Origin of the sequence: Streptomyces cylindrosporus (assembly GCF_022698165.1) — a bacterium.
In the GTDB taxonomy this organism is placed as follows: Bacteria; Actinomycetota; Actinomycetes; order Streptomycetales; family Streptomycetaceae; genus Streptomyces; species Streptomyces cylindrosporus.
In genome coordinates this window covers 343,965-401,262 of sequence record NZ_JALDAY010000001.1, presented here as the reverse complement: position 1 = coordinate 401,262, position 57,298 = coordinate 343,965, and the positions used below count along the sequence as shown (strand labels likewise).

Sequence of the window (57,298 nt, the reverse complement as noted above, 5' to 3'; positions counted from 1 at the left end):
CGCGGCATGTCGAGCGCAACTGGGACCAGCTCGAAACCGCCCTGCACTCCGCCCTGATCCGTGCCCAGGCCCAGGGCGAACTGCCCGCCGACCGCGATCCGCTGACCCTTGCCCGCATGCTGCTGGTGCTGCTGCAGGGCCTGCGGGTGGTCGGCAAGGCGTCGGCGGATCCGACGCGAGTGCGGGACGCGGCGGAGCAGGCGCTGGCGCTGCTTGAGTGAGCCACGCAGCCGGTGGTGCTTTTCATTTGCCGCCATACTGAACCGATCGGTCAAGAACAACAGGGGAGATCATGACGACGACCAGGACGCGCTTCACCGGCAGGACCGCTCTCGTCACCGGCGCGGGTTCGGGGATCGGCCGGGCGATCGCCCTGGCACTGGCGGCGGAGGGCGCCCAGGTCGCCGTCGCCGGGCGGCGCCGGGAACCGCTCGACGAGACCGTCCGCCTGATCGAGGAGCAGGGCGGCAAGGCGCTCGCGGTCACCGCCGACGTCACGGACGCGACGGAGGTGGGCGCCCTCGTCGACGCCGTGGTCGACCGCTTCGGCTCGCTCGACGTCGCCGTCAACAACGCGGGCGTCTTCCGTGGCGGACAGCCCCTGGCCGACCTGCCGGAGGACGACTGGCGGGCCCAGCTCGACACCAACGTCACCGGCGTCTTCCTCGCCCTCAGGGCCCAGATCCGGCGGATGCGGCAGCAGCCGTCCGGCGGCGCGATCGTCAACATCGCCTCGACCTTCGGCGCCCACACCCGCCAGCCGGGCGCCGCGGCCTACTCCGCCACCAAGGCCGCCGTCTCCGTCCTCACCAGGGGCGCCGCCCTCGACCACATCCGCGACGGCGTCCGTATCAACGCGGTCAGCCCCGGCGCCGTCGAGACCCCCATGTCACTGCGCCCCGGCGAGACCGACGCGGACCGGACGGAACGCGCCCGGGCCACACTCCCCCTCGGCCGCGTCTCGACCACCGACGAGATCGCCGCCGCCGTCCTCTACCTCGCCTCGGACGACGCGTCCTCGGTGGTGGGCACCGACCTGGTGGTGGACAGCGGCGCGACCGCCTGAGCCGGACTCACGCCTTCAGAAGGTCGTACGACACCCCGGTCAGCTCCTCGGAGGCGACCCAAAGGCGTTCCCCCGCCGTGTCGTTGAGAGTCCACGGTGCCCGCCAGGACGGTGCCGGGGCGCCGCGCCACATCATGAAGGACGGGCCGGTGAACGAGTCCGGGCGTACGTCGGGGGCCGTCGCGGCGTACAGGGTGGGCAGCGCTCCCGCCTCCGCGGACTGGGCGAAGACGCGGTTGCCGAGCTCCATCACCCACCCGGCCAGCCGGCGCCCCTCCATCCGGGGCGCGGTGCCCTGGAGGTCGGTGGCCGCGTACCCGGGGTGCGCGGCGGCGGCCACCACGTCCGCCCCGTGCGCCGTGAGCCTGCGCGCCAGCTCGTGCGTGAACAGCAGGTTCGCCGTCTTGGAGCGGGCGTACGCGGTCCAACGCCGGTACCGGCGCTCGCTGTTGAGGTCGTCGATGTCGATGTTGGACATCGCGTGCATCTCGCTGGAGACGGTCACGACCCGCGCGCCGGGCGAGGCGAGCAGCAGTGGCATCAGCCGTCCGGTCAGCGCGAAGTGGCCCAGATGGTTGACGCCGAACTGCGTCTCGAACCCGTCCGCGGTGGTCCCGTACGGCAGCGCCATCACCCCGGCGTTGTTGACGAGCAGATCGAGCCGGTCGTACGGGAACCCGTCCGCGAACTCCCGTACGGAGCCGAGATCGCCGAGGTCGAGCCGCGCGAACTCGGCCGACGCGCCCGGCACTTCGCCCGCGACCCGGTCGGCGGCTGCCCTCCCTCGCACCTCGCTCCGGCAGGCGAGCACGACCCGCGCCCCCTTGCGGGCCAGCTCCCGCGCGACGACGTGTCCGAGCCCGCTGTTGGAGCCGGTGACGACGGCGACGCGGCCGTCCTGGTCGGGGATGTCCTTCTCGTTCCAGCCGGGCATGGCGTCTGTCCTTCCATCGTCAGCTGTCGCTCAGCCTAGAAGCGGCCTCGGTACATGGGCCGGGGTGGGCGGCGCCGAGTTCGTGCCGCTACGGCCACCAGCGCGTCACGTCGTCGATGGCGTCGGCCAGGTCCGCCGCGGCGCGTCGGCCGCCGATCCGTACGAGGACCGGGGCGAACGCGGCGAGGTCGGTGAGCAGGGCGGAGCGGGGGAGCGTCGGGGCGCGGGAGAGTACGGTCCGGACTGCGTGGAGCAGGGCCGTCGGCGGCAGGGCGGCGGCCGATTCGGCCACGGCGGCGAGGGCTCCGGACCGCTCTTCGTCCTCGGGGATGGACAACGCGCAGTGCATCCCGGCGTCGAGGGCTCCGGTCTCGACGTAGCGCCGCGCCAGGAGGGTGAGGGCGTCCGCGCGGTGGGGCTCGCCGTGGGGACTGTGCGACGGCAGGTAATCGGTCGCTCTGCGGGCTTCGTCCAGGTACCCGTGGCCGGCCAGCACAGGAACATGCCGGACCAGCACGGCCGTGCGCGGGCTGTCCTCCCACCCGCGATCGACGGGGGTCAGCCGGAGAACCGCGGCCGTTGCCTCCGCGGTCCGGCCAAGTGCGACCAAGCGGGCGGTGAGCGCTGCGACGGCGTTCTCGTGGGCGTACTCGTCGGGGATGTTCTCCGCCAGGTCAAGCGCACTGAGCGCCTGGTCGACGTCCAGCCGCCGGGCGACGGCCGCGATCAGGTCCGCGCGCCGGTGGCCCTGCGCCCGGCGCGCCCTCGCGAGGATGTCCGGCACGTCTCCCGGCGGGTCGTCCGTTTCGTCGTCCGGGTTCCAGGAGTTGTCCTCCTCCAGTGCCGCGAGATCCCGCGGCGTGAGGTCCTCGCCCAGTTCGGACCGCACCAGGGCGAGCACCTCGCGGGTGTCCGGCGCCAGGGACAGGACCGCCCACAGGGCTCGCGACCGTTCGTCCGCACGCGTGATCCGTGCCACGGCTCGCAATGCCGCCGCCGGACGGGCGGGGGCGAGGACACGCGCGACGTCGGTGAGTGTGTCGTGTCGTTGGCTGGGCCAGGTGTTGTCCCGGTGCCAGAGCACGGCGGCCACATCGATCGCCTCGTCCGCATGGCCCTGTTCGGCGAGGGCCCGGGCCAGCCGGGCGAGAATCCGCCCATGGCGGAAGCTGTACTCGCCTTCGTTCTCCGGATCGTCGCGGAACCGCACGGCACGGGCCACGACAGCGGCCCGGCGCTCCGCCGGGAGGTACGGGGCGAGACCGGCCGCGGCCGCCAGCTGCGCGGGAAGGTCTTCGACCCGGCGGGCCGCCTCGATCAGACGGTCCACGGTCTCGGGCGGCAGATGGGGGATGAGCGCACCAACGTGTTCGACGGCGCGCGGCAGATGGTCCGGGGTCCAGTCCGCGGCTCCGGGCAGGGCCGTGGCCACGGCCTGCGGGGCCAGGGACGGGGCCAGATCGTTCAGGATGCGCAGACGGTCCGGGAATTCCCGGTGGCGCAAGGTGTCGATGATGTCGGCGATCACCCGGTCCCGGGCAGGGCCGGTGACGTCGTGGAGGATCTCCAGGAGTCCGTCGCAGCGCTTCTCAGGGTCGTCGATCGCCCTGAAGGCGGTCAGCAGACGGGCGAGAATTCCGTCGAGGTACGCGAGTGGCGCCGCAAGGAACAGGTGGCCGAGGACAGTTGCGCGATCGGACGGTTTCGGGATCCCCTCCGCCTTGGCGAGCACGGACTCCACCAGTTCCCGCCCGTCGGCGTCGGGCAGCCGCCGGAACAGGAGCATGGGCGCCGCGCCCACCCAAGGCCCGTGGCCGGTTGTCCGCTCGCTCGGCCGAGGGCTGAACAGCCTGCTCACATGGGTCCATCCGCCGTGCTCGCACAGCTCCTCCAGTGCGGTGGTGAACGCGACCCGCGCGACCGCCACGGCCTCCGCAAGGACGGCTGCGCGCATATCGCCGACGACGAGCGGAAGCAGTGCGCCGAGAGCGTCGGCCCGCTCGAACAGTCCCAGCTCCGGCCCTTGGATCGTCCTTCCCCAACCGTCGTCCTGCCGTGTGACAGCGACCTCGATCTCTCCGACATGTGCCAGCGCCCGTTCGACGAGACTCCCGCGTTCACCGTCCGGCACCTGCGCCGCGAGTGCGGCCAGCCCGCGTGACCTCGCCCAAGGCCGGTCCCAGCGCTCGATCGTGTCGGTCAGGACGCCGGTCGCCCAGGGGCGGGGCCGCATCGCCGGGAGCGCGGTGATCAGAGTGACGGGGGCCACGCCGTCCACCACGTCGAGCAGCGCCCTCCACGCCTCGGCCGACTGGTCGGCTCCCAAGCGGAGCAGCAACGCGGTCAGGGCACGCACCTTTTCGTCCGGGTCCGCGACCGCGGTGGTCACGTGGAGCGCGGCGTCCAGCCGGTCATCGGGAAGCTCGGAGGCCAGCACGGCGAAAGCACGGGGCTGGGCCTCCGGGCAGGTCGCCATCAGCTGGAAGACCTCCTCCCACCGGCCCAGCCTGCCAAGCCGCGTCGCGAGCCGCACCGTCGCGGCCTGGAGCCGGTACGACTCCGTCCCCTCCAGCGCGTGCACCGCACGGGACAGCAGAATCTCGGGCAGGCTCTCGGCGAGCTCGGCCAGCGCGTCGGCCCGATGCCACTCGTCCAGCGCCTCCACCGCTCCGAGCAGGTCCAGTTGCAGCGAGGCGGGCGTCACCCCCGCCAACCCCGCCAACATCTCGGCGCGCGCCGACGTGTCCAGGGTCTGCCGCGCGTACGCCAGCCCCTTCGCGGGCGACCACACCCCGGCCCGTACCAGTCCCACCAGGAGCGTCGGCGGGACGCTGCCCGCCAGGGCGTTCACCGAAGAGGTGTGCAGCGCCCAGCGTGCCTCCGCCGCGATGTCGACGGTCCCGCCGGAGCCGGGTTCACGCACGCCGCGGTCCTCGGCCAACCGCCACGCCCGGGCCACATCCGCCTGATAGGCCGACAACTCACCGGTCAGATCCTGCGCGGCGAACCACACGTTCCGCCCGTCCGCCTCCAGCCGCAGCAGCCGTTCCAGCTCCCCGTGTCGTCCAGCCCCCGCCAGATGCGCCGTCACATGCCGCAGCCCGTACCCGCCGTCGAGAAGCCCCTCAGACCCGGTGAGCAACCGGTCCAGGCCGCGCTCCAGGCCCCCCCACCGCCGGAGGTAACGGTCGGCGATCCTCCCGTGCGCCACACGCACCGCCTGCTCGAACTCCCGTGCCAGGGCGACGTCCATGGCCCGCCGCCCCGTGCGGTCCAGCCGGCCTTCCAGGAACTCCCGCACGCTCGCGTGGTACGGGCGGTACCGCCGCTCGCCACCCACCTCGTCGACCGCGAGGAAAGGGAGCCAGTCCTCGTCCAGCAGTGCCGTCAGCGCGGGACCGCCGTCCGTCCCGGCAAGCGTCGCGAGCAGATCCGCGGTGACGTCCTCCTGAACCGCCGCGAGGGTCGCCAGCAGCGGCAGAAAGGTCCCGTACCACTCCTCCCGCCGCTCCCCGCGCCACCGCCGCCAGAAGCGGGCGTAGTAGGCCCACAGGCCGTCGGGCAGTACGTCGAGGTCGACGCGCCGTTCCCTGACCACGTCCGCCAGGACGTAGTGCAGGTAGATCCACACGCCGGCGCTGCGGGCCACCAGGGTCTCCACCACCTCGGCCGGGGTGTAGGCGCTGTCGCGCACGACGGCCGCGAGCGGTGGTGAGGCGACCGCCCGTTGCAGGTAACGCCGCATGTCGCCGAGGTTGGGGTCGCCGGCGGCGTCCATCGAGAAGACCCGCAGCGGGCTCTGCGTGTCCAGCGGCACGGGCACCGGCCGCTGGGACACCACAACGTACACGCCGGGCGGCAGCACCTCCGGCAGGCCCAGCACGTTGTGGCCGATGGGTACGCCCGCCTCGTCGAGGCCGTCCACCACGATCACGAGCCTGTCGTGCTCGCCCGCGCGCCGGTCCGAGGCCCGTTTGAGCAGGTGGGCGAAGAAGTCCGGGCGGCTGCCCGCCGTCGAGGGGAGGACCTCGTCCACGCTGAAGGGCAGGAGTTCGGCGGCGCGGATGACCTGCGCGGCCAGGCTTCTGAGGGCCGGTGCCACGCCGTCCGGGCCGCGTGCGGTCTCGGCGAAGTGGTGGACATAGCCGCGCTGTTGGATCAGGTGCGCGAGGAAGGCCGTCTTGCCGAGGCCTGCGGACGCCTCCAGCACGAAATACCCGCGGTCCTCGGTCGCCAGGAAGCGGTCGATCTCGGCGAGCAGCCACTCGCGTCCGACGAAGCCCTCGACGTCGACCCGCTGGAACACCGACCACGGCTCGATGTAGGCGTCGCGGAGCAGCTCGTACTCCCCCACGAACACCCGGTTGTGGTCCCCGGTGATGAGGATGCTCTGGATGGCGTCGCGCCCGACGACGATGCTGCGGTCGCCTGTGGCGTCGCCGGAGACGGTGGTCACCGGCGCCTCCCCCGTCGGCCGGGCAACTCGCGATACGAGCCGGACGACTCACGATACGAGAAGGGCGGCACCCCCCGCACGGGATGCCGCCCTCTCTTTCGCGAACCGGAGCCGCCGCCCATCGGTTGAGGGTCGGGGACGGGTGGCGGCTCCGGGGCCGGGGTGGGTCAGCGGTGGTCGCTGCCCGTCGACTCGGTCGCCGCGCGGCCCGCCTCCAGGCGGGCGACCGGGATGCGGAACGGGGAGCAGGAGACGTAGTCCAGACCCACCTCGTGGAAGAAGTGGACCGACTCCGGGTCGCCGCCGTGCTCGCCGCAGACGCCGAGCTTGAGGTCGGGGCGGGTCTCGCGGCCCGCCTTCGCCGCCGCCTTGACCAGCGAGCCCACGCCGTCCTTGTCGATCGTCTCGAAGGGGGAGACGCCGAAGATGCCCTTCTCCAGGTATGCCGTGAAGAAGCTCGCCTCCACGTCGTCCCGGCTGAAGCCCCACACCGTCTGGGTGAGGTCGTTCGTGCCGAAGGAGAAGAACTCCGCCGCCTCCGCGATCTGCCCGGCCGTGAGGGCGGCCCGCGGCAGCTCGATCATCGTGCCGATCGACAGCTTCAGCTGCGTGCCCGTCGCCGCCTCGACCTCCGCGATGACCGCGTCGGCCTCCTCGCGGACGATCTCCAGCTCCTGGACCGTGCCCACCAGCGGGATCATGATCTCGGCGCGCGGGTCGCCCTTGGCGTTCTTGCGCTCGGCGGCCGCTTCCGCGATCGCGCGGACCTGCATCGTGAACAGGCCGGGGATGACCAGGCCCAGGCGCACACCGCGCAGGCCCAGCATCGGGTTCTGCTCGTGCAGCCGGTGCACGGCCTGGAGCAGGCGCAGCTCGTTCTCGTGCGGGTCCTTGCGGGCCTCGGCGAGGGCGACGCGCACCGACAGCTCGGTGATGTCCGGCAGGAACTCGTGCAGCGGCGGGTCGAGGAGCCGTACCGTCACCGGCAGGCCGTCCATCGCCGAGAACAGCTCGACGAAGTCCTGCTTCTGGAGCGGGAGCAGCTGCTTGAGGGAGTCCTCGCGCTCCTCGTCGGTGTCCGCCAGGATCAGGCGCTCCACCAGTTCGCGCCGGTCGCCGAGGAACATGTGCTCCGTACGGCACAGGCCGATGCCCTGCGCGCCGAACCTCCGCGCGCGCAGCGCGTCCTCGGCGTTGTCCGCGTTGGCCCGCACCCGCAGCCGGCGCTTGCGGTCGGCGAACGCCATGATCCGGTGCACGGCCTCGACCAGTTCGTCGGCGTCCTGGGCACCCGCGTGCATCCGGCCCTCGAAGTACTCGACGACCGGGGAGGGGACCACCGGGACCTCGCCCAGGTAGACCTTGCCGCTGGAGCCGTCGATGGAGATGAGGTCGCCCTCTTCCACCACCTGCCCGCCCGGCACGGTCATCCGGCGCCGCTTGGTGTCGACCTCCAGCTCCTCGGCGCCGCACACACAGGTCTTGCCCATGCCGCGCGCGACGACGGCCGCGTGGGAGGTCTTGCCGCCGCGGGAGGTGAGGATGCCCTCGGCCGCGATCATGCCGTCGAGGTCGTCGGGGTTGGTCTCCCGGCGGACCAGGATGACCTTCTCGCCCGAGCGCGACCACTTCACCGCGGTGTACGAGTCGAAGACCGCCTTGCCGACCGCGGCACCCGGCGAGGCCGCGATGCCCCGGCCGACCTGCTCGGTCTTCGCGTGCTCGTCGAAGCGCGGGAACATCAGCTGGGCGAGCTGGGCGCCGGTGACGCGCTGGAGCGCCTCGGTCTCGTCGATGAGCCCCTGGTCCACGAGCTGGGTGGCGATCCGGAAGGCGGCACCGGCCGTCCGCTTGCCGACGCGGGTCTGCAGCATCCACAGCTGCCCGCGCTCGATGGTGAACTCGATGTCGCAGAGATCCTTGTAGTGGTTCTCCAGGGTCTCCATGATCTGCATCAGCTGGTCGTACGACTTCTTGTCGATCTGCTCCAGCTCCGCGAGCGGCACGGTGTTGCGGATGCCCGCGACGACGTCCTCGCCCTGGGCGTTCTGCAGGTAGTCGCCGTAGACGCCCTGGTGGCCGGAGGCGGGGTCACGGGTGAACGCGACACCGGTGCCCGAGTCCGGGCCGAGGTTGCCGAAGACCATCGAGCAGACGTTGACGGCCGTGCCGAGGTCGCCGGGGATGCGCTCCTGGCGGCGGTAGAGCTTGGCGCGGTCGGTGTTCCAGGAGTCGAAGACCGCGTGGATGGCGAGGTCCATCTGCTCGCGCGGGTCCTGCGGGAAGTCCCGCCCGGCCTCCTTCTTGACGATCTTCTTGAAGGCGGTGACCAGCTTCTTCAGATCCGCGGCCTCCAGGTCGGTGTCGACCGAGACCTTCTTGGCCTCCTTGGCCTTCTCCAGCGCGTCCTCGAAGAGCTCGCCGTCGACGCCGAGGACGGTCTTGCCGAACATCTGGATGAGACGGCGGTACGAGTCCCACGCGAACCGCTCGTCGCCGGCCTGGTCGGCGAGGCCCTTCACGGACTTGTCGGAGAGCCCGATGTTCAGGACGGTGTCCATCATGCCGGGCATCGAGAACTTGGCGCCCGAACGGACGGAGACCAGCAGGGGGTTGTCGGCCTGGCCGAGCTTCTTGCCCATCCGCGACTCGAGGGCGTCGAGGTGCGCACTCACCTCGTCACGCAGTGCCGGGGGCTCCTCGCCGCTGTCGAGGTAGACCTTGCAGGCTTCGGTCGTGATGGTGAAGCCAGGGGGAACGGGAAGCCCCAGGTTGGTCATCTCGGCGAGGTTCGCGCCCTTGCCGCCCAGGAGGTCCTTGAGGTCCTTGTTTCCCTCGGTGAAGTCGTAAACGAACTTCGCTACGTGGGGTTCTTTGTTTTCCGACACGGGTCTCGACTCCCTCGGGACGCGGTGGCTGCCCTGACGGCGAGGAACATACCCAGATCAAAGGCGTCTGGGTACGTCTACTCACGCGTCATGCGCCTGTAACCACTCGTCCGCCAGCGGATCGAAAGTCAAAGCTCGGCAAGCAACCAACCGCTTATGTTTTCACTTCTTGAACGCATCACTGCCCACAGGTGCACTTTTACGCTCAGATGAGCGGGAGTCGAGCGCATCTGATTTCGATCGATGAACGATCAAGGGGTGGCACCGAGTGCCACCCCTTGGAGAAGTGCAGCCGCTCAAGATCCGCTCATCTGAGCGCAACCCTTATCAAGGGTGGCGAGAATCACGCTGCCACAGCGGGCCGGATTTCACCATGCGGACGTGGATCCGGAACGGAAACGCGGGCGTCACACACCCATCGCCAGCAGCCGTTCCTCCGCCCGCTCGGGCGCGTAGAGGTGCTCCACGACCAGCGCACCGGCCCCCACCAGCCCGGCCCGCTCCCCGAGCCGCGAGGTGACCACGTCCAGATGGGCCGTGGAGCGCGGCAGCGCCCGCTGGTAGAGCAGCTCGCGTACACCGGTGAGGAAGGGAGTTCCGGCCAGATCTCCGGCGATCATCAGCACCCCGGGGTTGAGCAGTGTGACGACGGTGGCCAGTACGTCCCCGACCTGCCGTCCCGCCTCCCGGGCGAACCCGACGGCCTCCGGATGCCCGGCCGCCAGCAGCTCCCGCACATCCGAGCCGGACGCGGCCGGGACCCCGGCCTCCGCCAGCCGCCGCGCCACGGCTCCACCGCTCGCGACGGCGGCCAGACACCCGTACGACCCACACCGGCAGAGCGCGTCGGCCCCCACCCGGATGTGCCCGATGTCCCCCGCGCCCCCGTCGATGCCCCGGTAGATCGACCCGTCGACCACGACCCCGGCGCCGATACCGGTCGACACCTTGACCAGGACGAACGCCGAGCAGTCGGGGTAGGCGGCGCGCTGTTCGCCGTACGCCATGAGGTTTGCGTCGTTGTCGACGAGTACCGGCACCCGGTCCGCGCCGCCGCGCTCGGCGAAGGATCTGGCCAGCCGGCCCCTTATGTCGTACCCGTCCCAGCCCGGCATCATCGGCGGCTGCACGACCCGGCCGGTCTCGCTGTCGACGGGCCCCGGCACGGCGAGCCCAATACCGCAGACCTGCTCGGCGCGCCTGTCGGCTTTCGGCAGCAACTCGGCGAACCAGCGGCCCAGTTCACCGAGTACGGCGTCCGGCCCGTCCTCGACGACCAGGACCCCGGAGTGCTCGGCGAGCATCTCGCCGGTCAGCGTGAGGACGGCGGCGCGGGCGTGGCGGGTGTCGAGGTCGGCGGCGAGGACCACGGCGTGCTCGTCGTCGAACTCCAGGGTGATGGAGGGCCGCCCGCCGAGCGGCGAGTCGACGGGACCTCCCGCCCCCTCCCGCAGCCAGCCCGCGCGGAACAGACGGTCGAGGCGCTGGCCGACGGTGGCACGGGACAGTCCGGTGACCTGCTGGAGGGCTCCGCGCGTGGTCGCGCGTCCGCTTCGCACCAGTTCGAGCAGATCTCCGGCGCTCGCCTGCCCTCGTCCGGCCATGCGCACCCCCTTGTGTTTCTCAAGCTTGCATTACATATTGAGTTTTGCGTGTTAAATAGACGTAACCCTACGGTAGCTACGACCGAACCGGTCGGCCGGACGTCTTCGGGGAGCCCCGAGTGGATCGCACTGCCCAGCTCACCAGCCGCGCCTCAGCGCACCCCATTGCATACGATCCACCGCCCGTGCCGAGGTCGCTGCACGTCAGGGCCGTCCGGGTCCTGGAGGACAACTGGACGGGCGCCTCCACGGTCCCCTCACGCAGCCTGTACCCGCACCAGTGGTCCTGGGACTCGGCGTTCATCGCGATCGGCCTGCGCCACCTGTCGCCGTTACGGGCCCAGACGGAGCTGGAGACGCTGCTGGCGGCCCAGTGGGCGGACGGCCGCATCCCGCACATCGTCTTCAACCCCTCCGTCCCGCTCGACGCGTACTTCCCGAGCCCCGACTTCTGGCGCTCCTCGACCGCGGGGCGCGCTGCGGGCGCCCCGCGCACCGTACAGACCTCGGGCATCGTGCAGCCACCGGTGCACGCGCTCGCGGCCTGGCTGGTGCACTGCGCCGACCCGGGCCTGTCCCGGGCCCGGGGCTTCCTCGCCCGCGTCTACCCCAGCCTGGCCGCCTGGCACCGCTACCTTCTGCACCGCCGCGACCTGGGCGGCGCCGGGCTCGCGTCCGTCGTCCACCCCTGGGAACAGGGTATGGACAACAGCCCTTGCTGGGACGCCCCGTTGAGCCGTGTCGTGCCGGCCCCGGCCCGCTCCTTCCGGCGCGCCGACCTGGACCACGGGGCCGCGGAGGACCGGCCGACGGACCTCGACTACGGCCGTTACGTACGCCTGGCGACGGACTACCGCGACGGCGGATACGCCGACGGGACGGCCCAGTTCGCCGTGGAGGACCCGGCGTTCAACGCCCTGCTCATCGCGTCCGAGCACGCGCTGGCCCGCATCGCCGGCGAACTGGGCGCGACCGGCACGGCCCGCCACGCCCGCGCGCAGCGCCTGACGACGGCACTGGTGGACCGCCTGTGGGACCCGGCGAGCGGGATGTTCCTGTGCCGGGACATAAGGGACGGGAACGGCACGCTCATCCCCGAGCGCAGCGTCTCCGGCCTGGTCCCCCTGCTCCTCCCGGACCTCCCCCGAGACATCGCCACGGCTCTCGTCCGCACCGTCCGCGGCCCGCACTTCGGACTCGGCGCCACCACCCGCCTGCCGCCCTCCTACGACCTGCTCGGCGAGGCCTTCGACCCGCACCGGTACTGGCGCGGGCCCGCCTGGTTCAACACGAGCTGGCTGATCGAGCGCGGACTGCGCATCCACGGCGAACAGGAGCACGCCGACGCGCTGCGCGAGGCCTTCCTCGACACCGCCGACAGCTCGGGCTTCGCCGAGTACGTCGACCCGTACACCGGCGAACCCTGCGGCGCGCCCGGCTTCGGCTGGACCGCCGCGCTCACGCTGGATCTGCTCCATGCGCGCCCCGGCGACGGCGTGACCTCGGCCGGCACCGGCACGTTCGACATGAGTGAAAAGGGAGGGAACCGGGGATGAGTGACCGGCATCATCTGCTCGTGCACGGCGGGACGTTCGCTGCCGTGGGCGACGGCGGGGACATCAGCGGTGTCCGGGGGGCCGGCTCCCCGGACGGGTTGTTCGTGCGCGACGCCCGGCACTTGAGCCGTTGGCAACTGACGGTCGACGGCGCGGTGCCGGAGTCGCTCACGCCGGTCGCGGACGGGGACACGGCACGCTGTGTCCTCGTCCCGCGCGGCGGACGCCAGGAGCCCCCCGCATACACGGTCTTCCGCGAACAGGCAGTCGGAGACGGCGCGTTCGTCGAGTCACTCCGCATCACGAGCAACCGCCCGACCCCCACCACGGTCCGCCTGGCGGTCACCGCGGACGCGGACTTCACCGACCAGTTCGAACTGCGCTCCGACTACCGCACCTACACCAAGATCGGCGCCACCCGCTCCCGCCAAGTCCTCGACGACGGCGTGGAGTTCAGCTACCAGCGCGGTGAGTGGCGATCCTTTACGACGGTGACGGCCGACCCCGCCCCGGACGCCGTCGAGGAGACGGGCACCGGCGCCCGCCGCCTCGTGTGGACCCTGGACCTCCAGCCCCACGGCACCGCGGAGCTCACCCTCCGCGTGATGGCGAGGCCGCACGGCGACAAACGCACCCTTCGCGTCCCGGCCTCCCCGGCCGCCATCACCGAACAACTCCTGGCCCTGGAAGGCGAGTTCGTCGAAGGTGTCGCCTTCCCCACCGGCTGGCCGGAGCTGGCGGCGTCCTGCGCCCGCGGCCTCGCGGACCTGGCCTCGCTCCAGGTCCCCGCGACCGGCCCCGACGGCGAGGAACTCCGCGTCCCCGCGGCCGGAGCCCCCTGGTTCCTCACCCTGCTGGGCAGGGACGCCCTGCTGACTTCCCTGTTCACCCTCCCCTACCGCCCCCAACTGGCCGCCGCCACACTCCCCGCCCTCGCCGCCACCCAGGCGACCGAGACCGGCGCGGACTCGGTGGCCCAGCCCGGCAAGATCGTGCACGAGGTACGCCACGGCGAGCTGGCGCACTTCGGCCAGGTCCCGTACGCCCGCTACTACGGCTCGGTCGACGCGACCCCGCTCTTCCTCATCCTCCTCGGCGCGTACGTCGAGCAGACCGGCGACGCGGCCCTCGCCCGCCGCCTCGAACCCCACGCCCGCGCGGCGATCGGCTGGATGCTGGACCACGGCGGCCTCACCTCCCGCGGCTATCTCGTCTACCGCGCCGACCAGGGCGGCCTCGCCAACCAGAACTGGAAGGACTCCCCCGGCGCGATCTGCTCCGCGGACGGCACGCGGGCCACCGGAGCGGTGATGGCCGCGGGCGCGCAGGGCTACGCGTACGACGCGCTGCGCCGGACGGCATGGGTGGCGCGCACGGTCTGGTCGGACGAGACGTACGCGGCACTGCTGGAACAGGCGGCCGGCGACCTGCGCGACCGCTTCCAGCGGGACTTCTGGATGCGGGAGCGTTCCTTCCCCGCGCTGGCGCTGGACGGCGAGGGCCGGCAGGTGGACGCGCTGGCGTCGGACGCCGGGCATCTGCTCTGGTCGGGGCTGCTGGACAAGGAGTACGGCGAGCTGGTGGGCCGGCGGCTGCTTGAGCCGGACTTCTTCTCGGGCTGGGGTGTGCGGACGCTGGCGGCGGGGCAGGCGGCGTATCACCCGCTGTCGTACCACCGGGGTTCGGTGTGGCCGCACGACAACGCGCTGATCACGCTCGGGCTCGCGCGGTACGGGTTGCACGACGAGGCGCGGACGGTGGCGCATGCGCTGGTCGACGCGGCGACGGCCACGGGGCATCGACTGCCGGAGGTCATCGCCGGGTACGGGCGGGACACCCACGCCGAGCCGGTGCCGTATCCGCATGCGTGCGTGCGGGAGGCTCGGTCTGCGGCGGCGCCGCTGGCTTTGTTGACGGCCGTTGGGGGCGCCTAATCAGGGGGGTCGAGAGATGCCTGGCGACTGCGGGTCCGTTGTGGCTGGTCGCGCAGTTCCCCGCGCCCCTTGAGGGGCGTTGACTGGGCGTTTGCCGGGTGTTTGCCCGGGGCTGTGAACACGGAGCCTGAGCAGGCCGTACGGGATGGTGGCGGCGTGGCCCGCCGACCTGTAGCAGTCAGCCAGGAAGGACCCTCGGGTGCCCGTCTTCACGCGTCTTCGTCAACAGCCGGACACGTCACCCGAGGTCGAGCCGGAAGAGAGCAGCGAGCCGGAGGCGGTCGCCCCACCGGCTCGCCGTACCCTGCGCACCCGGTTCGCCGACTTCCGCGACCGACACCCCACCGCCACCCGCAACACCCGCTGGGTGATCACGATCCTCGCCGCCGTTCTCGTGCTCGGCGCGCTGCTGCTGCCGAACCGGATCGAGGCGCTGCACACCGACCGGTTCACCCGGATACCCGTGGAGGCCATCCTCGGGGCGGCCGTCGCGCTCGCGCTGCCGCGTCGGCCGCGGCTGGTGGTGGCGGTGGTGTCGGGGGTCGCGCTCGGGGCGATGACGGTCCTGAACCTGCTCGACATGGGGTTCCTGGAGTACCTCGGGCGGGGCTTCAACCTCGTACTGGACTGGGAGTTGCTGCCCGACGCGCAGTCGTACGTCGAGGACGCGATGGGCCGGACCGTGGCGATCGCGGCGACCGTCGGGGTGTTCGTCCTGATCTTCCTCCTCCTGTCGGTCATGGCGCTGGCGATGGTCCGGCTGAGCAATCTCCTCGCCCGCAACAAGCAGGCGGCCACCCGCGGAACCCTGCTCGCCACCGTGGTGTGGGTGCTGTGCTCGGCGCTGGGGCTGCAACTGGGCGGGATACCGGTCGCGTCCGACCGTACGGCCCAGGCCGTGACCATCCAGGCGCGGCGGGTGCACGACACCCTGCGGGACGAGGCCGAGTTCCAGAAGATCGCCAAGGTCGACGCGTTCGGCAACACCCCGCCCAGCCAGCTGGTCCCCGACCTGCGCGGCAAGGACATGATCTTCACCTTCATCGAGAGTTACGGCCGTAGCGCGATCGAGGACCCGGTGGAGGCGCCCGGCGTCGACGCGACCCTCGACGCCCGCACCGAGGCCCTGGCCAAGGCGGGCTTCCACGCGAAGAGCGGCTGGCTCACCTCCGCGACCTACGGCGGCAGCAGCTGGCTCGGTCACTCGACCACCATGTCCGGCCTGTGGATCAGCAACCAGCAGCGCTACCGCACCCTCATGGCGAGCGACCACATGAGCCTGACCGAGGCGTTCAAGAAGACGGGCGACTGGGACACGGTCGGCATCATGCCCGGTGTGCAGAAGAGCTGGCCGGAGTCGAAGTTCTACGGCCTGGACTCCTACCGCAACGCCTTCCAGATGGGCTACAAGGGCCCGAAGTTCAGCTGGTCGACGATGCCGGACCAGTACGCACTCCAGCAGTTCCAGAACCTGGAGCACAGCAAGAAGCGCAGCAAGCCGCTCATGTCCCTGGTGATCCTGACGTCGAGCCACCAGCCCTGGGCGCCCATCCCCAAGATGGTCCCCTGGGACGACCTGGGCGACGGCTCGGTCTTCGACTCGATCCAGAAGGCCGGCAAGAACCCCTCGGACATCATCACCAGCTCGCCCAAGTCCCAGGCGGAGTACGGCAAGTCGGTGCAGTACTCGGTGACGGCCCTCACCGAGTGGCTGGAGCGCTACGGCACCAAGGACACGGTCCTCGTCTTCCTGGGCGACCACCAGCCGATCGCCCGCGTCAGCGGCAACCACGCCAGCCGGGACGTCCCGATCTCGATCGTGGCCAAGGACCCGAAGGTCCTGGAAAAGATCGACGACTGGGGCTGGACGGACGGCCTGCGCCCCGCGCACAACGCCCCGGTGTGGAAGATGAGTTCGTTCCGCGACAAGTTCCTCACGGCGTACGGCTCGACACCGCACCCGAAGAAGGGCTGACGGCCTCGGGCTGCTCAGCCGCCCGACGTGTCCAGTTCGGCGTCCTCGCCGATCCCCGCGCAGTCGTACGGATCCTTCAGCCAACCGTCCGGCAGCACCACCCGGTTGTTGCCGGACGTCCGGCCGCGCGGCCCGTCAGCCCCCGCCGGCCACGGCTGGTCGAGCTCCAACTCGTCCAGCCCGGCCCGGAGTTCCGCCAACGACGACGTGATCGCGAGCCGCTTGCGCATCTCGCTGCCGACCGCGAAGCCCTTCAGGTACCAGGCGACGTGCTTGCGGAAGTCGACGACTCCCTTGGACTCGTCCCCGATCCACTCGCCGAGCAGCGTCGCGTGCCGGACCATGATGTCGGCGACCTGACGGAGGGACGGCTTCAGGATCTCCTGTTCCCGCCCCTCGAACGCCGCCACCAGATCCGCGAACAGCCAGGGGCGCCCCAGGCAGCCCCGCCCGACGACCACTCCGTCGCAGCCGGTCTCCCGCACCATCCGCAGCGCGTCCTCGGCCGACCAGATGTCGCCGTTGCCGAGCACGGGGATCTCCGGCACGTGCTCCTTGAGCCGGGCGATGGCCTCCCAGTCGGCCGTTCCGCCGTAGTGCTGCGCGGCCGTACGACCGTGCAGGGCGATGGCGGTCACCCCCTCCTCCACCGCGATGCGGCCGGCGTCGAGGTAGGTGATGTGGTCGTCGTCGATGCCCTTGCGCATCTTCATGGTGACCGGGAGGTCCCCGGCGCCGCTCACCGCCTCGCGGAGGATCGCCCGCAGCAGATTCCGCTTGTACGGCAGCGCCGACCCGCCGCCCTTGCGCGTGACCTTCGGCACCGGGCAGCCGAAGTTCAGGTCGATGTGATCGGCCAGCCCCTCCTCCGCGATCATGCGGACGGCCTTGCCGACGGTCGCCGGGTCGACCCCGTACAGCTGGATCGAGCGCGGCTTCTCGCTCGCGTCGAAGTGGATGAGCTGCATGGTCTTCTCGTTGCGCTCGACCAGCGCCCGAGTGGTGATCATCTCGCTGACGAACAGCCCCTTACCCGCGCTGAACTCCCGGCACAGGGTCCGGAAGGGCGCGTTCGTGATCCCGGCCATGGGCGCCAGGACGACGGGCGGCTGGACGGTGTGCGGACCGATCCGCAGGGAGGACACAGGCGTGGGCATTGCCCCATTGTCGCGCACCGGCAATGATCATGTAACACACATTAGTTAGCGGCACTATTAGTTAGACACACTATCGAAGTCGGCGTAGGCTGGATCCCATGCCCGAGCTCAGCCACCGCCGACGTCTTCTGATCCTCGCGATCTGCTGCATGAGCCTGCTGATCGTGAGCCTCGACGTCACCGCTCTGAACGTCGCCCTCCCGTCGATGCAGCACGAACTCGACGCCACCACGTCGGGCCTTCAGTGGACGATCGACGCGTACACCCTGGTCCTGGCCTCGCTGCTGATGCTGGCCGGCTCCACCGCCGACCGGATCGGCCGCAAGAAGGTCTTCATGGCGGGCCTGATCGTCTTCTCCCTGGGCTCGCTGCTCTGCTCCCTCGCCCCCAGCCTCGACGCGCTGATCGGCTTCCGGATGCTCCAGGCCGTCGGTGGCTCGATGCTCAACCCGGTCGCGATGTCGATCATCACGAACACCTTCACGGACCCGCGCGAACGGGCGCGGGCGATCGGCGTGTGGGGCGCGGTCGTCGGCATATCGATGGCGGCCGGTCCGCTCGTCGGCGGCGCGCTGGTGGAGTCGGTCGGCTGGCGCTCCATCTTCTGGGTCAACATCCCGGTGGGCCTGACGGCACTCCTGCTCACCCTCCGCTTCGTCCCCGAGTCCCGCGCGCCCAAGGCCCGCCGCCCGGACCCGGTCGGGCAGCTCCTGGTCATCGCGCTGTTCGGCTCACTGACGTACGCGATCATCGAGGCGCCGGACTCGGGGTTCACCTCGATCCTGCCGTTCGTGGTGATCGCGGCGGTCGCGCTGGCCGGACTGCTCGGATACGAGCCGCGGCGTGACGAACCTCTCATCGACCTGCGGTTCTTCCGGTCGGTGCCGTTCAGTGGGGCGACGGTCATCGCGATCGGCGCGTTCGCCTCGCTGGGCGGGTTCCTGTTCCTGTCGACGCTGTACCTGCAGAACGTGCGGGGGTACGACGCCCTCCACGCCGGGCTGTGGATGCTGCCGATGGCTGTGCCGATGTTCCTGTTCGCGCCGGTGTCGGGGCGGCTGGTCGGGAGTCGGGGGCCGCGGCTGTCCCTGGTGATCGCGGGGACGGCGATGACGGCGAGTGCGGTGCTGTTCGCGGCGTTCGACGCGGAGACGTCCGACCTCACGATGTTCATCGGGTACGTGCTGTTCGGCGTGGGCTTCGGGTTTGTGAACGCGCCGATCACCAATACGGCGGTGTCGGGGATGCCGCGGGCGCAGGCGGGGGTTGCGGCTGCCGTTGCCTCCACGAGCCGTCAGTTGGGGCAGACGCTGGGGGTTGCGGTCATCGGAGCGGTGTTGGCCTCCGGGGTGGGGTCGTCGTCGTACAAGACCGCGTTCGTGGATGCTTCCGTGCCGGGGTGGTGGATTCTCGTCGGCTGCGGTGTGGTGGTGCTGGTGCTCGGGGCGGTGACCAGTGGGCGGTGGGCTCGTAAGACCGCTGAGCGTACGGCGGATGAGTTGGAGTCCGTGGAGGTGCGCCAAGCCGCTGGGGTTAGCGCGTAGTTTGGCGGGTGCGGGTGCGTGGGGGCTTGTCGCGCAGTTCCCCGCGCCCCTTAGGGGGTTGTTCTCTCCAGTGCTATGCGGTGCAGTTTCTCCAAGCGCTCCCTCGACTGGTCGTCCGCCGGTGCGTATGTGACCATCCTCGGGCCCAGCTCCGGCCCCAGCCACAGGTCCGTGTGATCCACGGTCACCCGGCCCACGTACCGGTTGTCGAACTCCTTGCGCTTCGTGCTCGGGGCGATGACCTCGTGTCGGTCCCACACCTCGCGGAACTCCTCGCTCTCCGCACGCAGGCGCTTGAGCAGCATCTTCCAGGCGGGCTCGGTGAGGTGGCCGGCCATCGCGGCGCGGAAGCGGGCCGCCATCATGCGCTGGGCCTCCTGGAGGTGCACGATCGAGGACTGCCACTCCGGGTTGGTGTAGGAGAGGACCATGGCGTTGCGGTCCTGCGGTGGCACCGTGTCCATGTCGCACAGGAGCAGGCCGTACGTGCGGTTGTGGGCCAGGATGTCGTATCGGCTGTTCTGCACGCTCACCGGCACCGGGTCCAGCTGCGCCAGCAGGGCGCGCACCGCCGGGGTGATCGACGGGCAGACGGTGGCCGGCGTCGGGTCGACCTGGCCGGCCAGCTGGAAGAGGTGGGCCCGCTCGCCGGGGTCCAGGAAGAGGGTGCGGGCGAGGGCGTCGAGGACCTGGACGGAGACCTGGATGTCCCTGGCCTGTTCGAGCCACGTGTACCAGGTGACGCCGACCGCGGCGAGCTGCGCGACCTCCTCGCGGCGCAGGCCGGGGGTGCGGCGCCGGCGGCCGCGGGGCAGGCCGACCTGCTCGGGGGTGATGTGTTCACGGCGGTGGCGGAGGAAGGCCGCGAGCTCGTGCCGCCGGACCGAACCGGCCGCTTCCCTGCTCGGCGGGGTACCGGTACCGCGTACTGCCTGTTCCTGGGCCATCGTCGCCATGCCTCCAGCCTGCCGCCCCGCGCACCCTGTTTCCAGGTAGTGGTTCTACCAGGATAAGAAGACTCTGGTACCAGCCTGGGAACGGGCGCAGGCTCGAGGGCGTGACCGAAACCATCACCTCGCGAACCACTGCCCGATCACCGGCGGCCGCACCCACCCTCGGCGGCCTCGGCCTGTTCACCGTGCTGCTGGCCGCGGCCCTCCCCCTCATCGACTTCTTCATCGTCAACGTGGCCCTGCCGACGATCGGCAGGGACCTGAACGCGAGCGAGTCCGTCCTCGAACTCGTCGTCGCCGGCTACGGGTTGGCGTACGCCGTCCTGCTCGTCCTCGGCGGGCGGCTCGGCGACCTGTTCGGCCGGCGCCGCTTCTTCCTCGGCGGCATGGCCGCCTTCGGCCTGACCTCGCTGGCCTGCGGACTCGCGCCGAGCGCCTGGACGCTGGTCGCGGCCCGGGTGCTGCAGGGGGCGTCGGCGGCCGCGATGCTCCCGCAGGTCCTCGCCACCATCCAGTCGGCGACCGCGGGGCAGCGCCGGGCCAAGGCGATGGGCCTGTACGGCGCCACGGCGGGCCTGTCGATGGTCGCCGGGCAGATCCTGGGCGGCGTGCTGGTGGCCGCCGACATCGCCGGCACCGGCTGGCGCGCCGTGTTCCTGGTGAACGTCCCCGTGGTCGTCGTAGGCCTGGTTCTGGCGGCCCGCGGCGTGCCCGAGACCCGCTCGCAGCACCCGGAGCCGGTGGACGGCCCCGGCACCGTGCTGCTGACCGCGGCTCTGCTCGCCCTGCTGGCTCCGCTCACCGAGGGGCGGACCGCGGGCTGGCCGCTGTGGACGTGGCTGTCGCTGGCCGCGTTCCCGTTCCTGACGGCGGCGTTCTATCTGGTCGAGCGCCGGGAGGACCGGCGTGGCCGTACGCCCCTGGTGCCGCCGAGCCTCTTCGCGCTGACCTCGCTGCGGCGCGGGCTGGTGATGATCCTGCCCTTCTCGGTCGGCTTCAGCGGGTTCATGTTCGTGATCGCGGTGGCGTTGCAGCGGGGCGCGGGGCTCGGTCCGGTGCCGGCGGGGATGGCCCTGGCCCCGATGGCCGTCGTGTTCTTCTTCGTCTCGCTCGCCGGTCCGCGGCTCGTCGCGCGGTACGGCACCCGGATCGTGACCGCGGGCGCGCTGCTCCAGGCGGCCGGCGTGGGTCTGATGGCCCTCGCGGCCTGGCGGGCCTGGCCGGACCTCGGCCTCCTCGAACTGCTCCCCGGAGCCGCCCTCGCCGGGGCGGGCCAGGCGCTCCAACTCCCCATCATCTTCCGGGTCGTCCTCTCCGAGGTGGAGCCCGCGCGGGCCGGTGTCGGCAGCGGCGTGATGATGACGACCCAGCAGTCGGCCCTCGCCCTCGGCGTGGCCGCCCTGGGCACCCTCTTCCTGTCCCTGGTCCCCGACTTGGGCATGCGCGACGCCCTGGTCGTCACCCTGCTCACGCAACTGGGCTGCGTGGCCCTGACCGGCCTGCTGAGCCTGCGACTGCCGAGGACCATCGGCTGAGAAGAAGTTCACGGATTGGATAACTCGGCGTGAAGACACTCCTGTTGATGTTGGTCTTGCTGCACACTCCAAGCCGGAGGCGAGGCTTCATGCTGCAGATCAACACGAGCAAGGTGAGCCGCTGGGACCAGCACGGCCGCGAGCACGTCGTCCAGGTGCTGCGCAAAGGCCCGCAGCGCACGATCAGATGCGACACGTGCGGCTGGCGCAAGGGCGCGCAGTTCCTGCCCTGGCTGAAGGCGGAGGAACACCTCGCCGAGGCCCACCAGGCGACCGTGAACCCGGCGGACGACTAGCCGGCGATGACTTTCCGCCGCGGTGGGAGTCGTATGCAGGACGACCGCCGAGACCGGAAGGCCGAGCGATGAGTGCGCTGTACGACACCCTGCGACGGTATGTGGACGACGGGGAGCTGCCCGGTGCCGTGGCCCTGGTGGCCCGGGGCGTGGACGTCGAGGAGGTGGTCGTCGGCTCGGTGGACGCCGACGGGACCGCTCCGATGGCACGGGACTCGATCTTCCGTATCGCGTCCATCACCAAGCCGATCACGGCGGCCGCCTTGCTGATGCTGGTGGAGGACGGGGTGCTCGCCCTGGACTCGCCGGTCGCAAAGTGGCTGCCGGAGCTCGCCGGGCCGAGCGTGGTCCGCACCCCGGACGCCGCCATGGACGACGTGGTCCCGGCGGCCCGCCCGATCACGGTCGAGGACCTGCTGAGCTCGCGCACCGGCTGGGGCTTTCCGGCGGACTTCACGCTCCCCGCGGTGCAGTCGCTCTTCGAGGTCCAGAAGGACGGCCGCCGGCTCCAGGACTGGCCGGACCACGGCACCTGGCTGGGCCTGCTCGCCCGGGTCCCGATGCTGTACCAGCCGGGCGAGGCCTGGCTGTACGGCACCTCGTCCGACCTCCAGGGCATCCTGGTCGCCCGCGCGTCCGGCCGTACGTTCCCCGAGTTCCTCGCGGAGCGGCTCTTCGAGCCGCTGGGCATGACGGACACGGCGTTCGAGGTCCCGCCCGCCAAGCGTGACCGCTTCACCTCCGCGTACGCCCCCGCCGCCGACGGCACGCTCCAGCTCACCGATCGGCCGGACGGCGAGTGGACCCGCACCCCCCGCTTCCACTCGGGCGGTGGCGGCCTGGTCTCCACGGCCGACGACTGGCTGGCCTTCGCCCGCCTCCTGCTGAACTCCGGCGAGAGCCCGTCCGGCCGGCGTCTGCTGACCCCCACCTCCGTCAGCCGCATGACCACGAACCACCTCACGGCACAGCAGCGCGACCGCGTCCCCCTCTTCCTGGAGGGCCAGGGCTGGGGGTACGGCGGCCAGGTCGACGTCACCCCGTCCGACCCGTGGAACGTCCCGGGCCGCTACGGCTGGGTCGGCGGCACCGGCACCACGGCGCATGTCATCCCGCCCACGGGGACGGTCGCGATCCTGCTCACCCAGGTGGCGATGGAGAGCCCGACGCCGACGCGTGTGATGCGGGACTTCTGGAGGTGCGTGGCGGGCTGAGCCCTAGGACGACATCGCGGCGCGGTCGGAGTCACCGCGCAGGACGCAGAACTCGTTGCCCTCGGGATCCGCGAGGACGGCCCAGCCCGCGCCGTCGGGCTCCCGGCGGTCGGCGACCAGGGTGGCGCCGAGGCCCAGCAGCCGCTCGACCTCCTCCTCGCGCGAGGTCGTCGGGCGCAGGCACAGGTGGATCCGGTTCTTGACCGTCTTCGGCTCCGGCACCTGGTTGAAATACAGCACCGGCCCGTCCGGCAGCGTCACCTGCGTCTCCGCGGCGCCGGGCCCGTCCTCCGGATCCACGTCCCCACCGGTCACCTCGGCCCAGAACCGTGCCAGCCCATGGGCATCCGCACAGTCGACCGCCACGTTCTGCACCACCGAAGTCATGCCGGTGATCCTGCCCTAGGCCCGCAGGCCGCGCACCAGCAGATCCACCAGGGCCTCGAACTCGCCCAGCACGCCCGGCCGTTCCCACTCCTTGGCGTAGTTCGGGTCGTGGAAGCGGGCGGTGGCCTGGAAGACGGCGTGGGCCGCGGTCTGAGGGTCGTCGACCGCGAAGGTGCCGGCCTGTACCCCGTCCCGCACGATCGTGGCCAGCTGGCCGGTCAGCTCGGCGATGTGTGCGGACACCGCCTCCCCGGCGTCGCCGACCAGCACCGAGTACGTAGCGAAGAGCTCGGGGTCGCCCCCGGCCTTGCGGCGCTTGGCCGCGAAGAGCGCCGCGAGCCACTCGCGCAGCCGTGCCTCCGGGTCCCGGTCCGTGGCGCCCGCGATCTCGGCCAGCAGCTCCGTCGTCCGGTCCAGCCACCGCTTGGTCACCGCCTCCCGCAGCGCCGCCTTGGTCCGGAAGTGCCGGTACACGCTGCCGTGGCTGACGCCGAGCGCGCGGGCCACGTCGACCACGGTGGCCTTGGCCGGGCCGTGGCGGCGCAGCACTTCCTCGGTGGCGGCGAGGATGCGCTCGGCGGTCAGGGTCTCGGAGGTCGGTGGCATGCCTAGACCGTACCCGGCGCCGGAATCAGCGTTCGCTGTCGAGCATGGCCATCTGCGCGGGTGCGTACCGCTCGCCGGCCGCCGCGTCCGCCGGCACGGCCGCCTCGATGGCGGCGAGGTCGGCCGCGTCCAGGTCGACGTCCAGCGCGCCGAGCGCCTCGCCGAGCCGCTCGCGGGTGCGGGCGCCGACCAGCGGCACGATCTCCTCGCCCCGGGACAGCACCCAGGCGATGGCGATCTGGGCGACGGAGACGCCCTTCTGCTCGGCGATCTTGCGCAGGGACTCGACCAGGGTGAGGTTGTGCTGGAGGTTGTCGCCCTGGAAGCGGGGCGAATGGGCGCGGAAGTCGTTCGCCGCGAACCCGTGGCCGGGCGCGACATGGCCGGAGATCAGCCCGCGGGAGAGCACGCCGTACGCGGTGACGGAGATGCCCAGTTCGCGCAGGGTGGGCAGGATCTCCCGCTCGGGGCTGCGGGAGATGAGGGAGTACTCGATCTGGAGGTCGGCGATCGGGGCGGTGGCGGCGGCCCGGCGGATGGTCTCGGCGCCGACCTCGCTCAGGCCGATGTGGCGGACGTATCCCTGCTCGACGAGTTCCGAGATGGCGCCGACGGTCTCCTCGATCGGCACGTTCGGGTCGAGCCGGGCGGGGCGGTAGACGTCGATGTGGTCGACGCCGAGGCGCTGGAGGGAGTAGGCGGCCCAGGTCTTCACGGCGGCCGGGCGGGCGTCGTAGCCGAGCCAGGAGCCGTCCGGGGCGCGGTGGGCGCCGAACTTCACGCTGATCAGCGCGTTCTCCCGGAGGGCGGCGGGGGCCGTGCGCAGGGCCTCGGCGATGAGCAGTTCGTTGTGGCCCATGCCGTAGAAGTCGCCGGTGTCGAGCAGGGTGACGCCGGCTTCCAGGGCCGCGTGGATGGTGGCGACGGACTCGGCGCGGTCCGCCGCGCCGTACATCCCGGACATGCCCATGCAGCCGAGACCGAGGGCGGAGACCTGGGGGCCGGTGGTTCCGAGCTTGCGTGTCTGGATCGTCATGGGAACCACCCTGTCATGACAGATGACAGATTTCAATATCTGTCAGTCCATACTCGATCCTTGCTTGTCGGGGTGGTCCAGACCTATTGACGACAGGTCTGGACCAGAGCACTGTCATGGATACGACACCTCGCCGCACCCCCACCGGGAGGATCCGCATGCTCCGCCGCACGCTGTCCCTGCTCGCCGCCGCACTGGCGACGGCCTGTCTCACCCAGCTCCCCACGGCCCCGACCGCCTCGGCCGCCGACACCTGCGCGGTCAAGTCCCGTCCGTCCGGCAAGGTCCTCCAGGGCTACTGGGAGAACTGGGACGGTTCCGCGAACGGCGTCCACCCGCCCTTCGGCTGGACCCCGATCACCGACTCCCGTATCGCCGCGCACGGTTACAACGTGATCAACGCGGCGTTCCCGGTCATCCGCTCCGACGGGACGGCCCTGTGGGAGGACGGCATGGACAGCGGGGTGAAGGTGGCCACGCCCGCGGAGATGTGCGGGGCGAAGGCCGCCGGCCAGACGATCCTGCTGTCGATCGGCGGCGCGACGGCGGGCATCGACCTCAACTCCACCGCCGTGGCGGACAGGTTCGTCGCGACGATCGTGCCGATCTTGAAGAAGTACAACTTCGACGGCATCGACATAGACATCGAGACGGGCCTGGTCGGCAGCGGCAGCATCAGCCAACTCTCCACGTCCCAGGCGAACTTGATCCGTATCATCGACGGCATCCTGGCGCAGATGCCGTCGAACTTCGGCCTGACGATGGCCCCGGAGACGGCGTACGTCACCGGCGGCAGCATCACCTACGGCTCGATCTGGGGCGCGTACCTCCCGATCATCAAGAAGTACGCCGACAACGGCCGCCTGTGGTGGCTGAACATGCAGTACTACAACGGCAGCATGTACGGCTGCTCCGGCGACTCCTACTCGGCGGGCACCGTCGCCGGCTTCACCGCCCAGACCGACTGCCTCGACAAGGGCCTGGTCGTGCAGGGCACGACGATCAAGGTCCCGTACGACAAGCAGGTGCCGGGCCTGCCCGCCCAGTCGGGAGCGGGCGGCGGCTACATGTCACCGTCCCTGGTCTCCCAGGCCTGGAAGCACTACGGCACCTCGCTCAAGGGCCTGATGACCTGGTCGATCAACTGGGACGGCTCGAAGAACTGGACCTTCGGCGACAACGTGAAGTCCTTGCAGGGACGGTAACGGCGGAAAGGCGACGCTCGCGGGCGAGCCCGCTGCGTTGGACACCGCTCGCCGGCGCTCGGAGAATGGGAGCTGTCGGCGAGCAGTCTCCCCGGCGGCGCCTGCCGTCGGCCGCGCGGTGCTCCTGCGCCGCCCGAGGAGGCGCGCCATGACCATCCGTATCGCCACCTTCAACACGGAGAACCTGTTCCGCCGCCCCAAGGCCTTCGAGCTCGAGAACGACGCCGACCGCCAGGAAGTCCTCAACGACTACGCCGAGTTGGTGTCCCTGCTCGAACAGCCGGTCTACCAGGAGGCGGACAAGGAGCGGATCGCCGAGCTCGTCGTGAAGTACCGGGCCTACGACTCCGATCCGCAGAACCCGCCGCTGATCTACGTCAACCAGACCCGCGGCGGCTCGGCGCAGCTGTTCAGGAAGACCGGGGACAAGGACTCCCCCACCATCGAGGTCACCGCCAAGGGCCGTGGGAAATGGTCGGGTTGGGCCGAGCTGACACGGACCGAGCTGGACTGGACCGTCGTGAGGAACACCGGCCGGGTGGTCGCCGAGGTCAACGCCGACGTCCTGCTGACCGTCGAGGTCGAGGACCGGCTCGCCCTGGCCCGCTTCAACGAGCAGGTGCTGGGCGGTGCGCTGGGGAAGCAGCCGTACCCGTACACCATGCTGATCGACGGCAACGACCCCCGGGGCATCGACGTCGGGATCCTCAGCCGCCACCCGATCAGGTCCATCCGCTCGCACCTCTCCGAGCTGCGCTCGAAGGGGCACCCGCTGTTCAGCCGGGACTGCCCCGAGTACGAGATCGCCCTCGACGGGACGAGCCTGTGGGTCCTCGGCAACCACCTCAAGAGCAAGCGGGGCGGCGGCGCGTCGCTGCGCCTGGCCCAGGCCCGGCGGGTCGCGGAGATCTACGGCGAGGCCCTGGACCGTTCTCCGTACGTCGTGGTGGCCGGGGACCTCAACGACTCCCCGGACAGCGAACCGGTCGAGCAGCTGCTGGCCACCGGCGCCCGGGACGTGATGAGTCCCCCGGTCTACACGGGAGACCCGGGCACCTACGGGACCGGGCACTCACTGAACCAGAAGATCGACTACCTGCTCTGCTCGCCGGAGCTGCTCGGCCTGGTGCGGCACGTGGACGTGGAGCGGCGCGGGGTCTGGGCGCCCAGGACCTTCAAGTCCTTCGACACCGTGACCTCGAAGGCCACGGAGGCCTCCGACCACGCCGCGCTCTACGCCGACGTGGACCTGTGAACGACAGTGCCCCGCACCCCTGAACCGAACAGGGACGCGGGGCACCGCACGAACGCTAGGCGCCGATCAGGCGGCCGGCGAGGTAGCTCTCGATCTGGTCCAGCGACACGCGCTCCTGCTTCATCGAGTCGCGTTCGCGGACCGTCACCGCGTTGTCGTCCAGGGTGTCGAAGTCGACGGTCACGCAGAACGGCGTGCCGATCTCGTCCTGGCGGCGGTAGCGGCGGCCGATCGCGCCCGCGTCGTCGAACTCGATGTTCCAGTTCTGGCGCAGCGCCTGGGCGAGGCCCTTGGCCTTCGGGGACAGCTCGGGGTTGCGGGACAGCGGCAGGACCGCGACCTTCACCGGCGCCAGGCGGTGGTCGAGGCGCAGCACCGTGCGCTTCTCCATCTTGCCCTTGGCGTTCGGCGCCTCGTCCTCGATGTAGGCGTCGAGGAGGAACGCGAGCATCGCCCGGCCGACACCGGCCGCCGGCTCGATGACGTACGGCGTCCAGCGCTCCTGGGCCTCCTGGTCGAAGTAGGAGAGGTCCTGGCCGGAGGCCTTGGAGTGGGCGCCGAGGTCGTAGTCGGTGCGGTTGGCGACACCCTCCAGCTCGCCCCACTCGTTGCCGCCGAACTGGAAGCGGTACTCGATGTCGGCGGTGCGCTTGGAGTAGTGGGAGAGCTTCTCCTTCGGGTGCTCGTACCACCGCATGTTCTCTTCACGCAGGCCCAGGCCGGTGTACCAGTTCCAGCGCTGCTCCATCCAGTACTCCTGCCACTTCTCGTCCTCGCCCGGCTTGACGAAGAACTCCATCTCCATCTGCTCGAACTCGCGGGTGCGGAAGATGAAGTTGCCGGGCGTGATCTCGTTGCGGAAGGACTTGCCCATCTGCGCGATGCCGAACGGCGGCTTGCGGCGCGAAGTGGTCTGCACCTGGGCGAAGTTGGTGAAGATGCCCTGCGCGGTCTCGGGGCGCAGGTACGCGATCGAGCCGGAGTCCTGGGTCGGGCCGAGGTGCGTCGACAGCAGACCGGAGAACTGCTTGGGCTCGGTGAACTGGCCCTTGTTGCCGCAGTTGGGGCAGTTGACGTCCGCCAGGCCGTTCTCCGGCAGGCGGTTGTGCTTGGCCTCGTAGGCCTCCTCCAGGTGGTCCGCGCGGAACCGCTTGTGGCAGGAGGTGCACTCGGTCAGCGGGTCCGTGAAGGTGGCGACGTGACCGGAGGCGACCCAGACCTCGGGGGCCAGGATCACGGACGAGTCGATACCCACCACGTCCTCGCGCGACGTCACCATGTAGCGCCACCACTGGCGCTTCAGGTTCTCCTTGAGCTCGACACCCAGCGGCCCGTAGTCCCAGGCGGCGCGCTGACCGCCGTAGATCTCACTGCAGGGGAATACGAAGCCACGGCGCTTGCTCAGGCTGACGATGGTGTCGATCTTGTCGGCGGCCACGGTGCTCTCTTCATTACGACGGTGGACGAGCGAATGCTTCAGGGTACCGGCGGGGGCTCCCCCTCAATCAAATCGGTTGGGTGAGGTGGCTTTGCGGAGGGTTTATTGACAACGGTTTCCATGTTTGATGAAAATGACTGTCATGAACGTACGACGACAGCACATATCCGGGGTGGCCGTGGCGGCCGTCACCGCCCTCGGCCTCGGCACGCTCTCCGCCTGCTCCTCCGACACCGCGGCCGCGGCCGGCACCGGCAAGTTCGACGTCGTCGCGTCGTTCTACCCGATGGCCTATCTCGCCGAGCAGATCGGCGGCCCGCACGTGCACGTCACGAGCCTGACCCAGCCCGGCCAGGAGCCGCACGACCTGGAGATCAGCGCCAAGCAGACCGCGCAGCTCCAGGAGTCCGACGCGGTGCTCTACCTGAAGAACCTCCAGCCCTCCGTCGACGACGCGGTGGCCCAGTCCGACGTCAGGACGAAGATCGACGCCGCCGCCCTCACCTCGCTGGAGAAGCACGGCAACGAGGTCGGCGGCCACGCGAACGAGAGCGACCACTCCGAGAACGAGGAGCTGGCCGGCCTCGACCCGCACATCTGGCTCGACCCGGTGCGCTACGCCCAGGTCGCCGAGGGTGTCGGCAAGGCCTTCGAGAAGGCCGACCCGAAGCACGCGGCCGACTACGAGAAGAACACCGCGGCCCTGGTGAAGAAGCTGGACGACCTGAACACGCAGTTCAAGGACGGGCTCGCGAACACGAAGACCAAGGTCTTCATCACCACGCACGCCGCCTTCGGCTACCTCGCCGAGCGCTACGGCCTCACCGAGGAGGCCATCAACGGCCTGGACCCCGAGTCGGAGCCCAGCGCGGCCCGGGTCAAGGAGCTTGAGAAGATGGCCAAGGCCGACGGCGTCACCACCGTGTTCTACGAGACGCTCGTCAGCGACAAGACCGCGAAGACCATCGCCTCCGACGCCGGCCTGAAGACCGACGTCCTCGACCCGATCGAGGGCATCACGGCCAAGTCCCGCGGCAAGGACTACTTCTCGGTCCAGGAGGCCAACCTCAAGGCGCTGCAGACGGCCCTGGGAGAGAAATGACTGTGGAGGACGGCATGACCGAGCCCGTCATATCGCTGCGCGGCGTGACCGCCGAGCTGGGCTCGCGCCCCGTCCTGCGCGGAATCGACCTCACCGTGTCCCGCGGTGAGGTCGTCGCGCTGCTCGGCGCCAACGGCTCCGGCAAGTCGACGGCGGTCCGCACGATCATCGGGCAGGTCCCGGCGAGCGCGGGCGAGATCGAGCTGTTCGGCACGGCACGCAGGCGGTTCCGGGACTGGGCGCGGGTGGGGTACGTCCCCCAGCGCACGACCGCCGCCGGCGGTGTCCCCGCCACGGTCACCGAGATCGTCTCCTCGGGCCGCCTCTCCCGCACCCGCTTCGGCGTCCTGCGCAGGGCGGACCACGCGTCCGTGCGCCGGGCCCTGGAGCTGGTCGGCATGGCGGACCGCGCCAAGGACTCGGTGAACGCCCTCTCCGGCGGCCAGCACCAGCGGGTGCTGATAGCCCGCGCGCTCGCCGCCGAACCCGAACTCCTGATCATGGACGAGCCGATGGCGGGCGTCGACCTGGCCAGCCAGGAGGTGCTCGCGCAGACCCTGCGGGAGCAGGTCGCGGCCGGTACGACGGTCCTGCTCGTGCTGCACGAACTCGGCCCGCTGGAGCCCCTGATCGACCGCGCGGTGGTGCTCCGCGACGGCTGCGTCCTGCACGACGGCCCGCCCCCGCGCGCCGTCGGCCAGCACGCCCTCCCGGGCCACGACCACGTCCACCCCCACGAGCCGGCACCCGTGCGCACAGGCCTGCTGAGCTGAAGGACCTGTTATGGATTTCCTCGACTACGCCTTCATGCAGCGCGCCCTGCTCGCCGCCGTCCTCGTCGGCATCACGGCCCCCGCGATCGGCATCTACCTCGTCCAGCGCCGCCAGGCCCTGATGGGCGACGGCATCGGCCATGTGGCGATGACCGGCGTCGGCCTCGGCTTCCTGCTCTCCACGTCCCCGGTCTGGATGGCGACAGCCGTCTCGATCCTCGGCGCGGTCCTGATGGAGCTGATCCGCTGGTACGGAAAGACCCGCGGCGACATCGCCCTCGCGATGCTCTTCTACGGCGGCATGGCCGGCGGCGTGATGTTCATCAACCTCGCGCCCGGCGGCTCCAACGCCAACCTGACCTCGTACCTCTTCGGATCGCTCTCGACGGTCTCCCCGTCGGACGTGACAGCGATCTGCCTGCTTGCGGGCTTCGTGGTGCTGGTCACGATCGGCCTGCGCCGCCAGCTCTTCGCCGTGAGCCAGGACGAGGAGTTCGCCCGGGTCACGGGCCTGCCGGTGCGCGCGCTCAACCTGCTCACCGCGGTCACGGCGGCCGTGACGGTGACGGTCGCGATGCGCGTGGTGGGCCTGCTGCTGGTGTCGGCGCTGATGGTCGTGCCGGTCGCCGCGGCGCAGCAGCTGAGCCGGAGCTTCGCGGCGACCTTCGCGATCGCGGTCGCCATCGGGGTGAGCGTGACCATCGGCGGCACGGTGACCTCGTACTACCAGGACGTACCGCCCGGCGCGACGATCGTGCTGCTGACCATCGCCGCGTTCATCACGCTGACCGTCCTCGCCACCCCGCTGGCCCGCCGCCGGGCCCGGGCCGCGGCGGCCGCGCGGCCCGCCGGGGATCCCGCAGAGTGCGCGATTCCGGCCGGCAGGGAGGCCGACGGGAAGGTCGGCGTCTGACCGTCCACAGCCCGGACTGGCACAATGTCCGGGCAGGCGCAGACGTGAGGAGACAACGGTGACGACCGCTGGACCGCCCGTGAAGGGCCGTGCCACCCGGCAGCGCGCCGCCGTGGCGGCGGCGCTCGACGAGGTCGACGAGTTCCGCAGCGCGCAGGAACTGCACGACATGCTCAAGCACAAGGGCGACTCGGTCGGCCTGACCACGGTCTACCGCACCCTGCAGAACCTCGCCGACGCGGGCGAGGTCGACGTCCTGCGCACCTCCGACGGCGAGTCGGTGTACCGCCGCTGCTCGACCGGCGATCACCACCACCACCTGGTCTGCCGCGTCTGCGGCAAGGCGGTGGAGGTGGAGGGCCCGGCGGTGGAGAAGTGGGCGGAGGCGATCGCGGCGGAGCACGGGTACGTCAACGTGGCGCACACGGTGGAGATCTTCGGTACGTGCGCGGAGTGCGCGGCGGCGGGCGGCTGACGCCGCTCAGACGCGGGTGAGGTTGCGGTCGAGGATCTCGCGCAGGCGGTCGGCGTCGGCGGGACTGCTCAGGCCGCGTTTGGGCAGCACGGTGAACCCGGCGGCATTGGCGTCCGGGCTGAACAGGACGAACACCCTCGGTGTCTCCCGGTAGCGGGGCTGCGCGGTCCAGTCGACCGTCGCCGTGGTGTGGTCGGTCACCATGGAGACGCCCGCGTCCGTGACGGACACCCGGAACGTGCCGTTGCGGTGGGCCAGCCGCTGGAACTGCCGGGCGGTCAACCACGGCCCCGCCGCGCTCAGAACGCCGCACACGATCAGGGCGAAACAGAGGGGCGCCGGAACGTCACCGATCCCGGCCACCCGCAGCACGGCCAGGGCGACACCGCAGACCCCCGCCGCCGCGAAGACCCACAACTGCCGCCGCGCCACCCGGCTCACGCGCGTCCGGGCGCGCAGCGCCGACGAGAAGTCCTCCACCATCGGCTCGTACGTCAGCTCGACCACGCCCTGCCCGGCGTCCCGCCCCATGTCCATGACCATGAGGCGGGATCGTACCGGCGAGGGTCAGTTCCGGTCGAAGCACTTCTCCAGCTCGTCCAGGTCGTAGAACTTGCTGCCCTTCGAGATCGGCGTGCAGCCCGCCTTGAAGGACGTCTCCTTCTCGTTGTAGAGCATGCGGACCAGGTACTGGTCGCCCTTCCTGAACACGTCCCACTGGATGTTGGAGCCCAGCGGGGCGACGTCCGCGCCGCGCCACGGGTTGTTCGCGTAGGTGTACGGCACTCCCGGCGTCGCCGCCTTCGTGCTGCCCGGCAGGCCCATCAGCGCGGCCAGCGGGATGATCTCCTCGGCGTGGGTGAAGCGGAGTTCGGCGCCGAGAGTGCTCGTGCCGGCCTTCTCTGCCTCGACCTGCTTGAAGAAGTCGTCGAGCAGGACGCCCGCCATCTTGTAGGTGATGTCGCTGTCCGAGAAGCCGGGGCCCTTCTCGTAGAAGTCCTCGGCGTCGGAGAGGTAGCCGAACCAGGCCGCGTCGGAGGTGGAGATGTAGCGCTGCATCCCCCAGCCCTTGCCGTCCGGGCTCTCCTCGCTCATCGCCGGGGCGATGGCGTACAGGTTGTAGACCGCGGTCGCGGCGGCCACCTGGTCGTCGCCGCTCAGCCCGGCGACGAAGTCGGCGGTGAACAGCCGGCGCAGGACGCTGTACGCGGCCTTGTGCGTCTTCGGCTGGTCGGTGATCGACTTCAGGGTCGCGGCGAGACGCTGGTCGTTCGCGATGTAGTCGCGGTAGGCCGCGCCGCCCGCCGCCTTGTGGAAGTACAGCAGGTCCTTGTCGGTGCGGGTCGCGCCGATCAGCGGCTTGAGGTCGGGGTCGGCGGTGGCGAGCGCGCCCGCGTACAGGTTCGCGCTGTCGACCGCGCGGCCCTGGCCGGAGCTGACGACGTCGATCTTCTCGCCGTTCGCGGCGATCGACCTGAACAGGGCGGGCAGGCGGTCGGCCATGCGGTCGGCCGTGTCCTGGATCTCCTGCTTGCCGAGGGCGCTGAGGTTGCCGTACCCGACCTTGGCCATGGCGTCGAGCAGCGCCTGCACCTCGGGGCCGAACTCGGCGCCCTTGCGGGTGAGTTGGTCCGCGGCCCGCGCCTTGTTCCACAGGGCGAGGATCAGGTCGCCGTCCTCGCTGTCGGTCGCGGAGCGCGAGCCGTGGCGGGAGACGTTCTCCGTGAAGACGGGGGTGAAGCCGGCGGGCACCTTCTGGTAGGTGCGGGGGCTCTGCTCCGGGGAGTACGGCGCCTTGGTGCCGTAGCTGTCGCGGTGTGCGGGCTGGTCCGCGGCCTGGGACGGGACGGCCGCGGCCAGCACGGCGCACAGCGCGAGGGCGGGGGTGACACGCTTCATGGCCGGATCGTCGGCGATCTCCGTGAACCCCCGGTGGCTGCCAGGTGGCGGCTACTCGCCTTCCGGCCTGCCCTTCATCGCGGCCTCCATGGCGATCAGCTCCTCGTTCGGCACCGCGCCGCCGAAGCGGCGGTCGCGGGAGGCGAACTCGACGCAGGCCCGCCACAGGTCACGGCGGTCGAAATCCGGCCACAGGACGTCCTGGAAGACCATCTCGGCGTAAGCGCTCTGCCAGAGCAGGTAGTTGGAGGTGCGCTGCTCGCCGCTGGGCCGCAGGAACAGGTCCACGTCCGGCATGTCCGGGTAGTAGAGGTACTTGGCGAGGGTCTTCTCGGTGACCTTCGACGGGTCGAGCCGGCCGGCCTTCACGTCCTCGGCGAGGGCCTGCGCGGCGTCCGCGATCTCGGCGCGGCCGCCGTAGTTCATGCAGAAGTACAGGGTCAGCCGGTCGTTGCCCTTGGTCTGCTCCTGGGCGACCTGGAGCTCCTTGGCGACCGACTTCCACAGCTTGGGCATCCGGCCCACCCAGCGCACCCGGACGCCGAGTTCGTCGAGGGTGTCGCGGCTCTTGCGGATGAAGTCGCGGTTGAAGTTCATGAGGAAGCGGACCTCGTCGGGCGAGCGCTTCCAGTTCTCGGTGGAGAAGGCGTACAGCGAGATGTTGCCGACGCCCATCTCGATCGCGCCCTGCAGGACGTCGACCACCCGCTCGGCGCCGACCTTGTGGCCCTCCGTCCGGGGCAGGCCGCGCTGCTTCGCCCACCGGCCGTTGCCGTCCATGACGATCGCCACGTGGTTCGGGACGAGCTCGCCCGGGAGCTTCGGCGCGCGGGCGCCGGACGGATGCGGCTCCGGCGCTCTGTACTCGCGGCGCTGACGCCCCAGGATCCCGCGTACGACCATGTGCCTCTCGTCTCCTCTTCCAGCTCTTACTTCTCTACGTAACGAAGCGAACGCAGCCCGCGTTCCAGATGCCAGTGCAGATACGCGGACACCAGCCCGCTCCCCTCCCGGACGTACCGCGGCTCGCACGCGTCCGCGGTCTCCCAGTCTCCCGTAAGCAGCGCGCCGAGGAGTTCCAGGGTCTGCGGCGACGGTACGACACTGCCGGCGACCCGGCAGTCGACGCAGACCGAGCCGCCGGAGGCGACCGAGAAGAACCGGTTGGGACCCGGCATTCCGCACTTCGCGCAGTCGCTGAAGGTGGGGGCGTAGCCGTTGACGGCGAGGGACCGCAGCAGGAAGGCGTCGAGGACGAGATGCGGGGCGTGGTCACCGCGGGCGAGGGTCCTGAGCGCCCCGACCAGCAGCAGGTACTGCTGCACGGCCGGCTCGCCCTCGTGGTCGGTGAACCGCTCGGCGGTCTCCAGCATCGCCGTCCCGGCGGTGTACCGGGCGTAGTCGCTGACGATCCCGCCGCCGTACGGCGCGATGGTCTCGCTCTGCGTACAGAGCGGCAGCCCGCGCCCGACCAGCTCGCTCCCCCGCGCGAAGAACTGCACGTCGACATGGGAGAAGGGTTCGAGCCGCGCCCCGAACTTGGACTTGGTCCGCCGAACCCCACGGGCCACGGCCCGCACCCGCCCGTGCCCGCGAGTGAGCAGCGTGATGATACGGTCCGCCTCCCCGAGCTTCTGGGTGCGCAGCACGATGCCGTCGTCGCGGAACAGGCTCATGGAGCCATTCTCGCGTACGGGACGGGCCGGCGGGTCAAGGGACCTCGCCCCGGCTGCGGGCGTTGGCGTACGCCGTCGCCGCGCTGAGCCGCTCGGCCTGGGTGGCGCCCCGCACCGCGCCCGGCTCGGCGTCCCACTCGCGGCCTCCGCCGTACGGTCTGAGTTGGACGTACGGTCCTTCGTGACCCATGACGATGCCTACCTTTCCGGTACGGGTGTCCACGACGTGCGTGCCGACGGGGGGTTTCATTTCTTCTCCTTAACGACCCCCACGGTGTTCCCCTTTCCTTTTGAGTTCCATGCTTCCCATCTCCCTCGCCGACCCTTCCGCCTATACTCGGCGGGAGTCTGTGCACTGTAACTGCGGTGCAGGTCAGCGGGGTTGCCCGTGGCCAACACTTTGCGCGGGCCATTCGAAAATGTCGCCCGTATATCGCACTACGGATTTCCGGACGCCCGCACAACGCCCGCATTTTCGAGCGCTTTTCACTGACGGTCGTCAACGGCAAGCAATATGGGGATCGGCCGCCGACGGCGGGGCGGGCCCGCCCCGCCGTGGCCCCTGGCCACCGGAAGTCACGCCCTGTAGAATTCAACGCCGGGTGCATTCATAGGCATGTCCAGTGACGGTGAGGCCTGCGATGACATACGACGTCGGCGTGATCGGAGGCGGCTTCGCGGGGCCCGTCCTCGCGGCCGCGCTCGCACGGAACGGCGTACGGACGCTGCTGCTCGAATCCCGCCCCTCCCCGGGCTTCCGCGTCGGCGAGACCCTCGTGCCCTACGCCTCCTCGCTGCTGCGCGCGGTGGCCCGGCGCTACGACGTGCCCGAGGTGGAGGCGCTCGGCACGCTCAGGTCGGTCGAGCGGGACGTCTCGCAGTCCTGCGGGGTCATGCGGAACATGGGGTTCGTACTGCACCGGGAGGGCCTGCGGCAGCACCCCGGCGAGGTGTACCAGGTCGTCAACCCCAAGGTCGTGCCCGATCCGCCGCACCTCTTCCGCGCCGACACCGACGCGTACCTGCTGGACGTCGCCCGGCACCACGGCGCCGACGTGCGCACCGGCGCCGAGGTCACGGACGTACGGATCGAGCCCGGCGCCGGCGCCCGCCTCCGTACCGCCGACGGCGCGGACCTCGACGTACGGTACGTCGTCGACGCGGCCGGCCACCGGTCCCCACTGGCACGGGAGTTGGGGCTGCGCGAGGAACCGCCCGCGTTACGGCACCGCTCGCGCGCCTTCTTCACCCACATGACGGGCGTCCTGCCGTACGACCGCACGCCCGCCGGACGGCTCAGCGGCCAGCCCAGTCCCTGGCACGAGGGCACCCTCCACCACGTCTTCGACGGCGGCTGGATCTGGGTGATCCCGTTCGGCAACCAGCGGCAGGCGGCGGCGAGTTCGGTGTGCAGTGTGGGGGTGGTGCTGCGGGAGACGGGAGCCGAAGTCCGGTCGCCCGAGCGCGAGTTCGCGGAGCTGCTCGCGCGATTCCCGGACATCGGAGCGCAGTTCGAGCACGCCGCTCCCGTGCGGCCCTGGACCTCGGCCCCGCGGTTGCAGTACTCCTCCCGGTCCACCGCCGGCGAGGGGTACTGCCTGCTCGGCCACGCCGCCGGATTCGTCGACCCGCTGTACTCGCGCGGCCTCGCCCACGGCCTCGAAGTCGTCGGCGCCCTCGCCCGGCCGCTGATCGACGCCGCGCGTGACGGCGACTGGTCGGCCGCGCGGTTCCGGCCCGTCGAGGACCTCCAGCGGGCGCTGCTGACCGCGCACGACGACCTGACGTACGCCTCCTTCGTGGCCTTCCGCGACTACGACCTGTTCAACGCCGTCGTCCGGGTGTGGACGCTGAGCACGGTGCTCGGCGCGCTCGCGGTGGAGAACGCCTGCGCCGCGTACGCGAAGAGCGGCGACGAGGGCGTCTTCGCGGCCGCCCGTCCCGGTGGCGAGCACTTCGCCTCCCTGGCACCGCTCGCCCGCCGCCTCTGCGAGGAGGTCGAGGACGGCGGCCGCAGCGCGAAGGACGCGGCGGAGCGGATCTTCGCCGCGCTGGGCGCCGCCGACTACGTGCCGCCCGCACTGGGGCTCGCCGACCCCGCCGACCGCTTCTTCCACAACACCCCGGCACGCATGGTGCGGGCCGCCCGCTGGGTGCGTACCGAGGCGCCCGAGGAGACCGCAGCGCTGCTGAAGGGAGCCATGGCCGGGCTGGTCAGGGAGCGGCTCAGGAGCCGCCGACGACGACAAGGAGACAGCACATCATGGAGCCACAGGCAAGCAGCACGTTAGAGCCCGCCAAGGAGAAGGAGACGTACGACGTCGCGATCCTCGGATCGGGGGTCGCCGGTTCCATCCTGGGCGCGATCCTCGCCCGACAGGGCGTCAGGACCCTTCTGCTGGACGCCGGTTCGCATCCGCGGTTCGCGATCGGCGAGTCCACGATCCCGTTCACGCTGGTGTCGATGCGCACCCTCGCCGAGCGGTACGACGTACCGGAGATCGCCCATCTCGCCTCGTTCACCGACACCACGCGCGCCATCGGACCCCGGTTCGGCGTCAAGCGGCACTTCGGGTTCCTGCTGCACCACCCGGGCGCGCCGCAGAACCCGCGCGAGGTCAACGAGTTCAACACCCCGCCCCAACTCCTGCACGAGGCCGCGCACTTGTTCCGGCAGGACACCGACTCCTACCTCTTCCAGGTGGCGGTGCGCTACGGCTGCAGCATCCGGCAGAACTTCTTCGTCACCGACATCGACTTCGACGGCTCGGGTGTGACGCTCTCGGGCCGCAACGGGGAGTACCGGGCCCGCTATCTGGTCGACGCGAGCGGCTTCCGGTCGCCGGTGGCGGACAAGTTCGGGCTGCGCGAGGACCCGTGCCGGTTCAAGCACCACTCCCGGTCGGTGTGGAACCACGTCGTCGACCTCACCCCCACCGACCGCATCTTCGACCACGTCCCGGCCGAGCAGCGCCCGCCCGTGCCCTGGTACGAGGGCACGGTCCACCACATGTTCGAGCGGGGCTGGGCGTGGGTGATCGGCTTCGACAACAACAAGTGGTCGAAGAACCCGCTGTGCAGCATCGGCATGACGGTCGACCCGCGCCGCTACCCGAAGCCGGAGAACCTCTCCCCGGAGGAGGACTTCGCGCGCCTCGCGGCCCCCTACCCGGACATCGTCCGGCAGTTCGAGGGCATGAAGCCGGTCCGCGAGTGGACGTCCACCGGCCGTCTGCAGTACTCCTCCAAGCAGACCGCGGGCGACCGCTGGTTCCTGCTCTCGCACGCGGCCGGCTTCATCGACCCGCTGTTCTCCCGCGGCCTGTCCAACACCACGGAGGCCCTGAACCTGCTCGCCTGGCGCCTGTTGCGCGCGGTCAAGGACGACGACTTCTCCGGCGAGCGCATGGCCCCCGTGGACCGGCTCCAGCAGGGGCTCTTCGACTACAACGACACCCTGGTCAACTCCGCCTTCATCTCCTGGTGCGACTACGACCTGTGGAGCGCCGTCTTCCGGATCTGGGCGTGGGGCGCCAACGCGGGCGTCTACCGCATGCAGACCGCCCTCACCGAGTTCCGCAAGGACGGCCGCGACAGCCACTTCACGGACCTGGAGGAGGTGCCCTACCCGGGCCTGTACTGGCCCGACCACGAGGGCTTCGCCGAGCTGTACCACGCGATGGTCCGGCAGTGCGAGGCGGTCGAGGCCGGTGCGGTGAGCGCCGAGGACGCGGCCGACTTCCTCTACGACCGGCTCCAGTCCGCCGACTTCGTACCGAAGCACTTCGGCTTCGCCGAGCGGGAGGTGCGCTTCCTGAACCCGCGCCCCAAGACGCTGCTGAAGATGGCCCGTTGGGCGGCGACGGAGGCGGACCCGGTGGTGCGCAGGCTGGTCCTCGGCAACGGACGGGAGGCGGTGAAGGCGCGGCTGCGCGGCAAGCGGCTGCTCTGAGGAAGAGGACGGCAGGGGGGCCGGGACCAGGGCGGACGCGGGGGTAATCCCCCCTGCCGACAAGGCTGTTGGCCGGATGGGATGAACCGGCCCGTTCCGGGAGGCTCGTGGTCATGAAGGAGATCACGAAAAGCGCCGCCCTGATCGCGGCCGCGTCCGGCATCGTCTTCGGTGTCCTCACCCCCCTCACCGCGTCCGCCGCCGACGCACCGCTGACGTGGGGCAGGTGCACGGGCTCCGGCCTCGATCCACGTCAGCAGTGCGCGACTCTCCGGGTCCCGCTGGACCACAGCCGTCCCGGCGGCCCGGAGATCGAGCTGGCCCTGTCCCGCATCCCCGCCGAGAAGCCGTCCGCCCGCCGGGGCGCCCTGCTGCTGATCCCCGGCGGGCCGGGCGGCACCAGCCTCGACGACCCTTCCGGCAAGGGGCAGAAGCTGCCGCAGAGCGTGCGGGACACCTACGACCTGATCGGGTTCGCGCCGCGCGGCAACGCGCCCTCCACGTCCGTCAGCTGCGGCCTCGACCACGCCGACCTCGCCCTGACGGCGCTGCGGCCCTGGCCGGCCGCCGACGGTTCGGTCGCCGGGAACATGACCACCGCCCGCCGCATGGCCGAGGCCTGCGCCCACAACGGCGGCGAGCTGATGCGGCACATCAGCACCGTCGACAACGCCCACGACATCGACCGCATCCGGCAGGCGCTCGGCGAGCGCAGGATCTCCGCCTGGGGCGTCTCGTACGGCACGTACGTCGGCGCGGTCTACGCCCAGCTGTTCCCGCAGCGCACCGACCGGATCGTCCTCGACAGCAACGACAACCCGGACCCGGTGAACCCCGAGCGGGCCTGGCTGAAGGCGGCCGAGACCGGCGTCGAGGACAACTTCCCGGAGTTCGCCGAGTGGGCGTCCACGCCCGGCAATCCGTACCGTCTGGCCGACACGGCCGCCGAGGTGCGCCCGCTCTTCCTCCGGCTCGCCGACCGCCTGGACCGCGAGCCGATCCCCTGGCCCGGCGCCAACCCGGAGGAACTCAACGGCAACGTGCTGCGCCAGACCATGCTGAACGACCTCTACGACCCCGACGACTACCCGGCGCTGGCCCAGCTGATCCTGGCCGCGCGGAAGGGCACGGCACCGCCCGCGCCGGCCTCTCCCCCGGACGGGGTGCTGCAGAACGTCACCGCGGTCGGCGCCGCCACCATCTGCAACGACGCCGCCTGGCCGCGCTCGGCCGGCGTGTACGAGAAGGGCGTGGAGGAGAGCCGCGCCAAGTACCCGCTGACGGCCGGCATGCCCCGTAACGCCATGGTGTGCGCCGCGTGGCCGTGGCGGCCGGAGCGGGCGCCGGTGCGGATCACCGGCCGGGGGCCGTCGAACGTCCTGCTCGTCCAGAACGAGCGTGACGTGGCCACCCCGCTGAGCGGCGCCCGCAAGCTCCGCGAGGCGCTCGGCCGGCGGGCCGTGATGGTGACCGTCGACTCGACCGGTCACGACGCCTACTTGGACAACGGCAACGCGTGCGGCGACGCGACGGTCTCCCGCTTCCTGGCGACCGGTGAGCGGCCCGGCGCGGATGTCTACTGCGAGTGATCGCAGCGGCGGCCGTACTGCCGGGCCAGTGCGTGGAATGCCTCCTTGGGCTCCCAGTGCCAGCGCGAACGGGGGTCGTCGGGGCGGTCCTTGATGACCTTGGTGATGCTGTAGCTCGCCATGTCGAGGTCCTTGTGCGGGTCGTCGGCGCGGTGCGGGGCGTCGGGGGTGACGAACTCGAAGGCCATCGCGCCGTACAGGCCCATCGACTCGAAGACCGACAGCAGGTCCGTGAGGTAGGCGGCCTGGGTGTGCTCGCTGCGGACCAGGTCGCCCTTGATCTCGCCCTTCTCGTAGTCGACGACGTCCCAGCCCATGCCGCCGGCCTGGGGCGCGCCCTTGTAGGTGCAGGTGCCGAACTCGGTGATGGCGAGGGGCTTGCCCCAGCGCAGGTACGTCCTCAACTCCCGTACGTAGTCGGCGTGATGGCGGTGGAACGAGTAGTAGTCGATGCCGACGACGTCGAAGAGCCGCCAGTCGACCCGGTCGTCCTGGGCGGCGGCGTAGCTGAGCCTGCCGTGGAAGACGGAGCGGCCGGTCTTCGCGGCCTTCGCGGTGAAGCGGTCGAGGCGCCGCTGCATCTTCACGGGGTCGAAGTTGCCGGTCTGGAGGTTCTTCACCCGCTCCAGGACCGTCTCCCCCGGCACGATCCCGGGCACGAACAGCCAGAACTCGCAGCCCACGCTGAAGTCGACGCTCGCGCCCTGCCGGCGCAGCCGCTCCGCGAACCGGCCGCACTCGGCCATGTGCTCCAGGATCTCCCCCTCGGGCGCGTCCGCGAGGGTCGGCTGGAGCCAGATGTGCAGCCCCTGCTCGGCGGCCTCGGCGACGGTGGCGGTGAGCCGCTCGACTCCGTCGCCGGTGACGTCGACGGTGTCGGCGTGCAGCCGCTCGCGGATGGCCCGTACGTCCGCGCGCATCCGTGCGGCACTCCAGGCAGTGCCGGGGCTCTCGCCCTCACCGACGGTATAGACGACACCCCGGTGCCGCAGCCCCCGACCAGCCGCCTCGGCCGCCCCGGCCGGCAGCACCGCCGCCGACAGCCCCAGGGCCGCCGCCCCCGCCAGAAACCGCGCCCGACTGATCCCCTGCGTCTTCTCCATGCCCCTCACTGTGGCGTCCCCGGGCCGGCCCCGCCGTCCGCCGATGGTCTACGGCGCGGCAACCAAGGAATGACTCAGAAGCTGTGCCCTAGTCCGGCCGTCCGTCGGCCGGCTGTGGGATGCCCGCGTCCGGCAGCCTCAGGGTCGCGTCCCACAGGCGGGTGAACTGGCGCATGCGGTGTTCCACGTGGCCGGGGCGGGCGTTGAGGGTGGTCTTGGCGTTGACGTCCTTGGTGTCCTGGTCGATCTCGTAGGACAGCTCCCGGTCGAAGACGATGAAGTCGGACTTCGTGCCCAGCTGTGCCCAGGCCGGCAGTTCGGACAGGGCCACCACGCGCGCGTCGATCTCCAGCGCCCGCTGGTTGTTGCACAGGGCCCGCACCTCGTCGTCGATCTCCTCGGGGGTGTCGACGAGGAACAGCCGCCGTATCTCGACGCCGTTGGAGAGCGCGTCGCTCTGGGCCTCCAGGTAGCGGGCGGCGGGCTCGCTGCCCCAGAAGTGCCGGTCGACGGAGGTGCTGGTCGCGTCCAGGCTGTGCTTGATGCAGCGGGTGAGCCCGATCAGCCAGTCCTGGTTCTCGCCCAGGCAGTCCGCGCTACGGCTGCTGAGGTTCTCCAGCAGCCCCGCGAGCCGCTCTATCTCCTCGCTGGCGAAGGTCTTCACGGTCTCGTTGTTGAGCTTGCCGCACTCCGTGGCCCGCCGGGCCAGCTTGATGACGGCGTCCGAGCGCAGCACCGACCGGTCCACGTTGCTGAACAGCTCGGTCGCCGCGTTGATCTGCCGGAAGCGGTCGTCGACCAGTTCCGTGAGCGCCACATGGTGGTTGACCAGGTTGTCCTTGACGTCCCGGATCATGTCGGCCTGGCTGGTCTCGATCTCCTCCAGCCGTTTCTCGAAGTCGACCAGGTACTGCACGATGAGCGCCGCGCCGCCGATGACGACGGAGGCGGTCAGGTTCCACACGTCCCCGGCGCCCTGTTTCTGGTCGAGCGCGTTGGTGACCAGCAGGGCGATGACGAAGACCAGCGCGGTCACCAGGATCTTCATCAGGACGGGCGGTACCCGCAGCCCCCTGGGTTCGGGGCGCGGCGGCACCGGGGCGGCGGGCGGCGGCTGGCCCGTGGTCGTCGTCGTGGTCGCAGGTGCTCCGTTCATGTCTTCTCCCCCGTCATGTCGAGTCCCCCGTCATGGCGAATCCCCGGTCATGTCTTCTCCCCCGCCCGCGCGGGCTGCGCGACCGGCTGCTTCGGAAGAGCGTTGAGCAGGGCAAGTCGGTCCCGGACCCGCTGCACGAGGTTGTCCCACTGGCGGGTGAATCCCGGGTCGTGTTCCAGTACGTCCCACAGGGCGCGCAGGGTGCGGTCGCCGCGCGCCCGTGGCATCCACAGGTGCATCAGGTGCTCCACGGCGGGCCGCAGCGCCGTGAGCGCGTCGGGGCCCTCGACCGGGCCGAGCCGGCCGTCGAGCAGCCGTACGACCGTGGTGAGCAGCCAGTCGTGGAGCGCGAAGTCCTCGCACAGGGCGGCGATCGCGGCCGGCTCGGTGCCGGCGGGCACCCGCAGCCGTACGGTGCGCAGGTCGTCCTCGGCGAGGGTGAACTCCTCGATGGCCGGACCCTGTCCGGGGTCGGCCGGCAGCGCCGCCCAACGCAGGCGTGTGTGGCGGGACTTGAGGGGCGCTCGCTGGTCGAGCAGCGGGTGCCGGACGAGCGGGGTGAGCACGCCGTCGGCGATCAGGCCGAGGTCGAGTTCGCCGGGCCGACCGCCGGCGAGGACGCCCTGGGCGGCGGCCGACTCGGGGAGCCTGCCGAGGGGTTCGAGCACTCCGGGCCGTATCAGGTAGTGCCCCCAGGGGCGGCGCCGGTCGGGGCCCTGGGCCGGGGTGCGGAAGTAGGCGCTGCTCTGCAGTATCCGGCCCTCGGTGAGGGCGGCGCGCACGGCGACCGTGCCGACCACGCGGACCTTCGCGCCGTTGGCCGTGGGCAGGCGGCAGTCGACGCCGGTGAGGGTCTGCGGGGAGAGCACGTAGAGGTTGGGGCGCTTGGAGACCAGGACGCGTTCGTCGGCGCGCAGTTGCAGGAGCTGGGCGGCCGCGTCGCTGTCGAGGGGCCGGCGGGAGGGGAGCACGCAGGTGCGTACCTCCCCACAGGCCAGGACCGTGGGTGCGGTGTCCGGCGGGGCCGTCATGTCAGGGTTCCGGGTAGAACACGTAGGAGACGCGCTCGACGACGGAGCCGGGCATCGGCTGCCGTTCGTTGTCGGTGCGCCTGCTGATCTGGGCGACGGCTCCGGTGTCGACGTCGGTCTGGTCGAGGATCACCCGCACCGCGTGCTCCACGGACAGGAAGCGGGCGGGCAGTACGGAGCAGGTGCGGTAGGCGCTGAACGGGTCCGCGTCGGCGTTGAGCCGGACCAGTGGGGGTAACTCGTCCCATTCGACAGGGAGTTCGCCGAGGCTCGCGTCGCGCGGGCGCAGCACGGCCTCGCCCTCGTTGCGCAGCAGGCCGAGGCGGGCGAGCTGCCAGACGGCGGCGAGGAAGGGGCAGGACCAGGTGCGGTTGCCGTCCTTGTCCTCGTCCCACAGCTCGACGTCCACGAAGACCGAGTGCCGGCGCGCGTTGGTCTCGCTGGGCGGCTGCCAGGGCTCGGCCCTGCGCATGGCCTGCGGGGAACGCCCGGCGGGGCTTCGCTGGCCGTTGGCGAGCCAGCCGGACTCGCTGACGGGCGGACGGGCGCCGTAGCTGCCGGGCGGCGGCGACTCGACCAGGCGGCCCGCGACGGCCTGGGCGAGCGGGACCTTGTCGGCGACGGCGCAGGCCGACTCGCGGGCCAGGTAGTCGATGACGAGCCCGGCCCGCTCGGCCTCCTCCAGCACGAGCGGCAGCAGGTCGGCGGGGGTGGAGAAGCGGCTGAAGTAGTCGTCGACGAGGAAGCAGGTGCTCATCCGGGGCCGCCCGCCGGTGGTCCGGGCGGCGAGGTCGGCGCGCGCCGCGTCGGCCCAGGGCCGTACCCGTTCGAAGTGCCTGCGCAGGCCCTTCCGGCCGTCCGCGAGGTCCTCCATGTACAAGTGGCCGAGTTCCAGGGAGAGATGGGAGAGCGGCACCGCCTCGGTGCGGGGCTGCGCCGCGGTCTCCCGGAAGACGTCCGTCACGGCTGCCCCCAGTGGGTGTCCTCGGTGAGGCGGCGGGCGATCGCCTCCATCGCGTCCAGGGTCTCCTTGTTGGCGATCTGGGTCGCCACGACCTCTTCCTCGGTGATCAGCTGTTCCCGCCACTGCAGGATCGGCTCCAGCGGCACGGTCCCCAGCAACACGCTGTCCCCGACGCCGAGTTCGGCCGCGAGCCGGCGCAGCTTCTCGTCGTACATCTGCATCCAGGCGAACTGGGCGGGCGACAGGTGCGACCACAGTGCGGAGTCCGGGTCCGGTACGGCGGCGCGCACGAAGCGGATCACGGACCTGAGGGCGTCCTTGTCGTGGCCGCGTTCGGCGCCGCCCTCCAGCAGGCCGCGCTCGGCGAAGACCAGCCCGGCGGCGGCGATGACGTGCTGGCGGGTCCAGCGGTGGAAGACCACCCAGCGGGAGACGACCTGCTGCAGCTCGCGGCCCGCGGTGGCCTCCAGGACCATGTCCATGGCGTAGCTGCGGCCGGCGCTGAGGTCGACGAGGATCAGGTCGAACTCGGCGTTCAGGCGCAGCAGGAGGTCCACGCAGCGGTGCACGGAGTCCTGGTCCGTGACGAACTCGCCGCCGCTCGCGTCGCCGGGCAGCAGCACGAGCCGGCCCGCGCCGATGGGCGTGCGGCGCAGGACGGGGTGCTCGGTACGCCGCCAGACGTCGATCCGGGCCGGTTCGGGGGCCGTTCCCTCCAGGTACGAGTGCAGGCCGCCGTTCTCGATGCCGCGCTGCATGTCGGGCACGTCGAAGACGGCGGGCGCGGTGGGCGAGCCGAAGTCGAAGTCGACGTAGACCACATCGTCCCCGGCCAGTGCCCGCTGGTAGGCGAGGTTGGCGCTGGTCACGGAGCGGCCGGTGCCTCCCTTGTCGGAGGCGGCGAACACGATCACCGTCGTACCTCCCCGGCGGCGGCTCCGCGGGCCTGGGCGAGGGTGTCTAGCTCCACGAGCACGGACATCGCGAGGGCGCTCGCGGTTCCGGGCTGCCGGCGGACGAGTTCGCGGGCCCGCCGCAGCCGGATCTCGATGGTCCGCAGGGACTTCGCCAGGTCGCTGTCGGTGGCGACGACGGACGTCATCTGCTCCTTGCCGAAGCGGTGGGTGGCCTCACTGATCAACGCGGTCGCGTAGGTGCCGAGTTGGGGGCTGCGCACCGGCTCACGCGCGTAGAAGTTGTACGCGGCGACCATGCACTCGGTGAGGCGCTCGGTCATGCTCCAGGACAGCGGGCCCTCGCGCTTGGGCGCGACCGGGAACACCGCCTGGACGTCGTCCCACAGGTCGGCGCCCTCGCCGTCCTCGATGCGCCGCTGCCACAGGTGCTCGAAGGTGTCCTCGGCCAGCTCCAGCAGCCGGTTCTGGGTGGCGATGTTGCCGGAGAACGCGGCCAGTTGAACGGTGCGCTTGAGGAGGTGGGCGGAGAAGTCGGTGACGGTCCAGCGCAGCTGGGGGCCGAGGCTTTCGCTGCCCTCCAGGGGCAGGACGACGCCGGGGCTGTGGAGTTCGAGCGAGCGGTCGTCGCGGGTGAGGGGGCTGTTGATGCGGCCGCGTTCGGCCAGGCGCCACAACACCTCGGCCGTGCGGGCGAGTTCCTCGTCGCCGGCCCGGCTGCGGATCAGGTCGTGGACGACGAGCGAGGCCACGGAGAGCGAGAAGTACTCGGATTCGAGCTTCTGGTTGGTGACCCGCCAGGGGATGTCCTCCAGCGGCCAGCGGTCCGCGCCGAACCGCGCGATGCCCGACCAGTACTCGCGGGTGACGGTCCAGCGCAGCCGCAGCGCCTCGGCGAGCGTCTGCTGCTCCTCGGTGAGCAGGCCGAGGGCGAGGGTGCGGTCGGAGGACAGGTCCTGGATGCCGTCCAGGGCGACGACGGTGAAGTAGAGGTAGGGCACGGGGTCGGCGATGCCGTCGCGGTCGGTGGGCCTGATCACGGGCGCGTCGCGCACCATGCCCCAGGCCCAGCCGCACTCGAACATCATGCTGGGGTCCTGGAGGCCGTCCGCGACGTCGACGCCGAGGGTGATGCGGTCGGCGATGGTGGCGCGCAGGGCCGCGAAGCTTTCCTGGAACTGCTGGAGCACGGCCCGTTCGGACAGCCGGCGCTGGCCGAGGGTGCGGGCCAGGCGCCGGCCCTGGGTGGTGTCGGCGTCGAAGACGTTGACGGTGAAGGAACGCAGCAGGCCGACCATGGCTGCGGTGAGCCGTTCGCTGGTGGCCTGTTTGAGCTGCTCGACGGCCTCCCGTACGTCCGAACGGACCGTGGTGCCCTGGTACTTGTCGATGAAGCCGAGGGTGGCCAGGCACAGGGTGACGGACATGGAGAAGGAGTCGACCACGCCCAAGTCCCGCTGTTCCGGAGTGATTTCGGCGTCCGGGTCCTCGGCGGTGAAGTAGTAGCCGCCGGCGAAGCTTGGGCTGCCGTCGGGCGCGGTGTGCTGGTGCATGAACTCGGTGAGGGCGGCGACCAGGGCCGCCGGGATCTCGGTGCGGCCGCCGACCTGTCTGAGCGCGCGCTGGACGTCCTTCTGGGTGGTGTCCGGCTCGTCGAGCCGGAACTCGGGGATCTCGGTGGCCGGGTACATGAGGCACAGCAGCCGCTCGGCGTCGGCGACGCTGCTCTGTCCTCCCCAGTCGCCCCAGCCCCAGCGTCCGTCTTCGAAGGAGTGGCGGGCGATCGCTTCCCAGATCTGAAGCAGATGAGCCCTCGGCTTGATCTCCATCCCCATGCCCCTCACACAGGTCGTGACCGCTGCCCCGGCCCCGAGACCAGATTCCGGAACGGGAAATTCAGGACCGGGGGCCCTGATTCCTCTTTCCGTAAGCCAGGATGATTCCGGTATGCCCTGGACGTACCATATGGCTCACCTCACCCAGGCGTTTTGTCTCGATTTCCCCGGTGAACTCGTCGAGGCTTTTCCTCACCTCTGCCTCGTCGACGTCGCACGCGGGGAAATGCCGGTTGCCAACGTCATACCCATGGGAGCCCTCCATGAACGCGGCGGCGAAAGGAGCTCCGGGCGCGAGGCTGAGCATGAAGCACTCGATCGCCTCCCGGAACTCGTCGTGCGAGGTGGAGATGGATTCCGCTACGAAGAACATCGTCCCCATCTGCCACTTGCCCTGGGTGTTCCGCAGACCCAGGAGCCCCCGCCGACCGAGCTTGAACAGATTCCCCTTCTGGACGCGTACCGTTTTACGAAATCTTTCGTTCCGCTCGCCGTCGATGTCGGCGTAGGGATCGCGCTCGGACAGCACCTTCCAGAAGGCGTCCCAGTCCGGGTCGAGGCTGTCGCGCTGCTGCCGCAGATAGCCGACGTTCCTCGGTGCGCGCTCGAAGAGGGTGATCCGGTCGCACCACGGCAGCATCGCCAACGCCGGATAGAGATTGGCTCCCGCCCCGATGTCAATACCCAGAATCGGCCGTTCGACGTGGTCTGTGCGGGCGCTGAAATGATCGCTGAAGTGATCCCTTACCAGTGAAAGGATCTCCGCATCCACGTCGAGAAGATCACGGTAATTCTGGTCAAGGTATGCGCTGGGGTCGAATTCGTTCCATGGTGCATCGTCATTGAGGACGCACGTTTCGACCGGAGCTCGGGAGGTCATGCTCGACCATACACCCCGGCGAGTCCGCGGAGAAAGCTACCACCTTAGTACGCCCGATCGGGTAACAAGGTCGATAAAATGACATAGCCGAAAGCGTGCTTGTTGCATGTAAGCCGTGCCGTCATCCTGAGCGGAACCCGAGCGGAACCCCCGGGAGGTGGCATGACTGCTCTGCCCGCGCGTCGAGCCGCACGGCAACTTCGGCTGAGAAGCGTCACGGAAGCGGACCTCGACGCGCTGGCCCTCCTCGACCGGGAAGCCTTCCCGGAGGAGCCGTACCCCTACTTCGTACTGCGTCAGATGTACGACGTGTACCCGGACCACCTGCTGGTCCTCGACGACGGCACCGCGCTCAAGGGATACGTGCTCGTGGGCACCCGCCCCGACAAGAGCCGCAGCTGGATCCTGGGCCTGGGCATCACCCGGGACGAGCGCGGCCGGGGCTACGGGCGGCGGCTGATGGAGGAGGTACTGGGCCGGCTGCGCGGCATCGGTGTACGCGAGGTGCTCCTCACCGTCGCCCCGTCGAACGCAGCGGCAATCCTCCTCTACGAGACCCTCGGCTTCACCGCCGAACAGACCGTCCGCAAGGACTACTTCGGCCCGGGCGCGGACCGCCTGGTGATGCGGCTGCGGCTCTAGACCCCGGTCTCGCCGAACCGGCGCACGTACCGCCGCTGCCACGGCGTCTCCACGGCCCGCGGGTGGTAGTGCCGCCGTACGAACTCCACGGCCTCGTCCGCCGGTACGCCGTCCAGCACCGCCAGACAGGCCAGCGCCGTCCCGGTCCGCCCGCGCCCGCCACCACAGGCGACCTCGACCCGCTCGTCGGCCGCGCGCTCCCAGGCCCCGGCCAGGGCGGCGCGAGCGGCCGGCCGGTCGGCGGGGAGCCGGAAGTCGGGCCAGCGGATCCAGGTGAACTGCCAAGGGACGGGCGAGGGTTGACTGCCGAGGAGATACAGGGCGTACGAGGGCCTGACCGCCGTCGGGTCGAGGACCCGCCGCAGACCACGCCCACGCACCAGCCGCCCGGACGGCAGCCGCAACACACCGGCGTCCCGCGCGTCCCAGTGCTCGCTCATCCAGCCCTCCTCGTCAATTGCCACCCGCTCGCCCCGGCACGGGGCTCGGCCCGCTCACGACCAGACCTTCTGCATCCCCGCGCCACTCATCACCGGGCCCTCCGCATCCCCGCCCCGCCTACACCGCCGGAGCTTCCGCGCCCTCGCCCCGCTCACACCACCGGTCCCCCGCGGCCCCGCCTCCTCATCAGGCCTGGCTCGCCCCCGGCCCACTCACCGCCGACCGGCTCACCTCAAGCGGCTCACGCCACCGGGCCCCCGCACCCCCGCCATCTCATCCCGCCTGGCTCGCCCCCAGACCACTCGCTGACGGCCCACTCGCTCCCGCCCCGCTCACCCCAAGCCGCCTACTCCGCCCCACTACCCTGCCCCCCTCACTCCCGCCCCGCCTCCCTGAGCGCCCTCTCCAGCAGTGCCCCCGCCGCCCATCGCATCACGGCCTTCGCCTCCTCGGGGTCGAGTTCGCAGACGTCGCGGGTCGTTACGAGGGCTTCCACGCCGTAGACGAGGTTGACCGCGTTGGTCAGGCGGCGGTGGACCTCGGGTGGGAGGGTCGCCGCGAGGGGTTCGAGGGCGGTGCGGGTGACGTCGAGGCGGCGGCGGTTGCGGATGGGGGTGTCGTCGTCCCCGGACGGCTCGGTCCAGCGGGTCAGGGAGGCGATGAGCACCGCCCGCCACACCGCCTCGTCGCCGAGCTGCATGTCCGCGATTCGGGAGACCACGAGGTCCAGCCGCTCGGCCGGGTCCTCGGGCAGGTCGGCGACCGCCTCGAAGCCGCGGGCGACCGTCTTGGTCTCGCGGAGCAGCTCCTGCGGGTTGGAGAAGTAGCGGTAGGCGGTCGCCACCGACACCTGGGCCACCTGGGCGGCGTCGGCGATCGTGACCTGTCTGCCCTCGCGGACCAGGGAGACCGCGGCGTCGACCAGCGCGCGGCGGGTGCGCAGCTTCTGGTTGCGCCGGCCGTCGCCGACGGACTCCGCGTCCGCCCCCCGCGCGCCGGTCGTGCTTCCCGCGCGCCCTTCACTCATGAGAATTTCCTCTTGTTGTGAGAGAGTTTTCTCATTACGGTAGCACTGTCTCAGAAACGGGGGCCGTGCCCTTCGGGTGCGGCATGAGCGAGAGGGGGTGCCCCCATGGGCACCATCACACCTGCCGAAATGGAAGCCCTGATCGGATCCCACATGCTGGCCGAGGAGCACGGCGACCCGGGCGAGGCGGTCGCCTCGTACACCGACGACGTCGAGCACGACGTGGTCGGCTTCCCGGGCGACCCGATCCGCGGGATCCCGGCCGCGCTGGAGCGGTACGAGCAGCTGGTCAAGGACCTGCGCGTGGAGAGGTCGCAGCGCACGCACACGTACTACTCCGACGACGCGGCGACGGTCGAGGACCTGATCACCGCGGTGGTCACCGGCGAGTTCATGGGCATCCCGGGCAACGACCGCAGGATCACCTTCCGGATGCTGCACGTCTTCGAGTTCAAGAACGGCAGGATCTCCAGGGAGAACGTCTGGCTGGACGGCGCTTCCATCGCGGCCCAGCTGACCGCGGCCTAGGGCCAGGGCACCCTCCGCCTTGCAGCTGCACGCGCCAAGCTCCGCTCACCGGCGCCGATGAGTCACCGTCCCTGTTCCGCGGCCTGATCCGCCGGACAGGCCTTGGCGGCCCTCTGCTCGATCCCACGGAAATGCACGGCCATGGCCCGCTGCGCGCCCTCGACATCCCGGGCGCGCAGCGCGGTCACGATGTCCCGGTGCCGCCCCACCGTGACGTCGGGCGCCGGCCCGTCGCCCCGCCCCCGCACCCCCAGGACCCGGCGGAACACCGTCCAGAACGCGCCCAGCAGCTGCGGCACCAGCGCGTTGCCCAGCGGCGCGTAGAGCAACTCGTGGAATTCCCGGTCGAGTTCGGGAAACGGCCGCCCCGCCCGCCCCGCCGCCTCCATGCCGTCGACCACCGCCTCCAGCCGGTCCAGCTCCGCGTCGGTCAGCAGCGCGGCCACCCGCCGCAGCAGCCCCTCCTCCAGCACCTCCCGCACCTGAAGGATCTCGGCCAGCGCCCCGGTGTCGTCGTCGTGCCGGGCGAGCGTGCGGAAGGTCAGCCCGTCGACCAGCGGAGTGAGCGAGGCCTGCCCGACGTACGTGCCGTAACCGTGTCTGATCTCCACGATGTCGAGCGCCTGGAGCGCCTTCAACGCCTCCCGCACCGAGTTGCGGCTGACACCGAGATCCTCCATCAGCTCGGTCTCGGTGGGCAGCGCGGCGCCCGGCCGGAGTTTGCGATCGAGGATGAGCTGCACGACCTCGCGCCGCACCCGGCTGTTCCTGGACTCCTGGTTCCCGGCATGGTTCCCGGTCGCCGCACTCCTGGGCCGCTCGGACATGCGCCGCATCGTACGCGCGCCGGACGTCCCACGTCCCACCTCCCGCACTGACGTGCACCAACTCCCGCCATTTCACGCCGTCATTGGCCCGACCTCTGGCAGCTACGCCATTCGTGTGCGATCCCTTGACCGCCCCCTGTGCCCCTCCTATGGTCGCGCCTGACGAACAGGACGTAGGACGTCGTATCTCCTCTCGCTCCGCTGAAACTTCCCGATGGCACTCTTCGCTGGAGGAACCGTGCACCGCCGGACCTTCCTGAAGCACACCGGCGCCCTGAGCGCGGCCGCCGCCGTCTCCGCGTCGCTGTCGGCCTGCTCCTCCGGGCCCCAGTCCACGAACGACACCGGCACCGGCGGCGGCAAGGACCGCACCCTGACCGCGGTCATCGGCTACGGCAACGACGGCAGCTGGGACCCCACCCAGACGGCGTCCGCCTTCTGCATGGCGGCCAACAACCACATCTACGAGGGACTCCTCGACACCGACCCGATCTCCCGCGAGCCGTACGCCGCGCTGGCGACCGAGGTGCCGAAGGATCCGAAGGCCACGACCTGGCGGTTCACGCTGCGGGCGGGTGCGAGGTTCCACGACGGCAAGCCCGTCACCGCCGACGACGTCGTCTTCGTCTTCGACCGGATCCTCGACCCGAAGACCCAGACCCTCGCCAAGGGCTTCTTCGCGAGCTGGCTGAAAGAGGTGCGGAAGGTCGACGCGTCGACCGTCGAGCTGGTGCTCAAGTTCCCCTTCCCGGACGGGCTTTCGAGGCTGACCCTGGCGAAGATCATGCCGAAGCACGTCTTCTCGCGGCCCGGCGCCTGGGACAAGGCGATCGCGGGGCTCGCGGTCGGCTCGGGGCCGTACCGGCAGACCGCGCACCACCCGAAGTCGAACACCACCTTCGCCGCCTTCGAGGACTACAACGGCCCGCGCAAGCCCGCCTTCGCCAGGATGAACTGGCTGACGATCGTGGACGCGGCCCCGCGCGTGGCGCGGATCTCCGGTGCCAGCGCGGGCGCCCAGATCTCCGACAACATCCCGTACGCCAACATCGAGCAGCTCAGGAGCGGTGGTCTGTCGGTCGCGGGCGGGGCCGGGATGAACAACCTGTTCCTGATGTTCAACACCAAGCACAAGCCCTTCGACGACGTACGGGTGCGGCAGGCGCTGCACTACGCCATCGACACCGACAAGATGGTCGAGGTCGCGCTCAAGGGGCACGGCAAGCCGTCGTCGTCGTTCCTCAACGAGGGCAACCCCAGCTACCGGCGCGCGAAGACCGTCTACGACTACGACCCCGACAAGGCGAAGGCGCTGCTGAAGGCCGCCGGGGTGAAGAACCTGAAGATCAACGTCCTTGCGGTGAACGTGAGTTGGATCGTCGACTGCCTGCCGACCATCAAGTCCTCCTGGGACGCGATCGGCGTGAAGACGACCCTCTCCCCGCAGGAGACGACCGCCGTCTTCACCAAGATGGACCAGAAGCAGGACTACCAGGTGGTCGCGGCCGCCTCGAACCCCAACCAGTTCGGCCTCGACGCCGACCTGATCATGCACTACAACTACGGGCCCACCAACATCTGGATGGGCTACACCCGTTGGGCCGACAACGCCATCGCCAAGCAGCTCTTCAAGGACATGGACCGGGCCACCCAGGAACCCGACGCGGACAAGAAGAAGGCGATGATCCAGGACTACATCGACGTCGTCGCCGAACAGGCCGTGCTCTACCCGGTCGTGCACAACGAGCTGATGACCGCCTGGGACCCGCGCAGGCTCACCGGCATAAGGGCACAGCCGTACCCCGGCATCAATCTCCTCCAGGCCAAATGGGTCTAGGGGCGCGCCCGTGATCGCCGTCGTCCGGATCCTGCTCCGCCGCGTCGCCCTGCTGGTGCCGCTGATGCTCGGCATCGTGCTGTTCGTGTTCCTGGTGATGCGGTTCTCGGACGTCGACCCGGCGTCCGCGTTCTTCCAGGGGGCGAACCCCACCCCGCAGCAACTGCACGACTTCCGCGAGCAGCACGGCCTGCTCGACCCGCTGCCCGTGCGTTACGTCCACTTCGTCGGCGACCTGCTCCAGGGGGACATGGGAACCAGCACCCTCACCCGCGCCCCGGTCCTCGACCAGATCACCACCGCGCTGCCGCTCACCCTCCAACTCACCTTCCTGGGCCTGGGAATCGCGGTCGTGCTGTCGCTGGTGGGCGGGGTGACGGCCGCGATCTACCGGGACCGCCTCCCCGACCAGATCATCCGCGTCGTCTCCCTCACCGGAGTCGCCGCGCCCGGGTTCTGGCTGGCGCTGCTGATGATCCAGTACCTGGCGGTCGACCTCGGCTGGTTCCCGACCGGCGGCTACATCAACCCGGCCGACTCCTTCACCGGCTGGCTGCGGACCATGACCCTGCCCGCCCTCGCCCTGTCCCTCCCGGTCGCGGCCCAACTGACGCGGATCGTACGGACGTCGGTGGTGGAGGAGCTCGACAAGGACTACGTCCGTACGGCGATCGGGAGCGGGCTGCCGCCGCGGGTGGTCGTGGGCCGCAACGTGCTGCGCAACGCGCTGATGAACCCCCTCACGGTCCTCGGCCTGCGCGTCGGCTATCTGCTGGGCGGCGCGGTCGTCATCGAGACGATCTTCTCGCTGCCCGGCATGGGCAAGCTGATGATCGACGCCGTGAAGAACGGGGACCCGGCGGTGGTGCAGGGAGTCGTCCTGACCACCGCGACCGGGTTCGTCGTCGTCAACCTCGTCATCGACGTGCTGTATCTGCTGGTCAACCCGCGACTGAGGGAAGCGTCCTGATGTTCACGCGCGCACGGCTCACCGAAGCCCTCTCGCGACCGGGCCTCCGCCTGCGCGGCTGGCGCCGGCTGCCGCTGCCGTCGAAGGTCGCCGTCTGCTTCCTCGCCCTCGTGGTGCTGGTGGCGGTCTTCGCGCCGCTCCTCGCACCGCACGACCCGCTCGACCAGCAGGCCCCCGTCGACGGCACCGGGCACCCGTCCGCCGAGCACTGGATGGGCCAGGACAGCCTCGGCCGGGACATCATGAGCCGGCTGATGTACGGGGCCCGCTGGTCCCTCGCGATCGGCCTGGGCGCGACGGCGCTCGCGCTGGTCGTGGGGGCGCTGATCGGCGCGGTCGCGGCGACCTCCCGCAAGGGCGTCGACGAGACGCTGATGCGCTGCCTGGACGTGGTGATGGCGTTCCCGGGCATCGCGCTCGCCGCGGTGCTGGTGGCCGTCTTCGGCGGCGGGCTCACGGTGCTGATCTGCGCGATCGCGTTCCTGTTCACACCGCCGGTGGCACGGGTCGTACGGGCGAACGTCCTCGACCAGTACGGCGAGGACTACGTGACGGCGGAACGGGTCATCGGCGCCCGTACTCCCCACATCGTCGTACGCCATGTGGCGGTCAACTGCCTCGCGCCGATCCTGGTCTTCTGCACGGTGCAGGTCGCCGAGGCGATCGTGTTCGAGGCGTCGCTGTCGTTCATCGGGGCGGGGGTGCGGCCGCCGGACCCGTCGTGGGGCAGTGTCATCTCGGACGGCAAGAACATGGTGCTGACGGGGGGTTGGTGGGCGACCGTCTTCCCGGGCCTGCTGATCCTGTTCACCGTCCTGGCGTTGAACATCCTGTCCGAGGGAGTGTCGGACGCGTGGGCCGCGCCGGCGGCCCGCGAGGTCTCCCAAGGGGAGGTGACCGACCGGTTGGAGGCGCCGGAGCCCGGGAGCGGTGAGGTGTTGCAACTGCCCAGCCTCGCAGCCGCGGCCGGGAGACTCCGTGCGAGGGCCCGCGTCCTGCCCGAGGGACAGCAACCAGTACTGGCCGTCGAGAACCTCGCCGTCGGCTTCGACGGGCGCCACGGCGGCGTGGACATCGTGGACGGCATCAGCTTCGAAGTGCAGCCCGGTGAAGTCCTGGGCCTGGTCGGCGAGTCGGGGTGCGGGAAGTCGCTCACCGCGCTCACCGTCATGGGGCTGCAGCCCAGGGGTGCCCGGGTGCGTGGTCAAGTCCGTTTCAATCAGCGGGACTTGCTCGCCGAGCCGATGCGGGTGCGGCGGCGGCTGCTCGGGCACGAGATGGCGATGGTCTACCAGGACGCCCTGTCCTCCCTGAACCCGGCGATGACCATCCGCGCCCAGCTCAAGCAGGTCGTACGGCGTGGTGGCCGCCGGGGCCCCGCCGAACTGCTCGCCCTCGTCGGCCTCGATCCCGACCGCACCCTGCGCAGCTACCCGCACGAACTCTCCGGCGGCCAGCGCCAGCGCGTCCTGATCGCCATGGCGCTGTCCCGCGACCCGAAGCTGATCGTCGCCGACGAGCCGACGACCGCGCTGGACGTGACCGTGCAGGCGCAGGTGATGGAACTGCTGCTGCGGCTGCGCGAGGAGCTGGGCTTCGCGCTGATCCTCGTCTCCCACGACCTCGCGCTGGTCGCCGACGTCACCGACCGGGTGGTGGTGATGTACGGCGGGCAGATCGTGGAGACCGGCGTGACCGCCGACCTGGTGGAGGCGCCCGCCCACC

General features: G+C 70.7%; 48 protein-coding genes (2 of these 48 only partly in view). 23 read left to right on the top strand and 25 right to left on the bottom strand.

All coding sequences use genetic code 11. The annotated features are described in order from the left end of the window. Both MQP27_RS01705 and MQP27_RS01700 read left to right on the top strand, forming a co-directional pair. A protein-coding gene (locus MQP27_RS01705; protein WP_242759804.1) for a TetR/AcrR family transcriptional regulator crosses the window boundary here: on the top strand, positions 1–221 show its final stretch. 364 nt of this gene lie to the left of the window's left edge; 221 of the gene's 585 nt are visible here — the last part of the coding sequence; the start codon falls outside the window, past its left edge; its stop codon occupies positions 219–221. Positions 222–292: 71 nt separating this feature from the next. Continuing rightward, positions 293–1,066 carry an SDR family NAD(P)-dependent oxidoreductase gene (locus tag MQP27_RS01700; protein WP_242759802.1) on the top strand — a complete coding sequence of 258 codons (774 nt, stop codon included), beginning with the start codon at positions 293–295 and terminating at the stop codon, positions 1,064–1,066. 7 nt (positions 1,067–1,073) lie between these two features. On the opposite strand, the gene MQP27_RS01695 is transcribed toward MQP27_RS01700, so the two are convergent. From MQP27_RS01695 to MQP27_RS01680, 4 genes are all read right to left on the bottom strand, one after another. After that, on the bottom strand, positions 1,074–2,000 hold the full coding sequence (locus tag MQP27_RS01695; RefSeq protein ID WP_242759794.1) for an oxidoreductase: 927 nt from the start codon (positions 1,998–2,000) through the stop codon (positions 1,074–1,076). An 88-nt stretch (positions 2,001–2,088) separates the two neighbouring features. Further along, the gene (locus MQP27_RS01690) at positions 2,089–6,456 is read right to left on the bottom strand and encodes a P-loop NTPase family protein (RefSeq protein ID WP_242759792.1); all 4,368 of its coding nucleotides are present in this window, start codon (positions 6,454–6,456) and stop codon (positions 2,089–2,091) included. 167 nt (positions 6,457–6,623) lie between these two features. Beyond that, a complete protein-coding gene (gene ppdK, locus MQP27_RS01685; RefSeq protein ID WP_242759789.1) occupies positions 6,624–9,344 on the bottom strand; it encodes a pyruvate, phosphate dikinase in 2,721 nt (906 codons plus the stop codon). Positions 9,345–9,751: 407 nt separating this feature from the next. Beyond that, positions 9,752–10,948, bottom strand: coding sequence for an ROK family protein (locus MQP27_RS01680; protein WP_242759776.1), 1,197 nt, complete (start codon positions 10,946–10,948; stop codon positions 9,752–9,754). A gap of 119 nt (positions 10,949–11,067) precedes the next feature. On the opposite strand from MQP27_RS01680, the gene MQP27_RS01675 reads away from it, so the two are divergent. The 3 genes from MQP27_RS01675 (at position 11,068) to MQP27_RS01665 (ending at position 16,413) form a co-directional block, all read left to right on the top strand. Continuing rightward, complete coding sequence (locus MQP27_RS01675; RefSeq protein ID WP_242759767.1) at positions 11,068–12,504, top strand: MGH1-like glycoside hydrolase domain-containing protein; 1,437 nt, start codon at positions 11,068–11,070, stop codon at positions 12,502–12,504. Beyond that, entirely contained in the window at positions 12,501–14,438 is a 1,938-nt protein-coding gene (locus MQP27_RS01670; RefSeq protein ID WP_242759765.1) for an amylo-alpha-1,6-glucosidase, read from the top strand. The genes MQP27_RS01675 and MQP27_RS01670 overlap by 4 nt, the downstream gene beginning before the upstream one ends. 199 nt (positions 14,439–14,637) lie before the next feature. Next, on the top strand, positions 14,638–16,413 hold the full coding sequence (locus MQP27_RS01665; RefSeq protein ID WP_242759763.1) for an LTA synthase family protein: 1,776 nt from the start codon (positions 14,638–14,640) through the stop codon (positions 16,411–16,413). A gap of 14 nt (positions 16,414–16,427) precedes the next feature. Here the strand turns inward: MQP27_RS01665 and dusB are convergent, their stop codons facing one another. After that, positions 16,428–17,570 (bottom strand): tRNA dihydrouridine synthase DusB, encoded by a 1,143-nt coding sequence (gene dusB / locus MQP27_RS01660; RefSeq protein WP_242759761.1) that lies wholly within the window; start codon positions 17,568–17,570, stop codon positions 16,428–16,430. Between the two features lie 98 nt (positions 17,571–17,668). On the opposite strand from dusB, the gene MQP27_RS01655 reads away from it, so the two are divergent. Continuing rightward, on the top strand, positions 17,669–19,114 hold the full coding sequence (locus MQP27_RS01655) for an MFS transporter (protein ID WP_242759749.1): 1,446 nt from the start codon (positions 17,669–17,671) through the stop codon (positions 19,112–19,114). A 50-nt stretch (positions 19,115–19,164) separates the two neighbouring features. Here MQP27_RS01655 and MQP27_RS01650 read toward each other — a convergent pair whose 3' ends face one another. Then, a complete protein-coding gene (locus MQP27_RS01650) occupies positions 19,165–20,070 on the bottom strand; it encodes a helix-turn-helix transcriptional regulator (RefSeq protein ID WP_242759746.1) in 906 nt (301 codons plus the stop codon). Between the two features lie 101 nt (positions 20,071–20,171). Between MQP27_RS01650 and MQP27_RS01645 the strand changes: the two genes are divergently transcribed. The 3 genes from MQP27_RS01645 to MQP27_RS01635 all read left to right on the top strand — a co-directional run bounded on the left by MQP27_RS01645 (position 20,172) and on the right by MQP27_RS01635 (position 23,112). Next, positions 20,172–21,602 carry an MFS transporter gene (locus tag MQP27_RS01645; protein WP_242759743.1) on the top strand — a complete coding sequence of 477 codons (1,431 nt, stop codon included), beginning with the start codon at positions 20,172–20,174 and terminating at the stop codon, positions 21,600–21,602. An 89-nt stretch (positions 21,603–21,691) separates the two neighbouring features. Beyond that, the gene (locus MQP27_RS01640) at positions 21,692–21,898 is read left to right on the top strand and encodes a hypothetical protein (protein ID WP_242759740.1); all 207 of its coding nucleotides are present in this window, start codon (positions 21,692–21,694) and stop codon (positions 21,896–21,898) included. Positions 21,899–21,966: 68 nt separating this feature from the next. After that, positions 21,967–23,112, top strand: a complete 1,146-nt coding sequence (locus MQP27_RS01635) for a serine hydrolase domain-containing protein (protein ID WP_242759738.1) — start codon at positions 21,967–21,969, stop codon at positions 23,110–23,112. A 3-nt stretch (positions 23,113–23,115) separates the two neighbouring features. Here MQP27_RS01635 and MQP27_RS01630 read toward each other — a convergent pair whose 3' ends face one another. From MQP27_RS01630 to MQP27_RS01620, 3 genes are read right to left on the bottom strand one after another with little or no spacing between them, the layout of a single operon-like run. Then, on the bottom strand, positions 23,116–23,499 hold the full coding sequence (locus MQP27_RS01630; RefSeq protein ID WP_242759734.1) for a VOC family protein: 384 nt from the start codon (positions 23,497–23,499) through the stop codon (positions 23,116–23,118). A gap of 15 nt (positions 23,500–23,514) precedes the next feature. Further along, a complete protein-coding gene (locus MQP27_RS01625) occupies positions 23,515–24,105 on the bottom strand; it encodes a TetR/AcrR family transcriptional regulator (protein WP_242759731.1) in 591 nt (196 codons plus the stop codon). Between the two features lie 25 nt (positions 24,106–24,130). Further along, a complete protein-coding gene (locus MQP27_RS01620) occupies positions 24,131–25,141 on the bottom strand; it encodes an aldo/keto reductase (protein ID WP_242759722.1) in 1,011 nt (336 codons plus the stop codon). Between the two features lie 158 nt (positions 25,142–25,299). Between MQP27_RS01620 and MQP27_RS01615 the strand changes: the two genes are divergently transcribed. Further along, positions 25,300–26,346 (top strand): chitinase, encoded by a 1,047-nt coding sequence (locus tag MQP27_RS01615; protein WP_242761333.1) that lies wholly within the window; start codon positions 25,300–25,302, stop codon positions 26,344–26,346. A 148-nt stretch (positions 26,347–26,494) separates the two neighbouring features. Continuing rightward, positions 26,495–27,601, top strand: a complete 1,107-nt coding sequence (locus MQP27_RS01610; protein ID WP_242759719.1) for an endonuclease/exonuclease/phosphatase family protein — start codon at positions 26,495–26,497, stop codon at positions 27,599–27,601. A gap of 55 nt (positions 27,602–27,656) precedes the next feature. Here MQP27_RS01610 and MQP27_RS01605 read toward each other — a convergent pair whose 3' ends face one another. Next, on the bottom strand, positions 27,657–29,039 hold the full coding sequence (locus MQP27_RS01605; protein WP_242759706.1) for a glycine--tRNA ligase: 1,383 nt from the start codon (positions 29,037–29,039) through the stop codon (positions 27,657–27,659). 142 nt (positions 29,040–29,181) lie between these two features. Here MQP27_RS01605 and MQP27_RS01600 point away from each other — a divergent pair, with 142 nt between their 5' ends. The 4 genes from MQP27_RS01600 to MQP27_RS01585 are packed head-to-tail and all read left to right on the top strand — an operon-like array spanning position 29,182 to position 32,302. Next, on the top strand, positions 29,182–30,141 hold the full coding sequence (locus MQP27_RS01600; RefSeq protein ID WP_242759701.1) for a metal ABC transporter substrate-binding protein: 960 nt from the start codon (positions 29,182–29,184) through the stop codon (positions 30,139–30,141). Further along, positions 30,138–30,914: a metal ABC transporter ATP-binding protein gene (locus MQP27_RS01595; RefSeq protein ID WP_242759697.1), complete on the top strand. Its 777-nt coding sequence runs from the start codon at positions 30,138–30,140 to the stop codon at positions 30,912–30,914. Before MQP27_RS01600 ends, MQP27_RS01595 begins: the two co-directional genes overlap by 4 nt. Before the next feature lie 10 nt (positions 30,915–30,924). Next, the gene (locus MQP27_RS01590; RefSeq protein WP_242759694.1) at positions 30,925–31,827 is read left to right on the top strand and encodes a metal ABC transporter permease; all 903 of its coding nucleotides are present in this window, start codon (positions 30,925–30,927) and stop codon (positions 31,825–31,827) included. Between the two features lie 58 nt (positions 31,828–31,885). Further along, on the top strand, positions 31,886–32,302 hold the full coding sequence (locus MQP27_RS01585) for a Fur family transcriptional regulator (protein ID WP_242759692.1): 417 nt from the start codon (positions 31,886–31,888) through the stop codon (positions 32,300–32,302). A 6-nt stretch (positions 32,303–32,308) separates the two neighbouring features. On the opposite strand, the gene MQP27_RS01580 is transcribed toward MQP27_RS01585, so the two are convergent. Genes MQP27_RS01580 through MQP27_RS01560 form a run of 5 tightly spaced genes read right to left on the bottom strand, consistent with a single transcriptional unit; the run spans position 32,309 to position 36,127 of the window. Further along, a complete protein-coding gene (locus MQP27_RS01580) occupies positions 32,309–32,845 on the bottom strand; it encodes a YcxB family protein (RefSeq protein ID WP_242759677.1) in 537 nt (178 codons plus the stop codon). A 24-nt stretch (positions 32,846–32,869) separates the two neighbouring features. After that, entirely contained in the window at positions 32,870–34,201 is a 1,332-nt protein-coding gene (locus tag MQP27_RS01575) for a histidine-type phosphatase (protein ID WP_242759674.1), read from the bottom strand. A 51-nt stretch (positions 34,202–34,252) separates the two neighbouring features. After that, positions 34,253–35,104, bottom strand: a complete 852-nt coding sequence (locus tag MQP27_RS01570; protein ID WP_242759659.1) for an isoprenyl transferase — start codon at positions 35,102–35,104, stop codon at positions 34,253–34,255. Between the two features lie 26 nt (positions 35,105–35,130). Beyond that, entirely contained in the window at positions 35,131–35,877 is a 747-nt protein-coding gene (recO, locus tag MQP27_RS01565; RefSeq protein WP_242759650.1) for a DNA repair protein RecO, read from the bottom strand. A 34-nt stretch (positions 35,878–35,911) separates the two neighbouring features. Beyond that, entirely contained in the window at positions 35,912–36,127 is a 216-nt protein-coding gene (locus MQP27_RS01560) for a hypothetical protein (protein WP_242759647.1), read from the bottom strand. Between the two features lie 391 nt (positions 36,128–36,518). Here MQP27_RS01560 and MQP27_RS01555 point away from each other — a divergent pair, with 391 nt between their 5' ends. The 3 genes from MQP27_RS01555 (at position 36,519) to MQP27_RS01545 (ending at position 41,418) form a co-directional block, all read left to right on the top strand. Beyond that, positions 36,519–38,168: an NAD(P)/FAD-dependent oxidoreductase gene (locus MQP27_RS01555; protein ID WP_242759644.1), complete on the top strand. Its 1,650-nt coding sequence runs from the start codon at positions 36,519–36,521 to the stop codon at positions 38,166–38,168. Beyond that, on the top strand, positions 38,141–39,829 hold the full coding sequence (locus MQP27_RS01550; protein ID WP_242759641.1) for an FAD-dependent monooxygenase: 1,689 nt from the start codon (positions 38,141–38,143) through the stop codon (positions 39,827–39,829). Before MQP27_RS01555 ends, MQP27_RS01550 begins: the two co-directional genes overlap by 28 nt. A gap of 113 nt (positions 39,830–39,942) precedes the next feature. Then, positions 39,943–41,418 carry an alpha/beta hydrolase gene (locus tag MQP27_RS01545; RefSeq protein ID WP_242759631.1) on the top strand — a complete coding sequence of 492 codons (1,476 nt, stop codon included), beginning with the start codon at positions 39,943–39,945 and terminating at the stop codon, positions 41,416–41,418. On the opposite strand, the gene MQP27_RS01540 is transcribed toward MQP27_RS01545, so the two are convergent. From MQP27_RS01540 to MQP27_RS01510, 7 genes are all read right to left on the bottom strand, one after another. After that, positions 41,406–42,521, bottom strand: a complete 1,116-nt coding sequence (locus MQP27_RS01540) for a glycoside hydrolase family 113 protein (protein WP_242759628.1) — start codon at positions 42,519–42,521, stop codon at positions 41,406–41,408. The two genes, MQP27_RS01545 and MQP27_RS01540, sit on opposite strands and share 13 nt — an antisense overlap. Before the next feature lie 88 nt (positions 42,522–42,609). Further along, on the bottom strand, positions 42,610–43,677 hold the full coding sequence (locus MQP27_RS01535; protein WP_242759625.1) for a DUF6879 family protein: 1,068 nt from the start codon (positions 43,675–43,677) through the stop codon (positions 42,610–42,612). A gap of 47 nt (positions 43,678–43,724) precedes the next feature. Continuing rightward, on the bottom strand, positions 43,725–44,708 hold the full coding sequence (locus MQP27_RS01530) for an SCO2521 family protein (protein ID WP_242759622.1): 984 nt from the start codon (positions 44,706–44,708) through the stop codon (positions 43,725–43,727). Position 44,709: 1 nt separating this feature from the next. After that, complete coding sequence (locus MQP27_RS01525; RefSeq protein ID WP_242759619.1) at positions 44,710–45,672, bottom strand: SCO2522 family protein; 963 nt, start codon at positions 45,670–45,672, stop codon at positions 44,710–44,712. Continuing rightward, positions 45,669–46,586, bottom strand: a complete 918-nt coding sequence (locus MQP27_RS01520) for an SCO2523 family variant P-loop protein (RefSeq protein WP_242759616.1) — start codon at positions 46,584–46,586, stop codon at positions 45,669–45,671. The genes MQP27_RS01525 and MQP27_RS01520 overlap by 4 nt, the downstream gene beginning before the upstream one ends. Beyond that, a complete protein-coding gene (locus tag MQP27_RS01515; protein ID WP_242759614.1) occupies positions 46,583–48,415 on the bottom strand; it encodes an SCO2524 family protein in 1,833 nt (610 codons plus the stop codon). The genes MQP27_RS01520 and MQP27_RS01515 overlap by 4 nt, the downstream gene beginning before the upstream one ends. A 67-nt stretch (positions 48,416–48,482) precedes the next feature. Further along, positions 48,483–49,301 carry an SCO2525 family SAM-dependent methyltransferase gene (locus MQP27_RS01510; protein WP_242759612.1) on the bottom strand — a complete coding sequence of 273 codons (819 nt, stop codon included), beginning with the start codon at positions 49,299–49,301 and terminating at the stop codon, positions 48,483–48,485. Between the two features lie 162 nt (positions 49,302–49,463). Between MQP27_RS01510 and MQP27_RS01505 the strand changes: the two genes are divergently transcribed. After that, positions 49,464–49,943, top strand: a complete 480-nt coding sequence (locus tag MQP27_RS01505) for a GNAT family N-acetyltransferase (protein WP_242759610.1) — start codon at positions 49,464–49,466, stop codon at positions 49,941–49,943. Here MQP27_RS01505 and MQP27_RS01500 read toward each other — a convergent pair. Both MQP27_RS01500 and MQP27_RS01495 read right to left on the bottom strand, forming a co-directional pair. Beyond that, a complete protein-coding gene (locus MQP27_RS01500; RefSeq protein WP_242759608.1) occupies positions 49,940–50,383 on the bottom strand; it encodes a protein-tyrosine phosphatase family protein in 444 nt (147 codons plus the stop codon). The genes MQP27_RS01505 and MQP27_RS01500 overlap by 4 nt on opposite strands. A gap of 374 nt (positions 50,384–50,757) precedes the next feature. Continuing rightward, positions 50,758–51,411 (bottom strand): TetR/AcrR family transcriptional regulator, encoded by a 654-nt coding sequence (locus MQP27_RS01495; RefSeq protein WP_242759606.1) that lies wholly within the window; start codon positions 51,409–51,411, stop codon positions 50,758–50,760. 105 nt (positions 51,412–51,516) lie between these two features. On the opposite strand from MQP27_RS01495, the gene MQP27_RS01490 reads away from it, so the two are divergent. Continuing rightward, the gene (locus MQP27_RS01490; RefSeq protein ID WP_242759603.1) at positions 51,517–51,939 is read left to right on the top strand and encodes an ester cyclase; all 423 of its coding nucleotides are present in this window, start codon (positions 51,517–51,519) and stop codon (positions 51,937–51,939) included. A gap of 62 nt (positions 51,940–52,001) precedes the next feature. Here MQP27_RS01490 and MQP27_RS01485 read toward each other — a convergent pair whose 3' ends face one another. Beyond that, entirely contained in the window at positions 52,002–52,775 is a 774-nt protein-coding gene (locus tag MQP27_RS01485; protein WP_372511122.1) for a FadR/GntR family transcriptional regulator, read from the bottom strand. 229 nt (positions 52,776–53,004) lie between these two features. On the opposite strand from MQP27_RS01485, the gene MQP27_RS01480 reads away from it, so the two are divergent. The 3 genes in view from MQP27_RS01480 to MQP27_RS01470 are tightly spaced (at most 10 nt apart) and all read left to right on the top strand, a layout consistent with a single transcriptional unit that may run on beyond the window. Then, positions 53,005–54,603 carry an ABC transporter substrate-binding protein gene (locus tag MQP27_RS01480; RefSeq protein ID WP_242759597.1) on the top strand — a complete coding sequence of 533 codons (1,599 nt, stop codon included), beginning with the start codon at positions 53,005–53,007 and terminating at the stop codon, positions 54,601–54,603. A 10-nt stretch (positions 54,604–54,613) separates the two neighbouring features. Then, entirely contained in the window at positions 54,614–55,573 is a 960-nt protein-coding gene (locus tag MQP27_RS01475) for an ABC transporter permease (RefSeq protein ID WP_242759588.1), read from the top strand. Next, on the top strand, positions 55,573–57,298 hold the 5' portion of the coding sequence (locus MQP27_RS01470; RefSeq protein ID WP_242759586.1) for a dipeptide/oligopeptide/nickel ABC transporter permease/ATP-binding protein. It continues 245 nt past the right edge of the window; the window shows 1,726 of its 1,971 coding nt (coding positions 1–1,726); the start codon lies at positions 55,573–55,575; its stop codon lies off the right edge, out of view. Before MQP27_RS01475 ends, MQP27_RS01470 begins: the two co-directional genes overlap by 1 nt.

Bases quoted from the DNA above. Each gene is read 5' to 3' on its own strand.
- MQP27_RS01700 (WP_242759802.1), top strand. From the start codon at position 293: ATGACGACGACCAGGACGCGCTTCACCGGCAGGACCGCTCTCGTCACC.
- MQP27_RS01695 (WP_242759794.1), bottom strand. From the start codon at position 2,000: ATGCCCGGCTGGAACGAGAAGGACATCCCCGACCAGGACGGCCGCGTC.
- MQP27_RS01680 (WP_242759776.1), bottom strand. From the start codon at position 10,948: ATGGCCGGACGAGGGCAGGCGAGCGCCGGAGATCTGCTCGAACTGGTG.
- MQP27_RS01670 (WP_242759765.1), top strand. From the start codon at position 12,501: ATGAGTGACCGGCATCATCTGCTCGTGCACGGCGGGACGTTCGCTGCC.
- dusB (WP_242759761.1), bottom strand. From the start codon at position 17,570: ATGCCCACGCCTGTGTCCTCCCTGCGGATCGGTCCGCACACCGTCCAG.
- MQP27_RS01655 (WP_242759749.1), top strand. From the start codon at position 17,669: ATGCCCGAGCTCAGCCACCGCCGACGTCTTCTGATCCTCGCGATCTGC.
- MQP27_RS01650 (WP_242759746.1), bottom strand. From the start codon at position 20,070: ATGGCGACGATGGCCCAGGAACAGGCAGTACGCGGTACCGGTACCCCG.
- MQP27_RS01640 (WP_242759740.1), top strand. From the start codon at position 21,692: ATGCTGCAGATCAACACGAGCAAGGTGAGCCGCTGGGACCAGCACGGC.
- MQP27_RS01635 (WP_242759738.1), top strand. From the start codon at position 21,967: ATGAGTGCGCTGTACGACACCCTGCGACGGTATGTGGACGACGGGGAG.
- MQP27_RS01630 (WP_242759734.1), bottom strand. From the start codon at position 23,499: ATGACTTCGGTGGTGCAGAACGTGGCGGTCGACTGTGCGGATGCCCAT.
- MQP27_RS01625 (WP_242759731.1), bottom strand. From the start codon at position 24,105: ATGCCACCGACCTCCGAGACCCTGACCGCCGAGCGCATCCTCGCCGCC.
- MQP27_RS01620 (WP_242759722.1), bottom strand. From the start codon at position 25,141: ATGACGATCCAGACACGCAAGCTCGGAACCACCGGCCCCCAGGTCTCC.
- MQP27_RS01615 (WP_242761333.1), top strand. From the start codon at position 25,300: ATGCTCCGCCGCACGCTGTCCCTGCTCGCCGCCGCACTGGCGACGGCC.
- MQP27_RS01610 (WP_242759719.1), top strand. From the start codon at position 26,495: ATGACCATCCGTATCGCCACCTTCAACACGGAGAACCTGTTCCGCCGC.
- MQP27_RS01600 (WP_242759701.1), top strand. From the start codon at position 29,182: ATGAACGTACGACGACAGCACATATCCGGGGTGGCCGTGGCGGCCGTC.
- MQP27_RS01595 (WP_242759697.1), top strand. From the start codon at position 30,138: ATGACTGTGGAGGACGGCATGACCGAGCCCGTCATATCGCTGCGCGGC.
- MQP27_RS01590 (WP_242759694.1), top strand. From the start codon at position 30,925: ATGGATTTCCTCGACTACGCCTTCATGCAGCGCGCCCTGCTCGCCGCC.
- MQP27_RS01580 (WP_242759677.1), bottom strand. From the start codon at position 32,845: ATGGTCATGGACATGGGGCGGGACGCCGGGCAGGGCGTGGTCGAGCTG.
- MQP27_RS01575 (WP_242759674.1), bottom strand. From the start codon at position 34,201: ATGAAGCGTGTCACCCCCGCCCTCGCGCTGTGCGCCGTGCTGGCCGCG.
- MQP27_RS01570 (WP_242759659.1), bottom strand. From the start codon at position 35,104: ATGGTCGTACGCGGGATCCTGGGGCGTCAGCGCCGCGAGTACAGAGCG.
- recO (WP_242759650.1), bottom strand. From the start codon at position 35,877: ATGAGCCTGTTCCGCGACGACGGCATCGTGCTGCGCACCCAGAAGCTC.
- MQP27_RS01560 (WP_242759647.1), bottom strand. From the start codon at position 36,127: ATGAAACCCCCCGTCGGCACGCACGTCGTGGACACCCGTACCGGAAAG.
- MQP27_RS01555 (WP_242759644.1), top strand. From the start codon at position 36,519: ATGACATACGACGTCGGCGTGATCGGAGGCGGCTTCGCGGGGCCCGTC.
- MQP27_RS01550 (WP_242759641.1), top strand. From the start codon at position 38,141: ATGGAGCCACAGGCAAGCAGCACGTTAGAGCCCGCCAAGGAGAAGGAG.
- MQP27_RS01545 (WP_242759631.1), top strand. From the start codon at position 39,943: ATGAAGGAGATCACGAAAAGCGCCGCCCTGATCGCGGCCGCGTCCGGC.
- MQP27_RS01540 (WP_242759628.1), bottom strand. From the start codon at position 42,521: ATGGAGAAGACGCAGGGGATCAGTCGGGCGCGGTTTCTGGCGGGGGCG.
- MQP27_RS01535 (WP_242759625.1), bottom strand. From the start codon at position 43,677: ATGAACGGAGCACCTGCGACCACGACGACGACCACGGGCCAGCCGCCG.
- MQP27_RS01530 (WP_242759622.1), bottom strand. From the start codon at position 44,708: ATGACGGCCCCGCCGGACACCGCACCCACGGTCCTGGCCTGTGGGGAG.
- MQP27_RS01515 (WP_242759614.1), bottom strand. From the start codon at position 48,415: ATGGAGATCAAGCCGAGGGCTCATCTGCTTCAGATCTGGGAAGCGATC.
- MQP27_RS01510 (WP_242759612.1), bottom strand. From the start codon at position 49,301: ATGACCTCCCGAGCTCCGGTCGAAACGTGCGTCCTCAATGACGATGCA.
- MQP27_RS01505 (WP_242759610.1), top strand. From the start codon at position 49,464: ATGACTGCTCTGCCCGCGCGTCGAGCCGCACGGCAACTTCGGCTGAGA.
- MQP27_RS01500 (WP_242759608.1), bottom strand. From the start codon at position 50,383: ATGAGCGAGCACTGGGACGCGCGGGACGCCGGTGTGTTGCGGCTGCCG.
- MQP27_RS01495 (WP_242759606.1), bottom strand. From the start codon at position 51,411: ATGAGTGAAGGGCGCGCGGGAAGCACGACCGGCGCGCGGGGGGCGGAC.
- MQP27_RS01490 (WP_242759603.1), top strand. From the start codon at position 51,517: ATGGGCACCATCACACCTGCCGAAATGGAAGCCCTGATCGGATCCCAC.
- MQP27_RS01485 (WP_372511122.1), bottom strand. From the start codon at position 52,775: ATGCGGCGCATGTCCGAGCGGCCCAGGAGTGCGGCGACCGGGAACCAT.